Below are 57,671 nucleotides of genomic sequence, written 5' to 3'. Positions count from 1 at the left end.
ATGTAGATATGTATGCCGTAATGAAAGCTCTGCTGGAGGAACAGCACAAAAGGATAGCGGCTGGCCGGATGGATACTTCCATGCCTTTCCGCCCCGACCACGGGCATAAAATGCTGGATGACCTCCATAAAAAAACAAACCCGGGCTACTCGGCCATTGGCCGCCTGAAAGGACTCGCCGAACTGCGCGGGCTGGAACTGGGGGTAAAAAGAGCTTTTAACTATTAATTGCAAATGAAAAATTCGGCCTGCTGTCTGGCTTTAATTGCTATGGCTTTTACCGCAACCGCACAAATTGTAAGCCTGAACAAAAAAGAGGTTGCGCTAATGCGCAAGGCCATCAAAACAGATACAGCTTTCCAAAGAGCTTTTGCACCCTACCAAAAAGCCGCCGATGAGGCATTGGCCGCCACACCCAACCCCATTGCCGAAATACTATCGCAGGGCCTGCTGGCCGGCGACCCAAGGAAAACTGCCAGTTTAAAAGCTGTGGAGGATGCTTATAAAACGTACGCGCTTACGCTGGTATATAAATCCTCCGGCAAAAAAGAATACCTGAATAAAGCAACCGGCTTCCTGATAGCCTGGGCAAAGCTTAACAAAAGCAGCGGCGACCCGATCAACGATACCAAGTTGGAAGATATGGTTACGGCTTACGACCTCGTGAGAAACGACGTTGCATCCGGTGACAAGGCAATAATTGACGGCTGGATGCGACAAATTGCCGATGCAGAGGTAAACAGTGCCTCGGCCAAAGCAGGGCGTGGCACGGCCATCAACAATTGGAATTCGCACCGGATAAAGATGATAACGCTTATTGCCTACACCTTGCACGACGACAGCTATAACAGCATCATTACCACTGAGCTGGAGAAGCAATTGAACGTTAACCTGAACCCCGATGGGACCACCCACGATTTGATTGAGCGCGATGCCTTCCACTACCAAACCTACGATATCGAACCCCTTCTGTCGACCAGTATAGCTATATACAGGGCAGGGGGTAAAAACTACTTTACCTGGCAAACCGCAAATAGTTCTTCGATAAAAAAATGTGTGGACTATATGGTGCCTTTTATGACGGGTGAAAAAACGCACCCCGAATTTGTAAAAAGCACCGTACCATTCGATTTGAAGCGCGCGCAAAACAACGAGAAAGGCTACGCACCCGGTACTTTATTTGAGCCTAAAAACGGCATAGAAACCTTCGCGCTGGCTGCCTTTTTTGATGACGGCTACAAACACATCATCCGCAAAGCAGCCAATGACAAACTTTATCTGAACTGGAGGATGGCACTCAATAACTTCAAAAAAAATTAGTTTACGCTTATCCGACATCCTGTTATTTACCAGCTATGGCTTGCAAACAATGTCAAAAGGATTTACAATTATGCCTAAATCGGCCTTTCGATAGGGTTCTATAAGTTGTCCAATTGGGGTGAAATTAGCATCATTAATCTTCCAAATGTGCCATTTCTTGGATATTTGAATTTGTTCTCCTGGCTTTGAGCCTGAATCTGATGTGCCACGAAATACGATTCCGTCTATCGGTCCAATTTTAGAAATATTTTCAACTTTTCCCTACAAGTTAAGCTTTAATCCAGGTTAAAAGGTCGCAAATCAAAAATTTGCGGCCTTTTTTATAATTAGTCAGGGGTTGGTTTTTACCGCAACAGCACCGAAACTTCGGCCTGTGCAGGTTTCTCGCCGGGTTCGGCGGGCGGTTTGCGGTGCCACCAGGTGGCCAGTATAGAGCCGGTGATGTTCATCAGCGGGCCGAATATGGCCGGTGCAAGCCCTATGGTGGCCATTTTGCCCATCTCTTTGGCCAGGCCCGATGCCAGTCCGCCGTTTTGCATACCTACCTCAATGGCAATGGTGCGGCAATCGCGCTCGCTCATTTTGAACAACCTGCCCGACCAATAGCCCAGCAAATATCCCAGCAAATTATGTATCAGCACCAGCAATAGCAGCAATGGGCCTATGGTTAGCAGACTGTTGCGCCCGGCCGCCGTAATTATGACGATGATAAAAGCTATGCCGAACATGGATACCAGCGGCATAGCCTTATCCAGCCATTTGGCTTTCCCGCTCAGGAATTTATTGAACAGCAGGCCTGCGGCTATGGGCAGTATCACCATCTTGGTGATATCCCACATCATATCCAGCACGTTGATATGCACGAATGCCCCGGCGAAAAGCTTCATCAGCAAAGGCGTTATCAGCGGTGCCAGCAAGGTAGATACCGCCGTTATGGTGATAGATAATGCTAAATTGGCCTTGGCCAGGTAAGATATTACGTTGGATGCCATGCCATTTGGCGAGCAGCCGATAAGGATGATGCCGGCGGCAATCTCGGGCGGGAAACCGCTTAGGCTGGCCAAGGTAAAACCGATGAGCGGCATAATCAAAAAATGGCTAAAAACGCCTATGAATACCCCCTTCGGCATTTTTACCACGCCCACAAAATCCTGCGTGCTCATGGAGGTACCCATGCCAAACATGATCAGTTGTATGAGCGGGGTAATAAGCTTGGCGAACTTAAAGCCCCTGTACTCCACAAAATAATGCGGGTAGTAAAGGGCAGTGGCCACTGCCGCAAAAATGCACAGCGTGTAAGCAAAGCCTTTGAGTAGGGCCGACCGCTGGAAACCGATGGCCAGCAGAATAAAACCAACGATGTACAGGGGCCCGGCATCAATAGTGTGCAAAGCGAACGACAATGCCAGTGCCACCCAAAAACAGAGCGCGGCCAGCACCAGTGCGATATTGTATAATTTATTCTTCATCTGAAAAGATAGTAGCCTTGGAGGCTGTATTAATAATTGCGCTCCTTTAAATAATCGTCCAGCTCTTTTTTGGTCATGGGGAGTTTGCCGGGGTAATGGTTTATCCAATTCAGGAAATCGGCTTTTATCTCGTCGGTCCATTTGCTGTCTATCTGGCCGGTGAGGTATTTTTTCTCGCGCAGGCGCAGGTGGCCAAACTCATCGCGAAGCGCAGTAACTTCTGAGGTAAGCACCAGCTCTTCTACCAGATAGGCGGGGATAAAAATGGTGCCGTACTTTTTGGCCAGCACCACATCGCCGGGTAATACGATGGCCCGCCCAATGCGGATAGGATTGTTGATCGATGTTAAAGTTGATTGCAGCAGGTACGATGGGTCGGTGCCTTTTATCCAGCCGTTAAAGCCTTTTATGGCCGCCAGCCCCTCCACATCCCTTACCGAACCATAGAATATCACCCCTTTGCGCGATTTGGCGTAGATGGAATTGCCCAGGTTATCCCCTATCAGCGTACCATCCACCACCTTACCGAAGCCATCGGCCACGTACACATCGCCATCAACCAAAATGTCTATCGGCCAGGAGTTGTTGCCGCCTTGTTGCCCCATGCCCTCGGCAAGGCCTTGTGCTTTTATCACTTCGGCCAAATCCGGACGGGCCGGCATATATTGCGCGGTAACCACGCGGCCAACCATAGTGCTATCGGGGTTGATGATGGTCCAGTCGCCCTCGAACTGGTTTACGAAGCCCTTGTTCTTCAACACGCCCCAGGCATCCTCCAGCGAGATATTCTTTAAGCGGGCCAACAAGGCATCTGGCACTTTGGGCCGACCATCGGCAAAGCGTTCACCTTTCCATTTAGCGGTGAGGGTTTTGATATATTCGGGCGATGCGCCGATGGTTTGTGCGCTTGCAGCAAGCGAAGCCGCTACAAAAAGGGCGATAAGAAATATGTTTTTCATGTTCATGGTATCAATCAGGAATCTGTGTAGTACTAAGGCCGTTAAAATGATAAGGTTTAGGCAATATCCTTACTGCCTGCTCGCGGCCTCCATCAAGCCGCGCATATAGCCAATGGCGTATAAAACGGCGATGGTACTATAACCGGGATGCTCGTTGGTATCGCCTGCCATGGTGGGCACGTGGTCGGGCCGTATGGCACCGGTAAACCCAATTTTGTAATAGCTCTCCATCGCTTTGTACATATCTATCTGCCCCTCATCGTGAAAGGTTTCTTCGAATTTGAATTTTCCTCCCCGCACGTTGCGAAAATGCACGAAATGTATCTTCTCCTTGCCGAAGTGCCGCACCGTTTCCGGGATATCTACCCCCATCAGCGAGAAATTACCCTGGCACATGGTGATGCCATTGTTGGGGCTGGGGTACAGCTTCAGCATCTTATCGAAATTGGGCACTGTGGTCATGATGCGCGATATGCCGCGTACGCTATCGACCTGCGGGTCATCGGGGTGCATCGCCAGTTTTATGCCGGCCTTCTCCGCCTCGGGCACCGCTGCCTTCAAAAAATATTCGAGGTTTTGCCAAAGGGTTTCTTTGGAGACCTGCCCGTAACGGGTAACAGGCTTATTTTTGATATCCTCATAATCGAAGGCCGTAACCAGCGCGCCGCCGCGGCCGGGCTTATCGTTACTGGTACGCAACCAGCCGATAACGGGCATCCAGTTGTAGCAAATGGTATCGATGCCTGCTTTGGAGAGATTCTTCATGAAGCTGATGAAATTGGCAATCTCCTCATCCCTGCCCAGCAGGCCCAGCTTGGTTTTTTCGCCGAGGCATGGCGGCCCCTCTATTACGCGCAGTTTCAGCCCCACATCTTCCCAGGCCTTTACGTTGGCCATAATGGTATTGTACTCCCAGGGTTTGGCGTCGCCCCCCGCCAGGGCGGGCTGTATGCCGGCCACGGCGCCCAGCACATCCATCTGTTTGGTGAGGGCTATTTTTTGCTTGTTCATACCAAAAAAGTACGATTCGCAAAATTGCATGCCTGCATCCCTCGCCATGGTGGCCTGCGCCTTAGCATCCTCTTGCCCCTGCCTGTAATGTTCGGTTTTGGCCGCTGCGGCCGCCGCCCCTCCAATGGAGAGGGCGGCTGCCAGCGACGCGCCTTTTTTTATAAAATCCCTGCGGTTATCCTTCATCATAAAATCCTTAAATTTTAAGGGGTATTAGTATTTGTGCTTGCTTTGGCCTATTTATCCCACCAGATGCGGGTGGTGAATAAATCTGCTCCTTGCCTGCTGATGGCCGTGTTGATATTAGGGTTTACGCCAAATTCGCCCGGCGAGTATTTAAGCCTGCGCGGTATAACGCCGTTGGTTTCATTACCTACAAAGTTTACAGGGGTTAAAACGGGGTAACCAGAACGCCTCCAGTCAGACCAGGCCTCTGCGCCGTTCAGCGTAACCGCGTTAAGCAGATATAGCTCGGTGTGTATGGCGTTCATTTTTGCGGGTAAGTCGCCGGCAACGGGGTAAGCATTTGCCGCGGCATAGGTAGCCACATCGGCAAGGGATGGCTTAACCGCACCATAAACCTGGTTAAGGGCGGCTTGCTGACCATCGGCAAATACGGCTGCTGCCGAGCCTGTTGCAAAGCCACGCTCAATAGCTTCGGCCTGCAATAGTCGGGCTTCGGCGTAGGTCATGTATATCCATGGGTTGTTGTTGGCGTACATGGCAGCTGCCGGGCGCGAATACAAATCGAGGTTGGATGGCGTTAGCGTTGCCAGCGTATTGGTGTTGACGCCGTTTGGCAGGCCCACCTGGTTGGCAACCGCGTTATTGCCGTTTTTAAGCGCAGCAATCAGCGGCAGGCGCGGATCTTGCCTGTTTTTCATCATATCTATCAGGGTTTTGCCCCAAACCGCGCCGTTGATGGCAGCTATGTTACGCGAGCCTGTTGGCCCCAATATCCAGGAGTTTGGGTTAGAGCTTATCTGCGCAACGCCATCGAATTTAATGGCGATGTTCTCCGCACTGCTCGTAATCAACCCGCCCGATATGGCTTTGGCCGCCCAGGCTTGCGCCATGCCAGCATCAACCTTTACCAAACGCATGGCCAGGCGCAACATAAGCGTGTTGGCTGCGCGTTTCCACTTGGCAATATCGCCGCTATAAATATAATCGGCCTTGGTAGGGATGTAGGCCGCTGGGTCGAGGGCTGCACCGGCTTTCTCCAATTCGCTCAGCATATCGGTATAGATATCCTTCTGCGCATCATATGCCGGGGTAAAGTTGGCATCCAGGTAGCCTTTGCCCGCGCCGGTATAAGGCACATCGCCATACATATCGGTCATCACAGCCATATCCATTACCTTCAAAATACGCGTCATCGAGGTGATGTTTACGTATTTGGCATCCGCCGAAGTAAGGTTTATCAAATTCACCTCGTTTTTGATGGAGTTTGGATAAGCATCCTCAAAATAAGCCGAAAAGCTGTTTTGGGTTGAGGTATAGAAGCTGCCACCGTAAAAGCTGATATCGGTCGACGACATTTGCTGCACCAGGCAAGCACTGTACCCAAAGTTATTCCTCCACGATTTTGAATCGGGGTTGTGCGCGCCCGCCAGCTGCACCTGAGATGTTGCCAGCAGGTAATCGTTAGGCACGGTCGTGGGCACATTGGGGTTGGTATTTATAGATTGGAAGTCTTTGGTGCACGAAGCAAGCAAGACCGCAACAGAAGCTATGATTGATAGTTTACGTACCATTTTAATACTTTTTAAATGTTTAAAATTTAATGTTCAGGTTGATGCCGATGTTCCTGGTGGTTGGCGCGCTGCCATACTCCAAACCCTGGGCGTTGCTGTTGTTGTAGTTCGATTCAGGGTCGAGGTTGCCGGTCTTCTTCATCAAAATAGCCACGTTACGCGCAACCAGGCCAATGGTAGCGCCCTTTACGTTTACTTTACTGAGTAATGAGGATGGTATCTGGTAGTTCAGGATAATCTGCCTTAGCTTAATAAAGTCCGATTTGAATATGGTTGGCGTAGCAATATTAGAGTGGATGCTGCCAAAGTAGTTTTGCGAGGTAGAATTAACCGTATTCACCGTACCTTGCTCGTTCACGCCCACACCAACTAGTCCTCCATCGCGGCCTTCCAAAGTCTCCGGCGCTAAGCCGAAACGATAAGCGAATGCTTTAGAGCCCGAGTAGATGTACCCGCCGAATTTAGCATCAATCAAAGTGCTTAAGCTGATGCGCTTGTAGGTGAACGTGTTGGTGAAGCCCATTGCCCAAGGCGCAACGCCCGAACCGTAAGTAATTAGGTTGCCCTTTTGCGGCGCACCGCCCGAGCTGTAAACGATGGCCCCGCTGGCGTCGCGTTTGTAATCGAAGCCGGTTATCTGGCCGTATGGCTTGCCTACGATCTGGTCTATGAAAGACGTGCCATAGCGGCTTTGGTCTACACGCAGGGTAGTTAGGTTTTGGTATAGGCTAATCACCTCGCTTTTGTTGTAGGCCACGTTGAACGAGGTATTCCAACTGAAAGATTTGGTTTTGAAGGGCGTGCCACCGATAAGCAGCTCGATACCCTTGTTGCTTATTGCGCCTACGTTGTACAAAGCCGTGCTATAACCCGATGCTACCGACACAGTTGCCGCTACGATATCGTTACGCGTTTTGCGGTTGTACAGGGTAAGATCCAGGTTGAACCTATCGTTGAACATGCGTGTCTCCACGCCTATTTCTGATGTAGTAGAGGTTAGCGGCTGTAGATTTACGTTGGGTATATTGGTGTTGTTTATCTGCCCCAGCGGTGCGCCAAGGTTAGTACCGTTAAGCGCGTAGTTTAGCGATAGGTTGTAAGGGTCGGTATCGCCGCCGGCTTGTGCCCAGGCTGCCCTTATTTTTAAATAGTTGAATGCTGCAGGCAATTTCAAAGCCTCCGAAGCCACGAAGCTTAAGCCTACCGATGGGTACAGGATGCTGTTTTTGCCTTTGGCCAGGGTAGAGAACCAATCGTTACGTGCCGATCCATTCAAATACAGGTAGCTTTTGTAAGATATCTCTGCCGTACCGTAAACCGAATTTATCCGCTTTTCGATATGGGCATTGCTGTAAGAACGGTTAGCCGCATCAATATTGGACAGATCGTAAAAGAAAGGGATGTTAAATGAGTTGGATGCAAAAAAATCGTTACCATCCGTTACCTGTTTTAAAAAGTTGGAGCCGATGATGCCGTTCACGTTGATATCGTTGGTGATATTTTTGTTAGCACCTATCATAAACTCGGTGTTCTGCTCATTGTAAGTACGGTTGTGTATGGTTAAGCCGCCGCGCAGCTGGTAAGCGGTACCATAAGGGATAATTTCGTTTTCGCTGTAGTTGAAATAATTCAAGCCGAAGCGAGCCTTGGTGTACAGCCAGTCGGTAATCTGGAATTTGGGTTCGATAGCGCCAATGATGCTGTTCTTTTTATCGTTCTCCTTAAAATCTTCCACGCCGTAGTAAGGGTTCACGGTGAACAGGTTATCGTTCCATGGGTTATCGTAACCGTTGGCATCGTATTTCTTATCCCTCAAAACCGAAAGCGGTATGGTTGATGGCAAAGCCAAAATACCGAAGGTGGAACTGCCCGCCTCGCCCAATACGCGCGGCCTGTTATGGTTCTTTTCGGATATGTACTTGGTGTTGATTAAGATAGATAGCTTTTTACCCAGGTTGCTGTTCAAATTAAGGGCAAAGTTGTTACGATCTGTAGTGTTGGTTGGCAGTATGCCGTTGTAATTTACATTGCTGTAAGAGAAACGGTATTTGATATTTTCGGAAGAACCGGTTAAGGCTACGTTGCTGGTGATGTTTTTGCCTGTTTGGTAAAAATTGCCGTAGTTATTATCCTGCGCAACGTATGGGCGCAGCACGCCATCGTAAAACATCGCGTCGGAGCCGTCTAATTTTCCGCCCCAGCTAAAGCGGCCTGCTTTTGCCTGCGCTACGGTAGTCGGTTTAGTGCCCCCCGTACCATGGCCGTATTGGGTTTGGTAGCCTAAATCGGGTATCAGCAGGGTTTCCATAGCAGCGTTAAGGCCCAGCTCAACGCCTATGCCCTGCCCTGCCTTGGCTGATTTAGAGGTAATCAATATCGCACCATTAGATGCCCTTGAACCGTATAATGCCGCAGCGGTAGCGCCTTTCAGCACGCTCACGGTTTCGATTTCATCCGGGTTCAGTTGCGATATACCATCGCCCTTATCGTAGCCTTGCGCATCGCCTTTAGTCCACGATACGATTGGGCCGAGGGTGCTGGGGTCGTTATTTATCGGCACGCCATCTACCACGATAAGCGGCTGGTTATTGCCCGATATAGATCCGCTGCCCCTGATGGTGATACGGGTAGAACCGTTGGCACCCGTAGCCGGCGGCGAAATATTCAAACCGGCTACTTTGCCTTCCAGGCCGTTGGCAAGGTTTACGCTGCGTGCCTCGGTAAGCTCGTTGCCCTTTACCTCGGTTACGGCATAGCCTAATGATTTCTTCTCTTTTTTGATACCCAGAGCGGTTACCACCACCTCGTTCAAGGACGAATTGCCCGAACCGAGTACGATTTTAATGCCCGAGGTTTCGCCTTTTAGCGGGTACTCCTGTGTTTTGTAGCCGATATAGCTAACTACTAAAACTGCGTTGGCCGGCGCGTTGATGCTGAATGCACCTTTTGTATCGGTAGTGGTGGCAGTGTTGATAGCCGCTTTAAGGTAAACCGTGGCGCCTATCAAAGGCTGCCCGTCATCGCCCGAAACCACGCCCGATACCTTCTGCGATTGCGCGAATGCGGTATTCAGGTAAACAAGGCCTAGTAAGGCCAGAAAAATAATTTTTTTCATAAACAACTGGTTGTTGAGTTAATTAAGGTTCATAAATGTTGTTGGAAGGGAACGGAGCCGGTTTCCTACAGCCAGCAGCTTCTCACACTGCGGCCGCGCCGTCCCATCCTTTTGGTTGATAGCCCTGCTGCTGGCAGCGTTAATTAAGGCTTCTTAAGTTTTGATGTATAGGTTTTCTCATTTTACGATTGGTTTGGTTTGCATCTTTAAAGCTTTAGCGACTAACATTTCTGTTTGCCGGGGCTGCCCTCAGCCGGGTTTTAATTTTCTCATTGCACGTTAATTTTAGGTTGGTTGATAAACAGCCCGCACAGGATATTGGTAAACCATGCACCGGGACATTAAATTTTTTGTTTCAGTTTTTGGATACCGTCGACCGTATAATAGCAGGGCTATTTGCTTGCAGGGGTATCGTAAATTATAATTGGTTAATGATGCTATGCCGGATAGGCTTCGAGGCCTCACCTAAATCCTCTCCAAAGGAGAGGACTTAAAGCCCCTCTCCCCTGGAGAGGGGTTTGGGGTGAGGCCACCAGCGGCATCATGTGGCACAATGTTATGCACTGGCGGCATACGCGCCCTTATCAGGGCGTGCCATTGCTTATCAATTAATGCATGCGGCGATTTGGATGCTTTTTTTAGAGATACAAGTATTAAACTTGTTTAAGCAAAGCAGGGGCGGCAAATTATCAGTGCATGCCATCAACTTATCAGGCCATAGCTAAATGCGGCTTTTTTTAGCCCGATAATGTTAAATTTTACGCCTGCTTGCTAAAAAACCAATTATAAAGCCCTTTAACTGTTAAATTGCCGGTTATTGATAAAGGCCCTCTTTTTTATTGTTTAAATGACCGGTAAAGCGCTGTTGCCTTACCCGTTTTATTTGTACCGGATGTTTTATATGCCTTTTTACCAGATGGCGGCCGCCCGTATTTTTGAATTATATGCCCGATTTACCAAGACAGGCTTGTTGCTTTTCGCCGCCTGCCTGTTATTACCGGCTACCAAGGCCTGCGGGCAGGTGAAAAACGTCGTCCAGTTTACGCATTTAACTACAGCCAACGGCCTATCGCAAAGCAGCGTGGTTTGTATATTGAAGGATAGGTATGGCTTTATGTGGTTCGGTACGCAGGATGGCCTTAATAAATACGACGGCTATAAATTCAAGGTGTACCGTAATAACCCCGCCGATAAAAAAAGCATCCCCAATAATAATATACGATGCATGCTGGAAGACCACGCCGGCAACCTTTGGGTGGGCACCGTAGGTGGTGGGCTGGCCCTTTACGACCGTAACACCGATTCATTCATCGCAGTTGGCAGCACAGATAAAGGCGACGAAAAAATCGGCACTAAAATAATCAAGGCTATTTATGAGGATAAACAGCGCAACCTTTGGGTGGGTACGGTATCGGGCTTCAACGTTTACAACCCGGACAGCAAAAAGCTGGTGCCGCATGCGTTCCAATATGCACAGGTAGAGAATATCAACTGCATTTATGAGGATAGTCGCGAAAACCTGTGGATTGGTACGCTTTTCGGCCTTAACCGCTGGAACAAACGGACAAACACGTTCAAACATTTCAACGCCGATGGGCAGCCAGGCAGCATCAGTGCCACCAACGTCAATACCGTTTACGAAGATCGGGCAGGCAATGTATGGATAGGCACCGTAGATGGTCTTAACCTTTACGACGACAAAACCGAAACCTTTAAGGCTTACCAAAAGGACTTGCAAAACCCCAGCGGGCTCCGCGATAACGTTATCCGTGCCCTTTGTAACGCAGGCGATGGCAAGCTTTGGGTAGCTACTGAACTGGCATTGGAGCTTTTCGACCCGATACGGAACACCTTTACCCATTTCCAACAAAGCACTAAGGACGTGCGCAGCTTAAGCAGCAGCTCCATTTCCTCGCTTTTGGTTGATGACCAGGGCATCCTGTGGGTAGGCACCTACGCAAAAGGCATCAATAAGTACGACAAGAACCAGTTCAAGTTCAACCTCTACAAAAACTTCGGTACCGATGCGCTCAACATCAACGCAAACATCGTAACTTCCTTTAGCGAAGTACCCAACGGCGATATATGGATAGGTACCGATGGTACGGGCCTGTACCGCTGGGCACCCCACACCAGTAAATTCGAGGCTTTTAACCCCGCAGCCAAGGAGAATTACTTCGCCAGCCTGTCGGTTTTGTGCATGAGGTTAAGCCGGCAGAAAGATATTTTGTGGGTGGGCACTTATGACGAGGGCATGGCCCGGATTGATTTAGCCACCAGAGCCAAAACCTATTATAGCGCAGGCAGCGGCGCGGGCAAGCTCAACAATCAATCGGTTTACGCCTTGCTGGAGGATAAAAAGGGCAATATATGGATAGGCACTAATGGCGGCGGGGTAAATGTATTAAACCCGGCTACCAACCAAATTACGCACCTGGTATTAAAAGTAGGCAAACATAAAAACAGCGCCAACCACATCCGCGCCTTTTACGAGGATGCAAAGGGCAACATCTGGATAGGCACCATAGCCCATGGCGTTATTGTTTATAACCCAGCTACGGGGCTTTACAAGGCTTACAACAAAGCCGCAAACAACCTGGGCAGCGATGCGGTGTTCTCTATAGCCGGCGATAGCAAGGGCAATATATGGGTGGGCACCATGGGCGGCGGCCTGTGCCTGTTCAACACCGCGCATGACAACTTTACCCGCTTTACCGAAAGCCAGGGCCTGGCCAACAATATCGTAAACTCCATCATCGAAGATAAATTCGGCTGTTTGTGGCTAAGTACCGATAAGGGCATCAGCTGTTTCGATCCGGCAAAAAAAACCTTCAAAAACTATACCAGCGCCAGCGGATTGCAAAGCAACGAATTCAGCATAGGCGCGGGCTATAAATTAAGCAACGGCGAAGTGATTTTTGGTGGACTGGAGGGTTTCAACGTGTTTATGCCGGGCAGCCTTAAGGATAATCCTAATATCCCGCCTGTAGTGATAACAGATTTCCAGCTGTTCAACAAACCGGTGCCTATTACGCCCAATAAACCACCCCTATCGCAAAACATCAATACCAACCACGAGATTACCCTCGCTTACGACCAATCGGTATTTACCATAGAGTACGCCGCGCTGGGCTACACCGTGCCCGAGCGCAACATGTATGCCTACACGTTGGAAGGCTTCGATACCGGCTGGAACTACGTAGGCACCGAACGGAAGACCACCTACACCAACCTCGATCCAGGCACTTATACCTTTAGGGTAAAGGCATCTAATAACGACGGGCTTTGGAACGAAAAAGGCACAACGCTGAAGATTATCATCCTCCCACCCTTCTGGAAAACCACCTGGGCTTATTTGTTTTATATAGCAGCGGTGGCCACCGGGCTTTACTTGTTGTATAGGGAGATAGAATCGCGAGAGAAACTGAAGAGCGAAGTGCATTACCAGAAACTTCTTACCGAAAAAACAAAAGAGCTGAACCGGCTAAAGCTCAATTTCTTCACCAACCTGTCGCATGAACTGCGTACGCCGTTATCCCTCATCGTAGATCCGCTGCGGAAGATAAAGAACGAGGACATCACCGTGAACCAGGCCAAAAAATATAGCGGACTGGTGTTCAACAATGCATCTATGCTGATGAACCTGGTGAACCAGCTGCTCGATTTCAGGAAGGTGGAAACCGGCGGTTTTAGTCTGGATGCCGCAAAAACAGATGTGGTTGCCCTGGTGAAGAAGGTATTCAATGCCTTTACCGACAGGGCCCGCGAACGGAACATAAACTTTTACCTCGATTTAAAGGTAGACCAGCTGGATGCCTGGATAGACACAGATAAACTGGAAAAGATACTTTACAACCTTATACCCAACGCCTTTAAATACACGCCCGATTTTGGCGTAATTATGATATTGGTGAAACGTGGCACCATTACAGGGCAGGATGGCGAGCACAAACAGGCCGTGGAAATACACATTAAAGACTCTGGCGTGGGCATACCCGATGAGCTGAAGAACAAGATATTCGATATTTTTTACCAAATAAAGGGAAGTTCGCGTTTCGAGAACGAATCGAGCGGGATTGGGCTTGCGCTTACGCGCGAACTGATATTGCTGCACAACGGCGAAATTGTGGTAGCTGATGCCGAAAACCAGGGGACGGATTTTATTGTGCGGATACCCATCGGCGAGGAAAACTTTGGCAAAGAGGATTTGCAGCCGGCAGAACCGCCTGGCGCAGCTAAAGCGGAAAATATTGAGTCGGACGAGCCTAACACCGCTCGCAACAAACAGCCGGAAGAAAAAATAACTAATACGCCAATCGTATTAATAGTTGAAGATAATAACGACCTGCGCGAATACGTTGCTGATGAATTGCAGGGGGCGTACCACATAGAGCAGGCGGCCGATGGAATAGAAGGCTATAGAAAAGCAGTCGAGCTTATCCCCGATATCATCATCAGCGATATTATGATGCCCGGCGGCGACGGGCTGGAACTTTGCCACAAACTAAAAGGCGACGAGAAGACAAGCCATATCCCCATCATACTGCTTACAGCCAAACAAACCGACGAGAATAAGATAGAAGGCTACAACACCGGTGCGGATGATTACATTTCCAAGCCATTTAATGTTGCGTTGCTATCTGCACGTATCCATAACATCCTCGAATCGAGGCGCAAGCTGCGCGAAGTATTCTCGGGCCATACAGGCAACCCTATCGAGGCATCTGCAATTACGGATATTGATAAAGAGTTTTTGCGCAAGGTGGTGAAGATAATAGAAGATAATCTCTCCTACCTCAATTTCGATATAGATAAACTGGCAACGGCATTAAAAATGAGCCGCAGGCAGCTGTACCGCAAGCTAAGTGCACTCACCAACCAAACCGCGCACGATTTTATCACCAATACGCGGTTAGACCATGCCGCCGCCCTGCTGCGCACCGGCGAGTTCACTATATCAGAAATCGGTTATAAAGTAGGCTTTTCCGAGCCATCCAACTTCAGCCGCTCATTCACCAAAAAATTCGGCAAAAGCCCTAAGAAATACCTGTCGGACCAGCGGGTTGTTTGATAGATTTTTTGTCCAGTTTTATTTTATAGAAATATTGGAAAAATCCGGCGAAATTAAGCCGGCACGGGATGGGCTTACGTGCCGATTTACTGCCCTTGCCGCAGGCTGAAATTTGCCAAAATACCGTAAAAAATCTGTGCTTTTCGGAGTTTTTTCGGTGTTTTTCGGAATTTTCAGGACTTTTTTCTTATAATTTAAAAAAGGACCAAATTTGTATGGAATGGCCTTTTTTGGCAAAATAGCGAGTGTATAAGCAGCTAAAAAATCTCCAGCTTTTTCCAACTTTTTGCACCTGTTTAGCTATAGCTTTCCAGAAATTTCCAGCGCTTATTTTCGTTGATAAACCCTCACATAATCCACCTCATACTGCTGCGGGAAACGGCTCTTAGACGGGTCGCCGCCGTTATCGCCGCCTATAGCAAGGTTCAACAGGATGTAATGGGGCTGTTTAAAGGGGTTTATCGCTGCGGCATCTCGGTTTACCAGATCGACAAGGGGTACGCGGTTCAGTAATTTATCGTCTACGTATAAACTGATGGCCTTTTCGTCCCAATCCATCCGCCATACATGGAACTGCTTGCTCCAGTCAGGACCGAAGGTTTTGATATCGGTTGTAACGCTGTACCATTTGGCTTTGTAGGCCGTGGCGGTACCACAGGCAATATTGGCCAGCAGCATATTGCGATAATACTCCATAATATCAATCTCTCCGTTTGATGGCCACTGCCCTTTTACGCCCAATGTCCAAAATGCAGGCCACAGGCCATCATCGGTTGGTATGCGGCCACGCATTACAAAGCGGCCATATTGCCATTTATGTAAGCCACTGGTGTTTATGCTGGCCGAGGTATATTCTGCGTATTCGCGACTCGCACGCCAATCCTTACTACCGGCAATGTACCCTGGGTTGGGCTGATGCGCTTTCTGCGCGCTTATCACCAGCATTCCATTTTGGCAAACGGCGTTTTGCGGCTGGTACCATTGCGCTTCGTTATTGCGCTTAAAGCCCTCCTCAAACTGCCAGCTTTTGGGGTCAACGGGGCCGTTGGTGTTAAACTCATCGGCCCAAACCAATTTATAGCCGCTGGTATCTGCCTGCTGCGCATGGCTAAGCAAGGGGGTTGCTGCTAAAAAAACTAACAGGAGTACTATCCTTTTGATATTCATATCCAAAACCTATTTTTTGATATCGAGGGCATGGTCGGCAGGCATATCCTGTCCACTCCATATTTTTTTGGAGGTCCAGGGCGCATCGGCAGCGGACCAAAACTCATCGGTATCGGGCAGGCCCAAGGGCAAAAATATATCCGTGCAAATGTAGAGGCTGCCCGTGGTGATGTAAAAATCGGCAAGGCCGGGCTGCTTACCGTATAGGCCCATGTTCAGCCAGCCAGCGTTATTGAAAGTTTGCGGCGCGCTCAGTGTTTTTTGTATCAACGCCGTTAGTGCCCCCCTTACCTGCGCAGGCAGCAGCGTGGCGGGCAATTGCTTTTTATAGGCAATGTTGGCCAGATGCGTAAACAAGCCGCCCCTGTACACAATAGAGCGGCCCGTTGCCGGGAAACTACCATCGGTATTGATCATCCGTTCCAATATTTCGGCATAACGCTGACCGATGGTTGTTTCGCGCAGCTGCTCGGGGCCGTATTTTTTGGCTTTTTCATTCAGCACATCCAATATCGCGCTCAGGTTTGGGTGGATAACAATGCTGTTGTAGTAATCGAAATGGAACTCCATTCCATCGGAATACATACCATCGCCTACGTACCAATGCTGTGTAAACTCGCGCACGGCGTATTCTATGCGTACCGGGTCGTAAGGCAAATCGTATTTGCAAAAGAAGGCTTCTATAACCCCCGTAAACAATATCCAGTTGCTGTAAACCGGCACTGTGCTATGCGTAGCCATCATGGCATCTACCACCTGCTTCTTTACGCCTTCATCCAAATGCTGCCAAAGCCATGGCGAGCGGATAAGCCCCAGGGCTACGAAAGAGGCATCAACCAACGGCTGCCCTCCTTTCCACTGCATATAATCTTTAGCCTGCGGATTAACAGCATTGGCTATAGCCTTCAAAGCCCAATCGCGGTATTGGTTACGCAGTTTTACTTCCGCCGCATCTCCCCCTTCCAGCTGCAGCCAGGGCGCAATGCCGCTTAGCGTACGGCCAAAAGCCTCCAGGTAGCCGGCTTCGGTACGGCCTTGTTTGTTATCCGTCCTATCCGAAACTTCCATGGGCATCTTCAGCCTCAGCTGATCAGCAGCCAGGTTCGATAGCACCGGGCGGGCAACCTTATCCAGGTAATTGAGCCACAGTTTACGCGTAGGAATAGTGATAGCCGTTTGCTTTTGGCCGAACGAGGTTATGGTTATAACAAGTAACAACAGCAGGACAAGCGTTTTCTTCATGCTCAAATTTCAGCATTTATTTTTTCCCTGCCTTTATCTTCACAGGTTTTAACTTGCCGAAAACATCCACAGGCAAAATATTGCCATCGGCATCAAAATACATGGGCTCTACGCAGGTTTCGCGATTGTAGCCATTGCCATCGGGTATTTTAAAGCGATGGTAGGCAATGTACCATTCATCTTTTCCAGGCACCTGCACCACCGAATGGTGCCCGGCGCCTTTCACCACGCCCTTGCCTTTCAGCACGGGGTGGCCAACCGCTTTTACGAATGGCCCAAGCGGCGACGTTGAAGTTGCATAGGCGATAGAATAACGCGGGTCGCGGGTATCATATTCCGACCACATCAGGTAGTATATCCCCTTGCGTTTTATCATAAAAGGGCCCTCGTTATATCCCTCCGGCTTAAAGGATGTTATTTTTGTAGTGTCGCAGCTTATCATATCGGCATTAAGCTTTACCACGTTGCATTGCCCTTGGCCCCAGTAGAGATAGGCGCTGCCATCATCGTCCACAAAGGCCATCGGGTCTATCATCTGCCCGCCCAGCATGCCTTTGCGGATGAGCGGCTTGCCCAATGGGTCCTTAAATGGCCCGGTCGGCTTATCGGCAACTGCCACGCCAATGTTTACATCGGCAGAATAATAGTAGTAATACTTATTGTTTTTGGTGGCTATGGTTGGCGCCCAGGCCCGCACTTTGGCCCAGCTCAGGTCGGCAGGTAAATCGAGTATCACACCCTCGTTCTTCCAATCGGTAAGATTGGCCGACGACCAGCAGCTGAATTGAGTAGATTGCCAGCCCACCGTACCGTCGGTAGTGGGATAGATGTAGAATTTGTTATTGAAAACCGCGATGTTGGGGTCGGCATATACGCCCGGTAAAGCCGGGGCCGGCGCATTCAGGGTATCAACGTTTTGCGCATGGGAGGCAGCAGCTGCGAACGCTAAAACCAGCGTTGCTGCAATGTTTTTAAAGATGGATGTACTATGACTCATAATGTATGTTTTCTTATTGGATGCTTAATTTATGGGTTGCCACTCTTGAGCGTTCGGAACTTTGAAATTCGTTTCTTATCGCTCGCATATTTGACTCACCCCGACGACCCGCATGCGCGGGCGTCGACCCTCTCTGCTCCGCAAAGAGGGTGAAGAAAAAAAATCTAACCCCAATTTCTCCCCTTCTTTGCGCAGCAGAGGGCGGGGAAACAATAACCCCAATTTCTCCCCCTCTTTGCGCAGCAGAGAGGGGGCGGGGGTGAGTCGACTCACGACGCGGACTTGCCGGCATGTTTCGAACGCTCAAGGTTGCCACTCTTGAGCGTTCGGAACTTTGAAACTCGTTTCTTATCGCTCGCATATTTGACTCACCCCGACGACCCGCATGCGCGGGCGTCGACCCTCTCTGCTCCGCAAAGAGGGTGAAGAAAAAAATCTAACCCCAATTTCTCCCCTTCTTTGCGCAGCAGAGAGGGGGCGGGGGGTGAGTCGACTTGCGACGCGGACACGGCCCGCGACGTTTGGAACACTCAAGGCCGCCACTCTATCACCTGCACGGGTTGTGGCTCTACCGCGGCCCTGCCCTCGCCGTCTATCTGCGTAGTGTACTGCACAAACAGATTCAGGATGTGTTTGCCTGCCCACAAAGCGGTATCGTAACTGGGTTCCCAGGAGCCGACGGAGCCTTGCGACAAATCTGATAATCCCCATTGGTTGGTACCCAAATCCTGGTTTACCGCTATAGATACCTTGCTGCCGCGCTCCTCGTCCCTAAAAATAAGCGCCGCAGCGGTGTGCCCTTTATGCTGCCAGGCGACAATTTGCGGCCGCGATACCGGGATGGCCTTTGTACCCACGCCGCCAAGCATAAAAGGCGTTTTGCGGAAGCCAAGGTTAGCGGTATGCCACTGCCTATCGGTATGATAAATCAGATGATATTGCGGGATGGTTTGGCCGGCTTCGCGCCAGTAAGTGGCTATGTAGGGGTTGCCCTGCTCATCGGCAAACATAGCCGTTTGGTTAATGAGTTCGCTTTGTTGCGGTATGCGGGCGGCATACTCTGCAGTGATCGCGGTAATTGGCAGGCTGTATTGCCCGCCATTGCTGCGTTGCCAGGTTTTACCGCCATCGGCAGATCGGGCATAACACATATCGTGGTTGCTGGCTACATCTGCCGATTCGCGCCACACCCAGGAGAGGTGGATAACGCCCTTGCCGTCCACCGCAATTTGCCAGTAGGCGTTGCGTTCTTTTTCGCCATCTATGAGGTTATCCTGTACGCGCAGCCATTTTTTCGATTTCAGGCTGTAACGGTTCAGCACCAGGTTGCCATTGCCCGATTGGCCGTCGCGGTAAAAAAACAGCAGGTCGCCGCCGGGGAGCTTATAAAACTCGGGGTAGGTAACCTTATCCTCGTTCAGGCCCGTCATGGGTAAGGGTTGGCTTAGTGTCAAGCTGCCAGGAGCTACGCCACGGGCATAATTCAGCGGCTGGTTATGGTGCCCCCAGGCCACGTGCAGGTAACCCTTGCCATCCACCATTATGCTGATACTTTTATGAGCATCGGCAGCATCGGCTTGATAAGCAGTGCGGAGGGTTTGCCAATGAGCAGATGCTTGCTTGCGTTTAGCCAGCACCATAAACTGCCCGGCATCGTAAAACGCTGCATATTGCGTATCCTTAAAACTAACCAGTGAATTTTTGCGGAAGATAACCGTGTTTACGGAGTTGGCCGCCCAGCCATTGGTGGCTATGGTATTCACTTGGGCAAACAACCCTGTTTGGGCTGTCGTAAACAGTACGAATGCTAAAAATATCTTTGCACGCAGCTTTAAAAGCATAGGAAACCTGTAAAAAGTAAGCGACAGCCTAAGCTGCCGCTCAACAACCAATTGTATATACACTATCCTAATATAGCCGGTTTTGTGGAATAATGCTGCTTTATTCATAACAATAAACAGCATACTGTAAAAGCAAAGTAACCGGTTTTGATGGTAAGCAGAAGGGGGTAAAATTGTAATATTTAGGGGAGTAATGCAGAAATTGCATCATACTTTAGATTTAATGGCAATTTAAACACAGAGGGCACAAAGATAAAACCACAGAGTCCACGGAGGTTTTTTGGGGTTAGCCAAACAAAAAAATCCGCGACCTCTGTGCTAACCTCTGTGGACTCCGTGTTTAAATAATAACAAACTTTTTGGTTAAACCTGGATTTTCAACATACCAAAGCCCTTTTCATCCCATCCAAAAAAATAAATCTAAAAAAAACTGAGACATTATTTTGCATAGCAGATTACCGCCAATAAGCATTTACATTTGTAAAACACTGCAACCAATTACTTGTACGTTAACACCTTAAAAAGCTAAACCATATGGCCTACAACATCGGCACTAAAGAAGCCCCTTTGGCTTTAAAAACACCTCCGTTATCATCGGAATACACCATGCATGCCGACGTTAAAGACGGCAAACCTATTTTAGTATGCACCGTAGGCAAAACCGTCTTGCATTACGATTATCGCTGCCTGGATGATTTGCACGCCATGCTGAGCGCCCATGGCGACTGGATGGAACTGGGGAGTGCCGACGAGCAAAAACCCGCCAAAGAAGGTACCGTTGAAGCCTGGGGACGTGCCGAAAGCAACCCGGTTGGTGGTTGGTATGGCCTAAAAAAGGGCCTGAGAGGTCGCTTCGGCATGTACATACCACCCTTGATGGAGGCCCTTGGCCTTGCCGAAGTAACACACGAGCCTAAAGGCAATAAAATGAGGGCGATCTGATTACCCCTTTATTTTATCAGCATTTTTTGGAAGCTGAGGCTATCCCCCTTAAACACGTTGAAATCTACCGCGTGGTTGATACCGTTTACGCGTGCTTTATCCGAGTGCTGCCAAAAACGCCAGCTGGTATGGCTATCCAAAGCTAAGCGCGATTGGTAGTAATGCGCTATCCAAAGTTGGTAACCATCAAAATACCCATCCAGGTAATCCTTATAAAAACTGATGCTGGTGTAAATAATGGGCTTTACGCCGGTTTTGCTCTCGATATGCTTTAAAAAGGCCTTCAATTCTTTGCGCATGGCTTCGGGACTGGTACCATCAAGCACTTCCACATCGCATACGGCAGGCAGGTCGCCGCGCTCCATGGTTACGTTCTGAAGGAAGAAACGCGCTTGCCATAAACCGCTCTTTTTGGGCCTGAAGAAATGGTAGGCCCCACAGGTGATGCCCGCTTTTGGAGCCTCGCGCCAGTTACGCTTAAAGTACGAATCTACCAGCATCACGCCCTCCGTTGCCTTAATAAAGGCAAAACCTACGCGCACGCTGTCGTCTTCCATGGCCCTAACGCGGTTCCAGTCGATTTTACCCTGCGCGTAGGAAACATCTATACCATGTATTTTGTACCCCGATGGGATTCGAATTTTATAGCTTTTGTAGTTGCGGTAATGCGGGTCGTCGCCAATATCGCGTACCCATCGCCAGGCAGCGGTAAAACCGTTGAGGATGTACCCGTAGTAGAAAGGCGAAAGCAGGATAAGCACGAAAATAGCCAGCGGCCAGCGCCACCAGGTAGTTGCGGGCGTGCCTTTTTTGCGGCGGACGGCGGGCTTCGTTGCCCGTTTAACGGTAGGTTTGGTTGATTTGGGTACTGCCACGCCGCAAAGGTAGCTGTCTGAACCATGATTCGCATGATTTTAGGATTTTGCCTGATAAAAAAAGTTAATTACATCCGTAAGTTTTTTGATGATGATTCAGATGCTTGGTAGAAAGGTTGTCAGCATCATGAAAATTCTTAAATCCTTAAACCCGTTACCGCAGGGTCTCTCGATAGAGGACCCTGCGCCGTAGGTAGCGAATATGCATCTTGAGACCCGCCGGAATGTCCTGCTTCCGCAGGGTCCTCTATCGAGAGACCCTGCGGCGACGGAAAATAATTGCTTGTTTTGTCTATAAAACCGGAGACTCCGCTGGAGTCATTCTGTTTCGACCATGTTGAGCGCTCCGGAGGAGCACCCTGTTTATAGAAATAGGAAAATAGGAATTTTGGCTCCGTAGGTGCCTCCTATCATCAATTTGTTTAAAAGCGACGTCCCTGCAACGAGCAGTCATCAAACTGATAAAATCTATTCGCTTTATCACCATCCGCCCAAAACTATTTTCACATCCTAAAACCAAACTGCTTTTTATAAGTTTGTGTTTATACTATCACAACACACCTATGAAACAGAAATTCCACTACGCTACCGTATCCGAGGCTATCGAAAAATTAAGGGAACAGGGTTTTATCCTCGATTTCAACCTCGAAGCCAATCATTTAAAAGCCGAGGACCAAAGCTACCCTGCCGATGAATTCGAAATTGTGGATGTGTACCGTTACGAAGGCCCATCAGACCCAGCCGATGAAGCTACCGTTTATGCGCTGGCATCGGGCTCGGGCGCAAAAGGTATATTGGTTACGGGCTATGGCTATTCGGCCGATGAAGTGGCCGAAGAAACGCTGAAACAACTACACTACAAATACCAGGCAAGGCAAGATTAAGCCCTGCATCATACCCCTCCGTCTAATGCGTTCAATTTATAATCTTTTTGAATGCATTGGGCGCAGCTTAACCATTGGCCGCCCCGCTTTCGCCCCTTCAAAAAACTTCGAGAACTTGCGCTATTTTGCAAATTGATAATGCATTTGTACGCTAACCCACCTTTTAGCCAAATGAGCATAAAAGTACTTTCCTTTATCATTGCCAAATAAAAAATTTATTTACTTGAAAAAACAAAATATAATTCCGAAAATTCATTAAATAATGTTATTTTGCTCAAGCAAACGGGCGATGTAGAAAACCGCCCAATGTTGAATTGTTAAATAGCAGCCATGAATAACCTCGACTTTAAAATTGCTTTCCGTACCTTTTTGAAAGGGAAATGGTATAATTTTTTAAATATTGCCGGCCTGGCGCTGGGGTTGGCAGCTTTTATTTTTGTGACGCTTTATGTAGATAACGAAACCGGGTATGACCGGTGGAACAAAAACATTAACCGTATTTTTTTGGTGGAGCGGGAGATGCCAAATGGCCCTTCACCCTACACGCCGGGGAAACTGGCAGCAGCCATCAAAAACCAGTGCCCCGAAGTTGAAGAAACCGGGCGTATAAACACCGCCTTATTCCAGCTGCCATTTTATACGCCATCGGGCAGGTTCCTGGTAACCAAATGGGTTGGTGCCGATTATTCAATCAGCAAAATATTAGGGATAAAACCAAGGGGATTTAAACTGGACCCTAAAAGCACCGTGCCCACTGTTCTGCTATCAGGGCAAACGGCGCGGATACTTTTCCCCCGCGATAGCGCTATCCAAAACAAAACGGTGAATATGATTTCGCGCAACGGCATGCCTATGCCCATTGCAGGCGTTGCCGAAGAGGTACCGGGCAACACTAACTTGAATTTCGATTGTATTGGGTTCAGCGAAGATATTACACAGGGAAAAGACCAAAGTTACGCCAACCAAATTTATCAAACCTACCTGCTGGTAAAGCCGGATGCCGACATCGAGCTCCTTTCGCAAAAAATAGACAGGATTTACAAAGAAGCGGCTATGGCAGATACCAGCCAGGTAGCCAGGGAGGCATTAACCCGGTCATCAGGCGCAGCTATTTATTTAGACGCTTTAGACAACCTGCATCTAAAACCGCATTACGGTACGCAGGTGAATAATCAAATCGTAAACGGGCTTGTGGTACTGGCCATCATCATCCTCATAGTAACGGGGGTAAACTTCACCAACATGTATATTTCGCAGGCCAATAAACGGGCTAAGGAGATTGGTATAAAAAAGGTGAACGGCGTTATTAAAAAGCAGATTATCCTGCAGTTTTTAACCGAAATCTTTTTTTTTTGCTTTGTTGCCTTAATCATCTCCTTCGGGATAGTGCTGATAGGCTTGCCTTACTTTAACCAGTTATTAGGCGTAAACCTGCTCATCTCGGGCATCAACCTCAGGATAGTACTGCAACTGCTGCTTACGCTAACCTCACTCACGCTTTTGGCTGGATTTTATCCGTCGCTGGTAATGGCCGGGTTTAAACCTATTGAGGTATTAAGCAGTAATCAATTTAAAAGTGGGGCAACGTTTTCGTGGATCCGCGGCACTATAACCGTCCTGCAATTTACGTTTGCAATCGGTTTTTTGATTACCCTTATGGTCATTAATCAACAGGTTACTTTTATGAGATCCGAAGATCCCGGCTTTAAGGCAAAACAAGTGGTATATATAGATAACCTGGGCATTTACAATACACCTCAAAAATTCGAATCGGCCAAAGAACGGATCCGGGCTATTCCCGGGGTAAAGAACGTTACCGTTGCATCTCATGTGCCCGGCGGCATTATTCCCGCCGCTTTTGAGTACACCACTCAAAGCAAGGCCTATTCCATGCAAACCATTGGGGTAGATTATGGCTATTTCGAGACGCTAAACATCGGGCTAAAAGCGGGCCAATACTTTTCGGCGTCTTTCCCGGTAGATTCTGCAAACGCGGTAATCAACGAAACAGCAGCGAAAGCAATGGGATTGAAAAACCCAATTGGTGCAACAGTAACCGGCTGCAGTGGTAATTACAAAATAATAGGTGTTACCAAAGATGTAAAGGCGCAGGGCTTTGAGGCAAACATACAACCTACCATATATTTAATGAATGCCGGCTGTGGCTTAACCAAAACCCAAATCTTGATCAGCGCGGAAGGCCCGGCCATGGCCCCATTGCTGATCACCTTAAACCGGCAGTGGAGCAGCATTAACAAGCTCGACGGCGATAATTTCAATTACCATTTCCTGGATGAGTTATATGGGCGGCTCTTCATCAAACAGGAACAATTAAGATCCGTACTCGGCTATTTCTCGGCATTGGCCATCTTCATTGCGGCGCTGGGCTTTTTTGCTTCGGCAGCGCAAGCCATCCGTTTGCGGATGAAGGAAATCGCCATCAGGAAGGTATTCGGGGCCAGTGGCGAACAACTGACGGGCACCATAGGCAAGCCGTTTTTCTACATCGTATTCATAGCAAATGCCATAGCCTGGCCGCTCGCTTATTTCGTAGCCGGTAAATGGCTCGAAACCTTTGCCTACCGCATCCATATATCTGTTGCGCCTTTCGCGATTGCGATGCTTATTTCTATAGCCATAGTTGCCCTTACGGTTTGTTTACAAATTATTCGTGCGGTAAGGTTTAACCCGGCGGTGAAGTTGAAGATGTAAGGATTGGATAATATGACGCTAGCGCATTTATTAAGTCCCAAACGTCATCCTTATTGCAATACCCCCATCATAAAAGTAGCCACTATGCTAACCGCTATGCGTGATGGTAACCTGCTGTGTGGGGTGCCGAAAAGATTTCGGCATGAATATGCAATATCAAACAGAAAGCCTTTACCTTTCTATCCTGCACCTCTCCCCCTTCAACAATTCGATAGTTTCGGTCATCTCAAAATCGGATTTTACGCGGTCTTCTTCCTGTCGATAGTATCTTTTGAGTTGCTTGCGGTGCAGGCCCTGAAAAAAGCGGCGTATCTCTACGTCGGTATGCAATATCAGTCCCGGCACCTGCAGGGTTTGGTGTTGCTCGTCCATAGCTACCATCGTAAAATAGCTGGTGTTGGTATGCTTAACCGTATGTGTTTTCACATTTTCGGATATCACCTTAATGCCTACCACCAGCGAGGTACGCCCCACGTAATTTACCGATGCCATCAGCGATACCAGTTCTCCTACCTCTACCGGTGCCAAAAAATCGATATCCTCTACCGATGCGGTTACGCAATAAGCCCCGGCATGCTTGGCCGAACACACGTAAGCAACCTTATCCATCAGGCCCATAATAATACCCCCGTGTATTTTGCCGCCAAAGTTGGCGTATGAGGGTATCATCAATTCGGTAAGGGTGGTTTGCGATTCGGCAACGGTTTTAAAAGTATCCATACGGGTGTTATTTTGCGATGGCTCAATTTGCGCAAATATTTCCGGTATCAAAAGACAATGATTGCTTGAAGGCGACATTAAAGCAACCGATTGCCTAAAAATCCCCGTTGCCTTAGCAACATTGCGTCAAAAGTTCGCCAAAATGTATCAACGTTATTTTCAAAAAAAACAAATCGATACTATTGCATCCATTATTTTCTATAACCACGAACCTAACATTTTTAAAATATCGTTATACATGAATAAAATCGTCTATTCCCTTTTGGGCAGGGTGAACTATGGCCGCTTGCTATTGTGCGGCACCTTGTTAACTACAGCCTTGCCCGCACTGGCCCAGCAAGACCATGCGCCCGCCTACCCGCTCATAACGCACACGCCTTATTTCAGCATCTGGTCGAACACCGACAAGTTGAACGAAAGCACCACCGTACACTGGACGGGCAAAAGCCAGTCGCTGCTGGGCGTAATTAGGGTTGACGGCAAGGACTACCGCTTTATGGGCCAACGGGCACCGCAATACAAAACCATACTGCCCGCTGCCGATGAAGTTGCTTACAACTGCCAATACACCTTTGCCTCGCCGGGCAACGGCTGGGAAAAACCAGGTTTCGCCGCAGGCGGATGGGCTACCGGCAAGGCCCCGTTTAGCGATAACGAACACACAACCGGCACCCACTGGACCAGCCGCGAAGTTTGGGTGCGCCGCACTTTCAGCCTTTCCGAACTGCCTAAAAGCCCGTTGATCCTTCGCTTGTTTCATGATGACGACGTGGAGGTTTATCTCAATGGGAAACAAATATTCGCACGGGGCGGCTCCAACGGCGATCTGCAAATGTTTCCGCTTAGCGATGCTGCGTCCGATGCGTTAAAAACCGGCGAGAACGTTTTGGCCATCCATTGTACCAATACCGGCGGTTTAGCCTCGTTAGATGCTGGCTTATCCGTAAAGGTTGATGTACCTGCCAATGACGATACTAAACTGGCCAAACAAACCAGCGTTAAGATAGATGCAACCCAAACCACCTACGGCTTTACCTGCGGTGGGGTTGATCTAAAGGTAATTTTTTCGTCGCCGCTCATCATTTCAGACATTAAAAAACTGGCAAACCCTGTATCGTACATCAGCTACCTGGTAAAATCCAACGATGGCAAAAAGCATGCTGTGGACATCTTCCAGGGTGTATCTACCGATGCTGCTGTAAACCAACCGACACAGGAGGTTGAAGCCGAAGCTTACACTGCCAACGGTCTTAAAATTATCAAAGCCGGCAGTATCGGGCAGCCCATCCTGCAAAAAAAGGGCGATGATTTGCGTATAGATTGGGGCTACCTTTACGTGGCCACCTCATCGCCAAGGGCCACCCAACACGTCAACGAAGATGAAGACCCCATAGGCGCGTATCTGACATCATCAGACAAGAACACCACCTTTGTCGGCAAACACTTCATGCTGAATACCATGCTGCCATTTGGCCGCGTGGGCACTACTGCAATTGAGCAGCACCTGGCCATAGGTTACGACGAACTGTATTCCGTGCAATACTTCGGCAGCAATTTAAAGCCGTGGTGGCGCAATACGCCGGGCGCAACTATGGAGGGCGTATTGGCGGCTTCGCTTAAAAACTACGCGGCAACCATGCAGGCCTGCCGCACTACCGATGCTAAGGTTTACCGGGATGCTTACCGCGCCGGGGGCGAAAAATATGCTCGCCTTTGCGTATTGGCCTACCGCCAAAGCCTTGCGGCGCATGCCCTCGTAAAAAGTCCGCAGGGCGAACTGCTGTTTTTATCGAAAGAGAATTTTAGCAACGGCTCTATCAACACGGTGGATATTACCTATCCATCGGCACCGCTATACCTGCTGTACAACCCCGAACTGCTTAAAGGTATGATGAACGGCATTTTTTACTATAGCGAGAGCGGCAAATGGGCCAAGCCTTACGCTGCACACGATCTCGGCACCTATCCCCTGGCCAACGGACAAACTTACGGCGAGGATATGCCGGTAGAAGAAAGCGGTAATATGGTGATACTAGCCGGTGCCATTACGTTAGCGCAAAAAAATCCTGCCTTCGCCAAAAAACACTGGAAAACCCTCACCACCTGGACCAACTATCTCGCCGAGGCTGGCTTCGACCCGGGCAACCAGCTTTGTACCGACGATTTTGCCGGCCACCTGGCACATAACGCCAACCTATCTATCAAAGCCATTGTGGCTATTGGTGCTTACGCAAAAATGGCTGCCATGCTGGGCGATACCAAAACCGCCGCTAAATACAGCACGCTCGCTAAGGACTTAGCCGCCAAATGGATGGTTAAAGACGACGCCGGCGACCACTATGCGCTTGTTTTCGATGATAAAAACACCTGGAGCCAAAAGTATAATATGGTTTGGGATAAGGTTTTGGGCCTTAACCTATTCCCACAATACGTATATGACAAAGAGATAAAATACTATAAGGGCAAGCAGCAGGCATTCGGCCTGCCGCTGGATAGCCGCAAAACCTACACCAAAAGCGATTGGATACTGTGGACGGCAGCCATGACCAGCAACCGTATCGACTTTGATGCGCTGGTAAACCCAATCTACAAATACGCGCAGCAAACACCAACGCGCGTACCTTTAAGCGATTGGCACGAAACCACCGACGGTAAAATGGTGGGTTTCCAGGCGCGCAGCGTGGTTGGAGGCTATTTTATGAAAACACTTAAAGACAAGATGACGGCTAAGAAATAAGCCATCGGAAAATTACTTTTCTTCATTGAGCCCTCACATTCGATTGCAATGTGAGGGCTTTTTTATGCTCCCCGCATAAGGGTCAGCCGGATGAAGACTGCCCAGGCAAAAACCGCCCATTTTAGCCCCACTGCAACAAATCCGTTACCCTCCGATAGAAATTGCAATCGATTGAATTATTAATAAGTAATTAGTAAAAAATTAGTTATAAAGTGCAATATTTGGGTTTACCAAGGTGCCATTTATTAAATTTTAATATTATCTTTATTGCGTTATAAGTACGCAATGAGAACAAGCTTATCAAACAACTAATTACCAATTATATAAACATCACAAAATGCGATTAAAAATTACCTTGCTGCTTGCGCTATGCGTTACGCTGTTTAGCTTTAGCAAAATACCGGTAAAGCCGCGAATACTGGTTTTTACCAAAACCAGTGGCTATCACCATGCCAGCATAGCTGTGGGCGTGCCGGCTATCATGAAATTGGGCGCAGAGAACAATTTCCTGGTGGATAGCACTTCTGATGCCAGCAAAATCAGCGAAGAAAACCTGAAGAAATATTCGGCAGTAGTATTCCTGAATACTACAGGCTACATGCTGGACAATTATCAGCAGGCCGACCTGGAACGCTACATGCAGGCAGGCGGTAACTTTGTTGGCGTGCATGCCGCTGCCGATGCCGAATACGACTGGAAATACTACGGCCGCCTGGTGGGCGCTTACTTCGTAAGCCACCCTATGCAGCAGGAAGCTGTGTTGAAGATCGTAGACAAAAACCATCCCTCTACCCGCAACCTGCCCGATACCTGGACACGTAAAGACGAATGGTACAATTTCAAAAGCATCAGCCCCAAGATACACGTGCTCATCAATATTGATGAAACCAGCTACAAAGGCGGCATAAACGGCACCAGCCACCCAATGGCCTGGTACCAGAACTTCGAGAACGGTCGCTCATTCTACACCGAACTGGGCCATACCGACGAATCGTACAGCGACCCTATGTTCCTGGGCCACTTGCTGGGCGGCATTAAATACGCCATAGGCGATAACAAACCGCTCGATTACAGCAAATGCACCACCCTGCGCGTTCCCGAGACCAACCGTTTCCAAAAAACGCAGCTGATAACCGGCACTTTCTTCGAGCCTACCGAAATGGCCGTATTGCCCAATTTCGATATATTGGTATCACAACGCCGCGGCGAGATCATGCTGTATAAAAACAGTACCAAAACCGTTAAACAGGCCGGCTTTTTAGATGCCTACTGGAAAACCAAGCATACCAAAGGCGTTAATGCCGAAGAAGGTGTGTTAGGTTTAAACATCGACCCTGATTTTAAAACCAACCACTACGTTTATATTTATTACAGCCCTGCAGATACATCGGTTAACCGCTTATCGCGTTTCACAATGACCGGCGACACCATCGATAACAAGACCGAGAAAGTAATTTTGCAGCTCTACTCACAGCGCGAGATCTGCTGCCATACCGGTGGTTCGATAGCGTTCGGTCCGGATCATATGCTTTACCTTTCTGCAGGCGATAACTCTACCCCTTTTGATGAGCCGGGCAAAAAACCATTCAACACCCGCGCATTCGCACCGCTGGATGACCGTCCTGAATTCATTAACCACGATGCACGTCGCTCGGCCGGTAACACCAACGATTTGCGCGGCAAGATCCTGCGTATAAAAATAAATCCCGACGCTACTTACAGCATCCCCGAAGGGAACCTATTTAAACCAGGCACCCCAAAAACCCGCCCCGAGATTTATGTAATGGGCGACAGGAACCCTTACCGTATATCGGTAGACCAGAAGAACGGCTTCCTATACTGGGGCGAGGTTGGTCCGGATGCACAGAAAGACAGCCTTGACACACGCGGCCCGCGCGGTTACGATGAGTTTAACCAGGCACGTAAAGCAGGCTTCTTCGGCTGGCCTTTCTTTGTGGGTAATAACTACGCTTACCGCCCATATGATTACGCAACAGGCGTATCCGGCCCGGCTTTCGATCCGCTGCACCCTGTAAACGATTCGAAGAACAACACCGGCCTGCGCGAATTGCCACCGGCACAACCAGCGTTTATCTGGTACCCATATGCCGAATCTCCGGATTTCCCGCAGGTAGGCACAGGTGGTCGTAACGCAATGGCAGGCCCGGCTTACTATACCGACATGTTCCCGAAAGCAACCCGTTACCCGGATTATTTGAACAAAAAAGTAGTTTTTTACGACTGGATACGCGGCTGGATAAAATTGCTCACCCTGCAGCCAAACGGCGATTTGGATAAGATGGAGCCGTTTATGGCAGGCACCAAATTCAATAACGTAATTGATATGGAAACAGGCCCCGATGGCAGGATATATCTATTAGAGTACGGCAGCGGCTGGTTCGCCAAAAACAAAGACGCAGGCCTGGCGCGTATAGATTACAACAATGGCAACCGCGCGCCCGAAGTAGCCTCTGTTGCTACCAGCAAGGCTTATGGCGCCTTGCCTTTAACCGTAGTGCTTACGGTAAAAGCAACCGACCCGGAGAAAAACAAGATGACTTACGTATGGAATTTGGGCAACGGTATCAAAAAAACAACAACGCTGCCAAAGCTAACCTATACATATACCAAAAAAGGCAACTTTACCGTTTCGGTAGTAGCTAAAGACGAATACGACGCTATCAGCACGCCAAAAACGGTTGCTGTATTGGCCGGCCAGGATTCGCCTGATATGAAAGCCAAGCTGGCCAACATGAAAGCAAATGCAGCAGGCAAAGCCCTGATGCTGTCGCTGGATTGCAGCGCCTGCCATAAGATAAGCGAAAAATCGGTAGGCCCTTCCTTTACCGATGTAGCTAAGAAATATCCGGCCAACGCAGCATCTACTGCCCACCTGAGCAAGAAGATCGTAAACGGCGGCCACGGTGTTTGGGGCGACGTGGATATGCCTGGCCACCCGGCATTGAAAGCTGCCGATACGCAAAAGATCATCAACTGGATATACACACTTAAATAATAAAATTCTTTTCTTTGCAGCGGATATGATACCCCCATCATATCCGCTTTTTAATTTAATAATGAAACAACTATACACATTCCTCCTATTTATGCTGGCCATGTTCGGCGCAGCATCCGCTCAAACGGGTACTAATTTTACGGGTACCGTTACTACTACAACCTCTGCTCCTCTGTCCGGTGCTACCGTAAGCTTGTTGAATACCAACTATGCTACTACCACCAACCAGCAGGGCAGCTTTACCTTTAAAAACGTACCCGCAGGTAGCTATACGCTACACGTAAGCAGCATAGCTTACGCCGCTATCAGCAAAAACATTACAATCAGCGCAGGCGCGCAGCCCATCAGCATACAGCTAAACGAAGCAAGCAGCCGACTGGATGAAGTAGTGGTTACCGCGCAAAAGCGCGAAGAAGGTGCCCAGCAGGTACCATTCAGCATCTCTACCCTATCGGCCAAACAGGTGCAGGAATACAAGATCTGGAACCTGAAAGATATTACCGCCATAGTGCCCAACTTATATTCGGCAGGCCCAGGCGACGACCGCAACGTTACGGGTATAAGGGGCGTTGCCACTACCTCTTACGATCCTGCAGTAGCTACGTATATAGACGGTGTAAACCAGTTCAGCCTGGATACCTACATCCCCCAGCTTTTTGATGTAGAGCGCGTAGAAGTATTGCGCGGCCCGCAGGGCAGCCTTTATGGCCGCAATGCCATGGGTGGCGTTATCAACATCATCACCAAACAGCCTACCAACCAAACCACCGGCTTCGCCGAACTAAACTTTGGCAGCTATGGGCAAAAACGCATCAGCGCAGGCATACGCACGCCGCTAATAGCCGATAAACTGTTCCTGGGTGTTGCAGGCCTTTACAACGGCTTCGATGGTTTTTACAACAACGGGTTCAACAATACCAAACTGGATAAGCAGCACTCATTTTTGGGCAACTATTACTTGAAGTACCTGGCATCGCAAACCTTTGCCTTGACTTTGAACGTGAAGACCTACATCAACCGCAACAACGGCCCGTTTGCTTTATCAGGTTCGCCGGATGATGCCATAGGCTCGCCTTTCCAGGTGAACCAGAATGCTACTACCAAAATGATCGATAACACGCTGAACGCATCGTTATCGGCCAATTATACCGGCAAAGGTTTCAACTTTACCTCTAATACCGCTTACCAAAAAAACAATCGTTACTACCAGGTGCCTATCGATGGCGATTTCTCTCCCATCGACGGCGTTACGCTGATCAACAACTACGGGCCTGAATTCAACAAGGTGAAAGTAACCACGCAGGAGTTCAGGTTCTCGTCGCCTGCATCGGCAACCAACATCCGCTGGACGGCTGGTCTTTACGGTTTCTACCGTTACGCACCAACAAAAACGGCAACGCATTTCGGTGCCGATGGCGAAATGGTAGGCGCACCCTTCCCTAACTTCAGCACTATCAACACCAATATCGAGCATAACTACGGCACGGCGCTATTCGGCCAGGTAACTTTCGTACTCGACCCGAAATGGGATTTGACCGCAGGCCTGCGCTACGATTACGAGCACAAGAAAGAAGAAGTAAAAGGCGAGTTCCAGATGGATAACGACCCTTCCCCTACCACTACGCAAAACGACACCTCATCAACGGCCAGCTTCAAGGCATTTACGCCGAAACTGAGCCTGGCTTACCATGTATCTGATGCCAACAACCTGTACGCTACCTACAGCCGTGGTTTCCGCGCAGGTGGTATCAGTCAGCTGGGTGCAGACCCATCGCAACCGCCGTTGTTCGCCTACAAACCAGAGTACAGCAACAACTTCGAAGTAGGCTCAAAAAACTTCCTGTTGGATAATAAATTAAGGGTGAACGTATCCTTGTTCTATATCTCCATTAACAATGCACAGGTGCCTACCCTGGTATTGCCGCAAGCTATTACCGTAACCAAAAACGCAGGCAAGCTGCACAGCAAGGGTGCCGAGCTGGAGCTTGCTACTACGGCTATCAAAGGCTTCGATATATCGTACAACCTGGGCTATACCCACGCCCGCTATACCGATCTTAACGTGCCCAACAATGGCAGCGTAGTGAGCCTGAAAGGCAACCGCCAGGTTTATACGCCAGATGTTACCTCTATGCTGGCCATACAATACAATTACCGTATAACAGCAGACGTAAAACTCATCGCCCGCAGCGAATGGAAGTACCTCGGCAAGCAATACTTTGATTTGGGCAACAACGTAGAGCAAAAATCCTACAGCCTGTTCAACGTCCGTTTAGGCGTAAGCACTAAGCAATTCGATGTATTTGCATGGGGCAGCAACCTGGGAAACAAACATTATATAGATTACGCTTACGATTTCGGCGCATCGCACCTGGGCAACCCAAGGATGTACGGCGTAACTTTGAGGACGAACTTTTAAAGTTTTTTTGTTCCCCTCTTGAGAGGGGGCGCGGAGGCACAGGCGAAGGGGGGTGTGTTAGCCACTATGCAATCGACGAAACACACCCCTCCGCCCCTCTCTAGAGGGGAATCGCACAAGGCCCGTTCTTTAGACCACAACCGCCCCGGCAAACCGCCGGGGCGGTTTTTTTATAACCTGCTGTAAGGCATCGCCCTCACCTGCGACTAAGCCACCAAAAACCAAAATTTACAAACAGCATGAACCACACAAAAACCGGCTACACTTTAGGGGTAGCAGCCACAGCACTCCTATTAATATGGATAGGCATTTTCAAATTCACACCCACCGAAGCGGCAGCCATTAAACCACTGGTAGAGAACAGCTTCCTGATGAGCTGGATGTATAAGATAGGCACCGTACAGCAGGTATCCAACTTCATCGGCTTTTTCGAAATCGTTACAGGCACACTGCTGATTGCCTCGTTCTGGCAAAGCAAAGCCGGGTTGATTGGCGGTTACCTTACCATTATCATCTTCCTCACTACGCTAAGCTTTTTGGCAACTACGCCCGGGGTTTGGAAAACGGTTGATGGCGTACCCACTACCGAATTCTTCGTACTAAAGGACCTTGCCTATTTGGCCATTGGCTTGATGATTATCGGCAAGCATTCGCCAAAAAAATAAAACCGGCGCGGCGCGGTTAACGTAAATGCCATTACCGTCGCCGCAGGGTCTCTCGATAGAGGACCCTGCGGAAGCAGGACATTCCGGCTTGTACCGAGATGTATTTTTATCAATCGAGATGCATACAGGCTACCTGTCCTACGGCGCAGGGTCCTCTATCGAGAGCCCCGGCGGTAACGGGAAATAACCCTACATAACTATCGGCGAATCCTTTCCCCAAAACGCAAAAAAGCCTCCCGTGAATCAGGAGGCTTTTGGTATATATAGGGTTGGTAATAGTTGCTTATTTCCAGCCGCCGCCCAGTGAGCGGTACAACTCGGCTACGGCGCTTAATTGGGTACGTTTTACAGTAGCCAGTTCCAGCTCACCTTGTAAAACATTGCCTTGAGCGGTAATCACCTCCAGGTAGTTGGCCAAACCGTTCTTGAATAACAGGTTGGCATTGGCGGTTGCCTGCTGCAGGGTTTTTACGCGGTTGGCAGCAATGGCCTGCTGTTGTTTCAGCTTCTCTATCTTCACCAAAGCATCGCTCACCTCGCCTACTGCGTTCAGTACAGACTGGCGGAACTGCAGCACGGTTTTCTCGCGCTCTACCTTGGCAACTTCAAACTGCGTACGCAACTGTTTCTTCTGGAAGATGGGCTGCACAATGCCGCCTGCCACCGTACCGAACAATGATGCAGGCAGGTTGAACCAGTTGCTGGCCTTGAAAGAATTTACGCCGCCGCTGGCGGTTATGGTTAATGAGGGATACATAGCTGCCTTGGTAATACCCACGTTGGCATTGGCGATGGTAAGCGCCAGTTCGGTGCTTTTTACATCGGGCCTGCGGCTTACGATGGCCGATGGCAAACCCGCCGATAGATTATCGGGGATGGTTAAATCATCCAGTTTGGCGCTGCGGGCAATCTTATCGGGCAGTTGGCCAGCCAGGATGCTCAGGGCGTTTTCCTGTATGGTAATGTTCTGCTCGAATTGCGGCACCAATTGTTCTGCCGCCTGGCGCTGTGCTTCGGCTTGCTGCACGGCCAGGGAAGTTACCTGCCCGGCATCGTACTGTAAACGGATAATGCGCAGGGTGCTATCGTTCAGCCTCACGTTCCTTTGTGCAATGTTCAATTGCTCATCCAGCATCAACAGGTTATAATACCCTTGCGATACGCTGGCCACGATATTGGTTTGGATAGCCTTTTTGGCTTCGGCAGTTTGCAGGTATTGCGCAAGCGCAGCACGCTGGCGGTTCTTTATCTTACCCCATATATCTGCCTCCCATGACAAGGCCAGGTTGGCAGAGTAGTCTTCTACATGGTTGGTGCCGATCCCGAATTGGGCGATGCTTAGGCCGGTAACGCTGTTATCGCTTGGGCGGTTGCTGCTGGCTGTTACGTTTAGAGCCAGGGTGGGCACATAATCCCATTTAACCCTGCTGAACAGCAACTGCGATGATTCGATGTTCTTCACTGCTATCTGCATATCGTAGTTTTTGGCTATGGCGCTGTCTATCAGCTTCTGCAGGGTAGCATCGGCAAAAAAGTCCTTCCATTGTATGTCGGCAATGCTGGTGGTATCGCCTACGGCTGCCACGTTCCTGAACTCGGCAGGCAAAGCCGGCTTGGGTGTTTCGACATCTTTCGAAACTGAACAGGCACTCAATACTAAAAGCATCAATGCTGTAAACCCGTTTATATATTTTTTCATTTTGTGTGTTGTTAAAATTGTTAGCCTCGTAGCCTCACCCTGCCCTCTCCAAAGGAGAGGGTTCTAAAAAGCCACTATAAGTTCCTCTCCATTGGAGAGGGGTTTGGGGTGAGGCTTCCTGCTTTTTATATCATTTCCGGTTTTAATTCATCAACATGTTTACCGTCGGTATTTTTATTCCGGTGCCTGTCAAATGGCACGCCGCTTATACGTTCCTGCAAATGCTGGAATATCACGAACAATACCGGGATGATAAATAAGCCCAGCAATACGCCGGATACCATCCCGCCTGCTGCACCGATACTGATAGAGTGGTTACCCTGGGCCGATGGGCCGGTGGCAATACTCATCGGGAACAAGCCGAATACGAAGGCCAGCGAGGTCATCACAATCGGGCGTATCCTTAAGCGGGCGGCTTCGATAGCTGAATTTACCAGGCTCATGCCGCTGCGTCGTTTCTGCACCGCAAACTCTACTATCAGGATGGCATTCTTAGCCAGCAACCCGATGAGCATGATGAGCGCTACCTGTACGTAGATGTTGTTTTCGATACCGGTTAAGCCCAATACCGCAAACACACCAAACAGACCGGTAGGGATAGAAAGGATAACCGCCAATGGCAGGATATAACTTTCGTACTGTGCCGATAGCAGGAAGTACACGAACACCAAACACAGCAGGAACACCACGGTTGATTGCCCGCCCGATGATATCTCCTCGCGGGTTTGGCCCGAGAACTCGTAAGTAAAGCCGTCAGGCAGTTCTTCTTTGGCCGTTTCCTCGATCGCTTTGATGGCATCGCCCGAGCTATAGCCCGGTTTAGGGATGGCATTTACTTCGATAGAGTTGAACAGGTTATAACGCGAAGCCGTTTCTGAACCGTAAACGCGGGTAAGTTTCACCAGCGTGTTTATCGGTACATTTTCGCCTTTGTTGTTTTTAACAAATACTCGGTCGATAGTACTTGGGTCGGTGCGGTCTTTTACATCAGCCTGTACTACCACGCGATAATATTTACCGAAACGGTTAAAGTCGGATGCTTGTGCTGTACCGAAGTAAGCCTGCATGGTAGAGAGGATGTCTTTAACATTTACGCCCAGTTGACTGGCTTTTTCGTCGTCGATATCCAATTGCAGTTGCGGATAATCGGCCTTGTACGATGTAAATGCGTAGGCAACAGCCGGTTTCTGCATCAGCTTGGCAATAAAATTATTGGTGATGCCGCTAAATTTATCCAGCTTGCCGTTGGTTTTATCCTGCAGTACCACATCCAATGCCTCAACGTTGCTAAAGCCCGGTACAGTTGGGAAACTGAACACGAAGAACGTGCCGCCGGGTACAGCGCCTAATTTTCCGCGTACGATATTCTGTATCTCGTCGATATTCTTCACCTCGCCCCTATCATCGGTTGGTTTCAGCAACAGGAAGATAACACCGGCAGACGGGCTGCTGGATTGCGTTAAGAAGTTGAAACCTGATAAAGCGGTAACGAACCTGGCAGACGGCAGCGTTTTCAGCTGGTCTTCGGCTTGTTTGAATATCTTATTGGTACCGGCTAATGAAGTACCGGATGGCGTATTAACTGCGATGGCCACGAAACCCTGATCCTCGGTTGGGATGAAGCCTGTTTTGGTACGGTTCACCATAAACACGGTAACAGCAATCAGTACGGCAAGGCCTGCCATGCTTACCCATTTATTTTTGATAAGCACTTTTACGCCGCCTATGTACCTATCGGTAATGTAGTTGAAGCTACCGTTAAAGCCTGCGTAAAACTTATCTGCAAAACCTTTTTTAGGCGCAACCTGGCCATCGGCAGTATGTTTATTCTTCAGGAACAAAGCAGCCAGCGCCGGGCTCAACGTTAATGCGTTAACGGCCGATATAATGATGGCAATAGCCATAGTAAGCGCGAACTGTTTGTAGAATATACCGGTAGAACCGCTCATGAAACTCACGGGCAGGAACACCGCAGCCATTACCAGGGTAATAGATATGATAGCGCCGGTAATTTCGTGCATGGCCTCGGTAGTTGCCTTTTTAGGGCTAAGCGTAGGGTCGTGCTCCATCTTGGCGTGCACGGCCTCTACCACCACAATGGCATCATCCACCACGATACCGATGGCGAGCACCAGCGCGAACAGCGTTAATAGGTTGACCGAGAAGCCGAACAGGTTCATGAAAAAGAAGGTACCAATAATAGCTACCGGCACCGCAATGGCCGGGATAAGGGTTGAGCGGAAATCCTGCAGGAAGATGAACACCACGATGAACACCAGTATGAAGGCTTCTATCAAAGTATGTTCAACCTGCTTGATAGATTCGTCCAAATCGGTTTTGGTGCGATAGAACTGGTTGTATTTGATGCCCGGAGGGAAGCTTTTAGAGGCTTTCTCCATCAGCTTATCAATCTGTATCTGTATCTCGTTGGCATTAGAGCCGGATAACTGGATAATACCTAATATAACGCCATCGTGCCCGTCGAGGTTGGTGTAGCTATTGTACGAATAGGCGCCCAGTTCTACACGCGCCACATCTTTAAGGTGCAGCACGCTACCATCGGCATTGGCGCGGATGGCAATGTTCTGGTATTCTTCGGGCTTGGTAAGCTTGCCTTTATATTTAATAACATACTCGAACGATTGGCCGCTGCTCTCACCGAAACGGCCCGGGGATGCTTCCAAGTTTTTATCCTGTATAGCGGCCATTACTTCGGCCGGGGTAACTTTGTAAGTGGCCATTTGCGTAGGGTTAAGCCATACGCGCATGCTGTAATCTTTAACGCCACCAAATACCTGTGCAGAACCTACGCCGGGAATACGTTTTATCTCGGGTATAATGTTTATCTGCGCGTAGTTAGCCACAAAGGTTTGGCTAAACTTGGTGGTGTCTTCGGTATAAATGGCTATTGCACCAATAAAGCTATTTTGCTGCTTGGTGGTAGTGATACCGTATTGCACAACTTCGGCAGGCAGCTGGCTGGTAGCCTGCGAAACGCGGTTTTGCACGTTTACGGCTGCTTGATCGGGGTTGGTACCTTGTTTAAAATAAACGGTAATACCCAATGAGCCGTCGTTACTGGCGGTAGAGGTCATGTAGGTCATGCCTTCCACACCGTTAATGGCTTCTTCCAGGGAAGGTGTTACCGAACGCAATATGGTTTCGGCATTGGCGCCCGGGTAAACAGCAGTTACCAATACGGCCGGAGGGGCAATATTAGGGAAACGCTCTAAGGGCAGTTTGGTTAGGCCGAGGATACCTACTATCACCAATAATATGGAGATAACTGTGGAAAGCACCGGCCGTTCTATAAATTTTTGAAACATGGCTTTGATTTTTGAAGAAGCAAGACATAAAGAACCAGGAAGCAAGATACCTCACGGTGTCCACTCCAAATCCCTATACCTTACTCCTGGTTCTTGTGTCTTTTGTCTTAACCTCTTTTGTCTTGACTCTTGATTTCTTGACTCTCTTTTGAGGTGTTTAGTTTTTCGCTACCGCAACAACTTTATCGGCCGCAACTGGTTGAGGTTGTATCACGGCGCCTTCCTGCAATTTATCGATACCGGAAAGTACGATGCGGTCGCCTACTTTAATGCCGTCTTTAACCAGGTAGTTGTTGCCACTTCTACCCTCGATGGTAATAGGCAGCTTTTTTACCTTGTTGCTATCGGCTACGGCCCAAACGAATATCTTATCCTGCATTTCTACAGTAGCAGACTCGGGCACGATGAGCGCATCCTTATGCGGCAGACTCAGGCGAATTTTGCCGGTGTTACCACTGCGTAATAGGCCTTGCGGGTTGCTAAAGCTGGCCCTTAAAGTGATAGCGCCGGTGGTTTTATCAAACTGGCCGTCTATCATATCTATATGGCCCTGTTTGGCGTATTCGCTGTTATCAGATAACAACAGGGCTACAGCAGGCAGGTTAGCCAGCTTATCTTTAAGGCTTGCGCCGGGGTACTGCTCTTTAAAGGCCACGAAATCCTTTTCGCCTAAAGAGAAGTACACGTGCACATCGTGCACATCTGATAATTGGGTAAGCGCGTCAACATCCTGCGGAGATACCAGGCTACCTTGTTTTTTAATAAGGCGACCGATGTAACCGCTAACGGGCGCTTTTATCAGCGTGTAACCCAGGTTGATTTGAGCTGTAGATACATTCGCCTTTGCCGATTCGATATTGGCTACTGCAACCTGGTAAGCTGCTTTGGCAGTTTTAAGTTGGTAATCTGATACTACTTTATTGGCAACCAGCGGGGTGAGTTTATCAACTTCTAATTGTGCGTTGCCTGCTGCTGCCTGGGCTGCGTGTAAGGCGGCTAATGCATTGTTAAGGGCTGCGCGGTAAGGCTGTTCGTTTATTTTGAATATCGGCTGACCGGCAGACACGAATGCGCCTTCGTCAACAAATACTTTGTCTAAAGCGCCGCTTACCTGCGGGCGTATTTCTACGTTAACCGTTCCTTCTATAGAAGCAGGATATTCCTGGTAAGTGGTTTGGTTGCCCGATACTACGGTTGATACCGGTAAAGCAGGCGGCGCTGGGGCCGGCGGCGCTTGTTGACCTGGCGAGCAACTGAATAGTGCTATCGCTATGATGGCTATTAAGATACTTTTCATGATGATAATTAATTTTGAGCGTGAGTTTGTAGGGTTAATTGTTGCCCGGAGGCTATTGATGTAGATGGATTCGTTTGTATTGATGGTATTCATGGTGGTACGATGCAGGGCCTTTAATTTTTGATTTTGTCAACGTATCGATGCAATGGTTATCAACATTGCATCAAATTAAATGTTATAACATCATTAAATGATTTAACAGTGTTAAGTGATTGATATGATTGGGTGTGTTTTGTTTCCATAGCTGTAGTTTTTAAATGTTAATAATGTAGATGCTTTATTTTTAACGATACCGGGCAGCCCGGTATTGCGTTGCTTTATAACGTTAAGGCGTTATGCTCCTGATGATGCCGGTAATGGCATCGCGCAGCACTTGCCTGTTTATCTCGTCGCTGTTGCCCCTATCAAGCAAATTGATAGAAACCAAGCCGTGAACTATTGACCAAAAAGTGTAGTACTTGGTGCAAATAATCTCCGAGTCCATATCGTCAATCTTCATCAGTTCGCCTATAGAAGCAGTGAAGATATCCCAGGGCAATTCTGCCTCGGGCAGTTTATTCACCATTTCGCATGCGCAGCTGGTAGTAATGCCAAACATGCCCTGGTACAGTTCCTTATTAGCAAACGCGAAGTTCCAGTAAGCAAGCCACATAGCCTCCAGCTGGTCGGCCGGGCCGGTGTGTGCGTCCTTTGCTTCCTGCAATTCTTTTGCCAGCTTAAGATACCCCTGGCGGTTCAGTTCTAATAAAATCGCTTCCTTATTGGAAAAGTACTCGTATATGATGGGCGCGGTATATTCTATCTTATCGGCAATCTTGCGCATGCTTAAAGCTTGCCATCCTTCTTCTTTCACTATACGTAAGGCAGCATCCAGGATGTTTGCCCTGGTTTCTTCCTTTAAACGTAGAATTCTGTCTTTACTTGCCATTGTCTTAATAACAACTATTAAATCATTTAACAGTGTTAAGCAAATGTACAGCGATAAATCGAACACCGTATAATTTAAATGTCATGAAGTAAAATAAGTCAACTTAGTTTACTAAATAGACACGAATTGAGGGGATTTTTAACAGGATTTAGGGATTTTTAGGATTTAGCAGGATTAAAACTCTTGAAAATCCAACTATTTTTGACGCATCCAATGCATAAGATAAATCCTGTAAAATCTTTTTATCGCTAAATCTGTTAAATCCTGTAAAATCGTTTAATCCTCCAATCCTGTAAACTGATGGAAACAAAACCACTGATCGTAGAACGCCTGCTGAATGCCCCGGCAAGCAAGGTTTGGGAAGCCCTTACCGATAACGACAAAATGAAGCAATGGTACTTTAACCTCGAGAGTTTTGAGCCAAGGGTTGGCTTTGAGTTTAGCTTTGCCGGGCAGGGTGCCAAGGGCGAAAAATATGTACACCATTGCCGTATCACCGCCGCTGAGCCTGAAAAGAAATTAAGCTACACCTGGCGTTATGAGGATTACCCCGGAAATTCGGAGGTGAGCTTCGAACTTTTCCCCGAGGGAGACAAAACCCTGGTGCGCATTACCCACACCGGACTGGAAACCATGCCGCAGGACAGCCCCGATTTTGCCCGAGACAGCTTCTCAAAAGGCTGGAACTATATACTGGGCGAAAGCTTGAAGAAGTTTGTAGAGTAATAGCACTTATATATTAAAAAGGGCCACCGCGGTAAATCGCGGTGGCCCTTTCTGTTATTCGGTTTTTAAGCTTTTTACCGGATTGGTTAAGGCGGCTTTTACGCTTAGCCACGATACCGTTGCAAAGGCAATTACAAGCACCGTTAAAAATGGGACGATAAATAAAACAGGGTTGATGCTGATACGGAAGGCATAACTTTCCAGCCATTTGCTGATGGCATACCAGCCCAGTGGTGCCGACACTAAAAAGGAGATGATGATCAGCAGCGCAAAATCTTTATAAAGCAGCTGCAATATGCCGTTTACCGATGCGCCAAGCACCTTGCGGATACCTATCTCCTTGGTGCGCTGCACTATGGTGAACGATACCAGGCCGAACAGACCTAAACAAGCCACAAAGATGGCTATTACCGTAAATATGCCGAATACCTGCCCAAAGCGCTGGTCGGCTTTGTATTGGTCGTTGAAGTGCTCATCCAGGAAAAAGTAGTCGAACTGATCGCCGGGGAAGAAAGAATCCCAGTTGGTTTTTAAGGCTGCGATGGTTTGCGCCACGTTGGTAGCGCTTACTTTTACCGATACATCCCCCCTAACATCGGGTATGCAGCGGAAAATGATGGCATCATAAGTATCCCGTAGCGATTGCTGGTGAAAATCATCTACCACGCCTATTATCGTATAAACATCGCCCCAAAAGTCGATGCGTTTGCCAAGTGCCTTCGCAGGGTCAGTAAAGCCAAGTCGGCGCACTGCGGTTTTGCTGAACACCACGGTCTTAGGGTCGGTGGTGAATTCTTTAGAGAACTTGCGACCGGCTATCAACTTCAGGTCGTAAGCGGTAAGGTAATCGTAGTCGCCCCCAATAATGCGATACTGATCCGCTGTATTGTCGGGGGCACCGGTAAGTTTTATACCACCTGCGTTCCAGCCTACCGCTTCGCCCGGTACCGATGTAGATACCGTGATGCTTTTGATGGATGGCTGTTTCAGGCATTCCTGTTTAAATGCGCTCATGCTGCGGTAAAAAGAATCTACCTTAACCAGCGGAGCTTTTATCACCAGGGTTTGATCGATAGTTACGCCCAGTTTCTGGGTTTGCATATAGGTTATCTGCCGGTACACGGTTAGTGCGCCTATCAGCAGGAATATAGATGCCGCAAATTGGAAGATCACCATCCCCTTACGTAAAATGATGCCTTTTGGCGATGCGGTTAATTTACCTTTCATCACCTCGATGGGCTTGAATGCCGATAATACGATGGCCGGGTAAAAACCCGAGAAGAAAGTACCCACCACGAATATCCCTATCACTGTAGCCCAAAAGCCGGGTTTTGCAAACAGGGCAAAGCCTATATCTACGCCGGCAATATTGGCCATTATAGGCAGGCAAACAGCAATGAAGGCTATGGCAAGCAGCACCGCCAGTCCGTTCAGGAACATAGCCTCGAGCATAAACTGCGTTACCAGCTGCGCTTTGGCCGAACCAAGCGTTTTGCGCACGCCCACCTCTTTTGCGCGACCAATGCCGCGGGCCGTGGCCAGGTTGATGTAGTTTATCCAGGCAATAATGATAACGAAAATGGCGATGCCCAGTAACAAGTAAACAGATTTACCATCGCCGTTCGCTTGTATCTCGAACATACGGTTAGAGTACAGGTGGATGCTCGGCATGGGTTGCAAGGTATATATTGCGCTCGCGCCCGAGCTGGCAATTTGTTGGTAGGCTTTTTTTACGATGGGCAAAAATTTGGCCTCTACGGTTTTAGGATCAACGCCTGGCTTTAATAATAGGTAGGTAGTGCAGCCATCGTTGTACCAGGCATTATCCAGGTTATAGCCGTCCCTCGGCGGGTTTTCTTTCAGCAGGGTGCTATATGATTGTAAAACATCGAAATTCAGGTGGGTGTTGGCCGGCATGTTTTTCATTACGCCGGTAATTTTTAGCAGCTTGGTAGTATTAAGCGTTAAGGTTTGCCCGACTACATCAGTGCTATGAAAAAGCTTCATGGCCACATCTTCGGAAATCACCACCGAGTTCGGCTCTATTAAGGCGGTGGCCGGATTGCCGCTTAGCAAGGGGTAGGAAAATAGTTTAAAGAAAGCAGCACCGCAGTAGAAATCCTTCTTAACAACGATTTTTTCGTCTTTATAATTAGCCAGTGCGTTGCCGGCGGGTACCAGCTTTACAAAATCCTCTACTTCCGGCACTTCGGCTTTAAAAGCGCTGCCGGCAGCAAAAGCTCCGCCTGCCCATTGGGTGCTCAATTTGCCTTTATCGTACCTATCCTGGTTAATGCGATAAACACGGTCTTTATTCGCATGGAAATTGTCGTAACTCAACTCAAAGCTTACGTATTGTAGTATGAGCAAACAAGCCGCCATACCAATGGCCAGCCCGAAAATATTGATAAAGGAGAACGCCTTGTTTTTGGAGAGGTTGCGAAATGCGATGAGGAAATAGTTTTTAAGCATGGCTTATCAGTTTGGTAAAACTGATAAAGCTAAAAAGATACCAAATATTTAATTAATTGATTACCAACAACATGCTACACAATTACAACTCCTAATGCGTTCGGATTTAATACAATCAACTGTACGATATCGTACAGTAAGGGCTTTTTGAGTGAACACGAATGTCACGAATTAAGAAGAATTTTCACAAATCTGCCTGAGTAGCTATTGCTAATATTTCGATTAAATTGTTCTGTTCAATTCGTTTTTAAAAATTCGTGAAATTCGGTTAAATTAGAATAATTCGTGTTCATTCAAATTGAGTAAACACGAATTTCACGAATTAAGAAAAAATCTCACAAATCTGCCAGAGTAGCTATGTTAAATTGTTCCGTTCGTTTTTTTAAAAATTCGTGAAATTCGTTTCAATTAGGATAATTCGTGTTCATTCAAAGCGTGTCTATAATTTTACAATCATTGCCTTCCCTGTATAAACTACGCTTTTATCAATCTTATCTGCAGTACCTGTGTTTGAGCCATGCGCGCCTTTTACCAGCACGATATTGAAGGTGTGCTTTTTCAGCATACCTTTAAAACTGCCCTTGGTGGCCGAAATGCTTAACTGTTGCAGTTTATCATTCCAGTTTAAAGTGAAAGTAGCCTTTGCTCCTTTTTCGTAGTTATAGTTGTCATTCTCGTCTTCGTAGTATTTAAAGGTGCCGTTTGCGCCGGGGTAAATGCGCAGCTCTATCTTATCGGCCGGTTTTTCGGTCGCGTATTGCATTACCGGGCCCATGGGGACAATAGAACCTGCGCGTACGTACAGCGGCATCATGTCCATAGGCACATCAACCGTTAGTTTCTGCCCGCCATTGTTAATCTCGCCCGTCCAGAAGTTGTACCAGGTGGTGCCTGCCGGCAAGTACACCTCACGTGTTTTGGCTTTGCCGGCAGCGCCTGCGCCGGTATATAGCTGCGCGGTAACCGGGTTTACCAAAAAGGCCGGACCGAACATATACTGATCGGGGATGCTGTAAACGTTGGCATCCTTTTGGAAATCGAACGTGAGCGCACGCATCATGGTGTAATTTTCGGTGTTTACGCGGCCAGCCAGCGAGTAGATATATGGCAGCAAACGATAACGCAGCTTATCGAATTTAAGCAACGTAGCACGGGTATCTTCATCCCAATTTTTGGAGAAGATGGCCCGCTCCCCTTTTCCGTGGATGCGGAATATCGGGCTGAACGCCCCAAACTGGAACCAACGGGTAAACAGTTCCCTAAACTCGGGTTTAGACCAATCGGGCGCTTTCCAGCCGTAATGGTAGCCGCCAATGTCTGATGTCCAGTACGGGATGCCCGATGCGCAAGCGTTGATGCCCTGCGGTACCTGGTTCTTGAAGTTGGCGAAAGTACATTCGATATCTGAGGACCATAAGGTGGCCGCATTGCGCTGCTCGCCCGCGAAGGACTGCCTCACCAAAAAGAAAGCCCGTTTGCCGGGGATATCCCTGCGCCAGCCTTCGTACACGCCTTTGGTGTGTTGTAACGAGTAAGTATTGAAATAATCGATACCCTTGCCGGTGTAAAAGTTTGCTTTGCGGCGTTCATCAAGCAGTGCACCGTTATCGGGTTCGCACTGGTCTATCCACCAGGCATCCCAGCCGTAGCGTTTTACCAGGCTGTCGCGCGCCTGTGCCCAGTATAAATCGCGGGCCTTGGGGTTATGGGCATCGTAATAAGTATCGAAGGTATGCGTAACCACATTATCCCAGGTAATGCTGGTGAGGCCGCCCATTTTATCCAGTGCATCATAATTGGGCGTGCCCTTGCCGAATACCGGCCATATCGAAATCATGGCGTGCAGGTTGGCTGCGTGCAAGGAATCGATCATTTGCTTGGGGTGCGGATAACGTTCCGGCTTCATGATGTGCGAACCAATAGGCAACGGATCCCAGTAGTACCAGTCCTGCACCAGCACATCTACCGGAATATGGTTGTTGCGGTAATTATCTTTAACGGTGAGTATCTCGGCTTCGCTCAGGTACCTGTCCTGCGACTGGAAAAGCCCGTAGGCCCATTTGCCGAACATGGGCGCGCGGCCGGTTGCGGTGCGGTACAGGTTGATGATATGATCAAAACCGGGGCCGTAGAAAAAGTAATAATCTACCTGTTTGCCGCTTTCTGATACGTATTTGAATTTGGTGTTACCATCCTCGGCACCGTAAAAATTGGAGGCGGAGTAGTTATCCCACATCAACCCGTAGCCTTGGGTAGAGAGCATCACCGGGATAGCACCGGTAAGGTATTTGATGGCCATATCCTGGTTGCGACCCTTGTAGTTGATGCTTAATGAATCAAGCGGATGACAGCCCATGCCATACAGGGCCTCATTGGCCGGAGAAACGAACTGCGTAGTACAGTTATAAGTGCTGATGCCCGCGATAGTAGCCGGGGCCATGGCCTTATTGCTGCTTGCCTCGGCAGTAATTACCTTGCCGCTTAAATCGCAGTAGGTAACGGCATTGGTAGCCTTGTTTATTTTAAGCTTGAGTTTAGCGGTTGTTATCGTCACTTCGCTTTTACTATCGGTAACGGTAAAAGCCGTAGCCAGCGGCCATTTGTTGTTTACCACAAGCGACTCTTGGGAAGAGAATCTATCGAAGATGGTGTACTTTACCTCTATTATATCCGCCTGGCGGATGTTGAGCTGCATTAAGCCTTTATCCAGCTTAAAAGTTACGCCTTTAGCATTTTTGGTATAAGAGATAACGGCCGCCTCTGCGCTAATGAAACCAATAACAATGCAGAACAGCAGCAGTGCCGATTTCCTAAAAAAAGAATTTATCTGAAACATAAAAAATGAATGATAATTGATTTTTTAAAAATAGGCACAGCTTACAAAAGCTGATGGTGCTAATTGTACATATTAATACCACAAATGTTAAGCACTAACAATGAAAAGTTAATAATGTATCAATTTTGGTATCTAAAGGGATAAAAAACGAAGGGATTAGCGAAAATAGCGGATTTTTTGAGGCTTTCCGTAGTCAGGAAATGCGTTATGCCGTCCATAGGACTCCTTCGGAGAAATCTTTTCGTACCCCACACGGCAGGTGGACGACATGTAAAGCGGGTTGGCAAAGTGGTGACTTTTATGATGGGGTTCTGAAACAATCAGAATGACGGCTGGTGGTACTCACCCTATCGCAAAAAAAAACGCCCCGGTGAATCCGGGGCGCTTTTTGTAAGCTTAATAGTTATTAATATAATTAAACAACTTTTACTTTCACTGCGTTTAAGCCTTTTCTGCCGTTCTCTACTTCGAACTCAACTTTATCGTTTTCACGGATTTCGTCGATTAGGCCTGTTGAATGAACAAATACGTCAGCACCGCCACCGTTAGGTGTGATAAAGCCAAAACCTTTTGTCTCATTGAAAAATTTTACTGTTCCTTCTTTTTGCATTATTTTATTTATTAAAGTGCAAATGTAGGGATAATAATCGGCATTCGGGCAATATTGCCGAATCATACATTTGCAAGACTTTGATTTTAGGCTACTAATTTTAGGCTACTATAGAAAGGTGGCGGCCGTGCAGGGTATCTTCGGAATCTTTTACGATGCCGCGTATCTTTTCGTCCAGCTCGTTCACGGTAAGCTCCATCATCTCGAAATAATTGAAGTAGATATTCTCCATCTTCAGCAAATCCATAATACCCATCAGTGAAGCTACCGGTCGGCGCAATTCGTGCGATTGCATCATGGCTATGCGCTGCAGGGCTTCGTTTTGTACGTTGATATACGCTTCCTGCCGCTTGCGGTGGGTGATATCTGTAGAATTGAGGGATACGCCTATCACGGTACCCTCGTCATCGCGCACGGGCACAAAGGTGGTTACTTTCCAGCATTCCAGCGGCGTACCGGGCATCAGCAGCCATTCGCGCTTGATGGAGCGGCCCGTAAGTGCGATACTGAAATACTTCTTGAACTGGTTAAGGATGGCCGGCTCGGTGTATGTGAGTATCGATTCGCCTATGCAGAGCTTATGCTTATAATTGCTGCGGAAGAATATAGCAGCCGATCTGTTGAAGGCCAGCACATCATAATTGCGCCCAACCAAAATATGGGTATCGTTAGAACTATCAAAAATTGCCTTTAGCTTTATCTCGTACGCTTTAACGGCCTGCATTTGCTCATGCTCTTTTTGATACTGATGCTCCAGGTTGTTCAGGCTCCATTGCAGCTCCATCAAATTAACAACCTGCGTGGCCAGTACTCTTAAAGATTGTTTTTGGTGGTCGGTTAGTTCCCGGGGCTGCATGTCAATGGCGCAAAGGCTACCCACAGCAAAACCGTCTTTGGTGATAAGCGGTGCGCCCGCATAAAAACGCACATGAGGCTCGCCGGTCACCATCGGGTTGCTGTTGTGGTCAATATCCTTTAAAAGATCCGGGATGATAACCAGTTGGGTTTGTTTAATAGTGTTGTTGCAAAAAGAAACGCTGCGAGGGGTGCATTCTACATCGGTACCTACCGATGCCTTAAACCACTGCACATCCTTATCAAGCAAAGTCACCAGGGCCACGGGTGTTTCGCATATGGCTGCGGTAAGGCTCACCAGCTCATTCAAATCTTTTACGATGCCGGCATCAAGGGTTTTAAACTTGTTTACCGCATTAAGGCGTAGCTGCTCGTTATCTTTCATGGCAGAGATTACAAATAAATAATCGATTTTGTTTATCCGGGCATAGTAAAAGCGCCGCCAGAGTTAAATCGCCGCAAAAGCAATCATCATCCAACCATAAAAAAAGCCCCCAGCTTGTGCTAAGGGCCCTGCTGAAACAATTACTCGCACCACCCATCCATTCAACGTTATCCTTAACCTTTCAGCAACATTCCTTATTTATAACCGCATAACCGGCGCAACGGCAAATACTTGTATTATATGTACGATATACGGTTAAACTTTTGAGGCGGTTTGCCTGCATTCGATTATTTTTGCGGCCGATGAAAGCATTTATATTCGACCTTAACGGCACTATGGTAAACGATATGCCCTACCACGCCACCGCCTGGAAACGCGTAGCCAACGAAGTATTAGACGGCAATTTTACAGATGAGCAGATAAAGCAGAACATGTACGGCAAAAATGCCGAAGTATTGATAAGACTGTTTGGCGAGGGTAAATTCAGTCCTGAGGAAATGGATAAGCTATCCGAAGATAAGGAAGAGCAATACCGCCGCGAATTTATTAGCGAACTGGCGCTGCTGCCCGGCCTTGGCGAGTTTTTGGAGCGCGCGCACCAAGCCGGTATCCCGATGGCTATAGGTTCGGCAGCCATCCCATCTAATATCGATTTTGTGCTGGACAACCTCAAGATCCGCCATTATTTTAAAGCTATTGTAAGCGCGCACGATGTTACCCACAGCAAACCCGACCCCGAATCATTCACCAAACCGGCTGCCTTATTAGGCGTTGAGCCGGAAGACTGCATAGTATTCGAAGACGTGCCCAAAGGTGCCGAAGCGGCCCGCAATGCCGGCATGAAAGCCGTTATACTCACTACCACCCACCCCGTGGAAGATTTTGTTGCGCTGGATAACATTTTGCACTTCGCCAACGATTTTAATGACGATTATATAAAAGCATTGGTGTAACTTGTAGGCAAATTACCACCAATTGAAAAGCCTTACCATCCTTATCATAGCGGCCGCAGCAGGCCTGCTATCATCGTGCAGTACCCGTTATTATGCACCGGGCCTTTACCAAAACGATGTGCAGTTTATGATAAAGCCGCATTCTAAAGATTCGGTGAAGACGCGGATCTATGCCTCGGGGGCGTATCTGGCGCAAAGCGGTGCAGGCGGGCAGGGCAGCTCTAACAGCGGCGTGCTCAACATCTATCAATCGCGCACTATCCCGCATTTCAACTTCAGCTATGGGGTACTGGGCTATACCGGCGTGTACACGCAAACCCAAAGCACCACAACGGGCAATACCACCAGCAATTTGTTTATCAACAAAAGTTTTTCGGGATATGGATTCAATGGCTCCACCTCGTTTTATCTGAGCACGAAGAAAACGGATTTCAGGATCATCGGCGTGGACCTTTCTTACACCCACGAGGGCGGCGATTTCCTGGCCTTCCGCAAAGCACAGGTTGGCCAGCCCGATGTACAAAGCGCTGCGCAACCGCAGCTGTTTAGCTATGGCATCTTCAGCGAATTTGTGGTAAAGCCTAACGAAACCACCAATTTTGGCTTAAAGCTGTTTGTGAACCATACCACCGGCCAAATAAACCGGGATTTGCGGCCGGTGGGTAACGGCTACAACCCAAACACTTCTTCTACCTTTGGCTTTACCAGTTTTGTAGGCTACAGGCATTTCAACTTCCATACAACCTTTGCCCTTGGTTCGATATACGGCTTTAGGACCGGAGCCTCGCAGTTAGGCCTGGCCTATAAATTCTAAGACGAATACACCGATTGCACGGCATCGCGCAGGTTATAGTGCGATGCCATTACCTCCCCGTAAGCACCGGCCGTACGCACGGCAATCAAATCGCCACGGAAAGACTCCGGCAGGTCAACATCCTTACGGAAACAATCTGTGCTTTCGCAAATGGGGCCTACTACATCGTATTTATAGATTTGAGATGTGAGATCTGAGATTTGAGATGAAGCTCCGTCTTCCGGACTTTCGGACTTCCCGACCTCTAATTCCCGACTCAAATTCTCAATAACATGGTACGCCTGGTAAAGCATCGGGCGCATTAGCTCGGTCATGCCGGCATCCAGTATCAGGAAATTCTTCTTCTGCCCTATTTTTACATACAGCACGCGCGAAATCAGCGAAGCAGATTGCGCTACCAAAGCACGGCCGAGCTCAAAATGCACCTCCTGCCCCGGTTTTACATTCAGGAATTTTTTGAACACCTTAAAATAGCTTTCAAAATCGGGGATGGTATTACCATCTGGATTGTGGTAATCAACGCCTAATCCGCCGCCGGTGTTTAATATTTTTATGGCAAAGCCATGGTTTTCGAACCAGTCCTGCATTTCGTTGATGCGGATGCAAAGGCTTTTGTACACCTCCATATCCGTAATCTGCGAACCGATGTGGAAGTGGATACCTAAAAACTTAAGGTTGGCGCATTTGCGCAGCATTACCACCACATCGTGCAGTTGCCAGGTGTTGATGCCGAATTTATTCTCGTCCAACCCGGTGGTGATGAAATGGTGCGTATGCGCATCCACATTTGGGTTTATGCGGATGGCAACCCCGGCCACTTTACCTTTTGCTTTCGCCAGGCCGTCGATAATATCCAGTTCTTGTATCGATTCTACATTGAAACAGAAGATATCAGCATCCAGCGCCAGGTTTATCTCTTTATCAGATTTACCAACGCCCGCAAAAACCACCTTGCTTTTATCGAAACCATGCTCAATAGCGGCTTTCACCTCGTTGCCGCTTACGCAGTCGGCACCGAAACCATAGGCTTGCACCGCATCTACAACCTTGGTATTAAAGTTAGCCTTCATGGCATAATGCACATGAAAACCGTATTGCGACGACGCATCGCGACAGGCATCCAGCGTTTGCCGTAGCACATCCATGTTATAGTAATAAAACGGGGTCTCAATCCCCGCAAAGCGTTCTATGGTATTTTGTTTGAACATTTTAATATCTCAATCTTTTTTCTCCGCCACGTCATTGCGAGGCACGAAGCAATCTCTAAGCTAAGCAAGTCCGCTCTGCTAATCGGGAGATTGCTTCGTTCCTCGCAATGACGCGGTGGTTTATTTTGTTAATACATGATTCTACTATGAACCATCGTCCATCAACCATGAACTACTTAAAACAGCCTGTTATGCAAGCTCCTCAGCGCTTCCACCTTATCCTCTGTTTTTACCAGCAGACTCATATTATGGTCGCTGCCGCCGTAGGATATCATCCTCACGGGGATATGTTTTACAGCTTCCAGTACGCGGGCGGCATAGCCATGCTTCTCGGCACCAAAATCGCCTACCACGCAAATAATGGTGTGGTTCACGTCGATATCTACCGAACCATAGGCCGCCAGTTCTTTCGTTATCTCACCCAGGTAAGTAGTGTCATCAATCGTTACTGATACCGCTACTTCCGAGGTGGTAATCATATCGATACTGGTTTTATACCGCTCAAACACCTCAAAAACGCGGCGCAAAAAGCCGTGTGCCAGCAGCATACGGCTGCTTTGTATCTTAATGGCGGTAATATCATCCTTAGCGGCAATGGATTTTATTTTGTCCTTCTCACTGTCGTTAGTAATTAAAGTGCCCTGGGCCTGCGGGTCCATAGTATTCAGCAAACGCACGGGTATCTTATACTTCTGCGCCGGGAACACGCTCTGGGGGTGCAATATCTTCGCGCCGAAGTAGGCCAGCTCGGCCGCTTCGTCGAAAGATAACTGGGCGATAGGTTTGGTGCCTTTCACAATACGCGGGTCGTTATTGTGCATTCCGTCTATATCGGTCCATATCTGCACTTCCTCGCTGCGGATGCCCGCACCAATTAGTGATGCCGTATAATCGCTACCGCCACGACGCAAGTTATCCACCTCGCCAAACACGTTGCGGCAAATGTATCCCTGGGTAATGAACAGGTTAGTACTCTTATTCTGCTCCAACAGTGGCGTAAGGTGCGAAGTGATGTGGTCAACAATTGGCTCGCTGTCCTCATCGGTTTTCATAAACTCCAAAGCAGGCAGCAGTACGCTGGGTACGCCAATTTCTTTGAGGTAAATATGGTAAAGCGTGGTAGAGAGCAACTCGCCCTGCGCTAAAATAATTTTATCTTCTATGGGGGTGAACAGGTCGTTCGCCAGCCCGCTTAGCAGGCGGAAATGGTAATCTATTACCTCTTTACCCTGTTCGTAAAACTCAGGTTTTGCTAAAAGCTCCTTAATAAATACTTCGTACTTATCCTTTAAAATGGTGATTAGGTGAGCGGCCTTCTGCTTATCGCCTGCAAGGTACGCCTGTCCAATTTCTACCAAACTATTTGTAGTGCCCGATACGGCCGACAGCACTACAATTTGCTGCTCGGCGGGGTTGATGATATCCAGCAGCTTCTTCATACGGTCGGGGCTACCTACCGATGTACCGCCAAATTTTAAAACTTTCATTCTATATATTTCCTTAAAAAAATCACCGGCATGCATGCACCGGCGTTTGCGGCGCTAAAAATAGGATTTTAAAGCAATATTCTACTGGTTTGGTAGAAATTATCTGAATCGGGATGGTTGTCTGAACTCGAATTTTAAGGAATTGGTTGAATGGGCAGAATTTGAGCTACGATAGGCATCCTGTAAATTCTTAAAATTCCATAAAATTCGAGTTCAGATATTTTTTCCTCACCTTAGGGTGATAATCCTCCAAAATTCTGCACATACTATTAAACGCAGATATGATGCCAGTAAACAATACAAATGCCGAAACCGAAGCCCTCATCATGCGGCTTTACAAAAGCGCTTTCCCGGCGGTAGCCCGGTATGTGGCTAAACTGGGTGGCTCCTTTGATGATGCCCGGGATGTTTTCCAGGACGCGCTGGTTATCTATTACGAAAAGGCAGCAGCCGATAAGCTCGAACTACAAAAAGGCGAAAGCGCCTACTTGCTCGGCATTGCCAAACACCTTTGGTTCAAAAAATTCAGGGATGGGCGCTACGATATCTCGCTGAACGAATTTGAAGGCATCGACCTGCCCGATGAAGCCGAGCCGCAACCCCTTGCCGAAAAATTGCAGCACTACCTGGAAACCGCAGGCAAAAAGTGCATGGACATCCTCAGCGCCTTTTATTACGATAAGCTGCCGATGAAGCAAATAGCGGGCCTGTTTGGGTACTCGGGCGAACGCTCGGTATCAGTGCAAAAATATAAATGCCTGGAAAAAGTACGCGAAACCATCAAACAAAACGCTTTGCAATATGAGGACTTTATTGACTGAGATACAGCAAATAGACCAGCAGGTGCAAGGCACCGCCGCGCCAGATGAAGCCCTGCTTTTCGAGGCTAAGCTTTTGCTTGATGACGAATTGCCCCTAAAAGTACAATGGCATAAACAAACCCTCGGGCTGGTGCAGCAATACGGGCGCAAAAACCTCGTAAGCATCATAGGCGACGTGCATAACCAACTGTTCACCCTGCCGAAGCACCAAAGCTTCAGGCAAAAAATAATGGGTTTATTCCGCTAAGCATCAACTAAATTTTACAGAAATGAATACAAATGAGTTCCGCAAATATGCGGTGAGGCATCGCCATGTCAATAGTTTGCATGTAGATAGATTTATCAGTCGGGTAAATACCGCTAACCTGCCCACGGGCATGACGCCCAATATTTTGGAAGAGCGGCAGCTCAACATCTCGCAGATGGATGTTTTTAGCCGCCTGATGATGGACCGTATCATCTTCCTTGGCACAGCAGTGGACGACCACGTGGCCAACATCATCCAGGCGCAGCTGCTGTTCCTGCAATCGGCGGATGCCAAAAGGGATATACAAATTTATATCAACTCGCCGGGCGGTTCGGTGTATGCCGGCTTGGGCATTTACGATACCATGCAGTTCATCTCGCCCGATGTGGCCACCATCTGCACCGGCATGGCCGCCTCTATGGCGCAGGTGCTGCTTTGCGCAGGTGCCAAGGGCAAACGCGCAGCCCTGCCCCACTCAAGAGTGATGATGCACCAGCCAAGCGGCTGGGCGCAGGGTACTGCTGCAGATATCGAGATAGCGGCCATACAAGTCACCAAAATGAAGAAGGAGTTGTACGAGATCACCGCCCTGCACACCGGCCAACCCTACGAACGCGTGTATAAAGTTTCCGACCGCGACCACTGGATGATAGCCGCCGAAGCACTGGAATTTGGGATGATAGATGAGATACTAAGCCCACATAGGAACCGGGATTAAGCAGATTTCTACGATTAAGGGGATTTTGATTTGCAAGATTGCCGACCAACCTTCTTCAAATCAGCAGATAAGCTTCGGGCGAAAGCGGACAGAACGTGGTGGGCCGTGCGGCCGGAAGGGCATAGGGAATTTTTGCTGAAGGGGTGGGCATGAGCGGCGCAGCATGGGGCAAATTTTCCCAGCCCTTGAGTTCTGACGGCTTTGCAGGGGAAAGGCCCGTGCGGCAAAGAAGCATTTCTGCTGAAAGCACTTTTTGTTACTTTTTGGTGCTTCAAAAAGTAATAGCCCTGCGGCAATGAGCAGCCGATGATTTCATTTAAATACTATTATTTAAAAGCAGCAAAATCTTTAAAAATCCAATAAATCGCAAAAATCCGCTTAATCCCGGTTCCTTTTTTATTACTTTTAGCTGCCAACTATAAACTACAATGAAATACTTTTTCCTGCTGCTTCTGCTGCCTTTTATGGCGCAGGCGCAAAAAAAACCGACGAACCAAAGCCTCTTCGATACTATCCCCTTTATCCCCGAGCATACGCCGCAACGCCTCGCCATATTCAGCAAGCAGCCAATTGTTAAGGGCGTTACTATCTTTTTGGGCAACAGCATTACCGAGATGGGTAACTGGAGCAAACTGCTGAACGATACCACAGTGCTAAACCGCGGCATCGGCGGCGATGTAACCTTCGGACTGCTGAAACGCCTGGACGATGTTACCGACCGCGAACCCAAAAAACTTTTCATCCTCATCGGCATCAACGATATCGGCAAGGACATCCCCGATTCGGTCATCGCCTACAATTATTTCAAGATAATTAAGCAGATACACGCCAAAAGCCCGAATACCAAAATATATGTGCAAAGCATACTGCCGCTGAATACGCTGCATGCCAAATTCCCGCAGCATTACGATAAGGCAGAGCATATCCCACGGGTAAACGCCATGCTGAAGGCAAATGCTGCCGCCCTGGATTACACCTATATTACGCTCACCCAATTGTTTGCCGATAAGAACGGTCGCCTGAAAGACGAGTACACCTACGAGGGCCTCCATCTGAAACCCGAAGCCTATGTAATTTGGGTAGACTACCTTAAAAAGATGAAATACTTATAATTGCTTATAATGGACAGGACTAAAGTTGCCATATTAGGTGCCGGTTTTATATCGGATATCCACCTCGAATCGTACCATCGTTTCATTCCGGAAGCCGAAGTAGTGGCCGTTTATGCCCGCAACCCGGACAAAGCCAAAGCCTTTGCAGAGAAATTCCATATTACACAATGGTTCAGCGATGTGGATGAACTGCTCGCAAAAACTGATTGCGAGGTAATGGATATCTGCGTACCCAACTACCTACATGCTGAGTGCTGCA

The 57,671-nt window shown here is 48.3% G+C and carries 41 protein-coding genes (2 of these 41 running past the window's edge); 19 read left to right on the top strand and 22 right to left on the bottom strand.

What is annotated here, in order from left to right; all coding sequences use genetic code 11:
* Both uxuA and AC1DYT_RS05290 read left to right on the top strand, forming a co-directional pair.
* Nucleotides 1-227, top strand: the 3' end of a protein-coding gene (gene uxuA, locus AC1DYT_RS05295; protein WP_477468602.1) for a mannonate dehydratase. Its footprint begins 961 nt before the window's first position; only the last 227 of its 1,188 coding nucleotides appear in the window; its start codon lies off the left edge, out of view; it ends in the stop codon at nucleotides 225-227.
* Nucleotides 228-233: 6 nt separating this feature from the next.
* A complete protein-coding gene (locus AC1DYT_RS05290) occupies nucleotides 234-1,319 on the top strand; it encodes an alginate lyase family protein (protein ID WP_477468601.1) in 1,086 nt (361 codons plus the stop codon).
* Between the two features lie 344 nt (nucleotides 1,320-1,663).
* Here the strand turns inward: AC1DYT_RS05290 and AC1DYT_RS05285 are convergent, their stop codons facing one another.
* The 5 genes from AC1DYT_RS05285 to AC1DYT_RS05265 form a co-directional block, all read right to left on the bottom strand.
* The gene (locus AC1DYT_RS05285; RefSeq protein WP_477468600.1) at nucleotides 1,664-2,788 is read right to left on the bottom strand and encodes a bile acid:sodium symporter family protein; all 1,125 of its coding nucleotides are present in this window, start codon (nucleotides 2,786-2,788) and stop codon (nucleotides 1,664-1,666) included.
* 29 nt (nucleotides 2,789-2,817) lie between these two features.
* On the bottom strand, nucleotides 2,818-3,747 hold the full coding sequence (locus AC1DYT_RS05280) for an RraA family protein (protein ID WP_477468599.1): 930 nt from the start codon (nucleotides 3,745-3,747) through the stop codon (nucleotides 2,818-2,820).
* A 69-nt stretch (nucleotides 3,748-3,816) separates the two neighbouring features.
* The gene (locus AC1DYT_RS05275) at nucleotides 3,817-4,947 is read right to left on the bottom strand and encodes a mannonate dehydratase (protein WP_477468598.1); all 1,131 of its coding nucleotides are present in this window, start codon (nucleotides 4,945-4,947) and stop codon (nucleotides 3,817-3,819) included.
* A gap of 47 nt (nucleotides 4,948-4,994) precedes the next feature.
* On the bottom strand, nucleotides 4,995-6,515 hold the full coding sequence (locus AC1DYT_RS05270; RefSeq protein ID WP_477468597.1) for a SusD/RagB family nutrient-binding outer membrane lipoprotein: 1,521 nt from the start codon (nucleotides 6,513-6,515) through the stop codon (nucleotides 4,995-4,997).
* A 19-nt stretch (nucleotides 6,516-6,534) separates the two neighbouring features.
* Nucleotides 6,535-9,630, bottom strand: coding sequence for a SusC/RagA family TonB-linked outer membrane protein (locus tag AC1DYT_RS05265; protein ID WP_477468596.1), 3,096 nt, complete (start codon nucleotides 9,628-9,630; stop codon nucleotides 6,535-6,537).
* An 847-nt stretch (nucleotides 9,631-10,477) separates the two neighbouring features.
* Here AC1DYT_RS05265 and AC1DYT_RS05260 point away from each other — a divergent pair.
* Nucleotides 10,478-14,701, top strand: a complete 4,224-nt coding sequence (locus tag AC1DYT_RS05260; RefSeq protein ID WP_477468595.1) for a hybrid sensor histidine kinase/response regulator transcription factor — start codon at nucleotides 10,478-10,480, stop codon at nucleotides 14,699-14,701.
* Nucleotides 14,702-14,719: 18 nt separating this feature from the next.
* Here the strand turns inward: AC1DYT_RS05260 and AC1DYT_RS05255 are convergent, their stop codons facing one another.
* From AC1DYT_RS05255 to AC1DYT_RS05235, 5 genes are all read right to left on the bottom strand, one after another.
* Nucleotides 14,720-14,983: a hypothetical protein gene (locus AC1DYT_RS05255; RefSeq protein WP_477468594.1), complete on the bottom strand. Its 264-nt coding sequence runs from the start codon at nucleotides 14,981-14,983 to the stop codon at nucleotides 14,720-14,722.
* A gap of 45 nt (nucleotides 14,984-15,028) precedes the next feature.
* Nucleotides 15,029-15,868 carry a glycoside hydrolase family 16 protein gene (locus tag AC1DYT_RS05250; protein ID WP_477468593.1) on the bottom strand — a complete coding sequence of 280 codons (840 nt, stop codon included), beginning with the start codon at nucleotides 15,866-15,868 and terminating at the stop codon, nucleotides 15,029-15,031.
* 9 nt (nucleotides 15,869-15,877) lie between these two features.
* Nucleotides 15,878-17,110 carry a DUF2264 domain-containing protein gene (locus tag AC1DYT_RS05245; RefSeq protein ID WP_477468592.1) on the bottom strand — a complete coding sequence of 411 codons (1,233 nt, stop codon included), beginning with the start codon at nucleotides 17,108-17,110 and terminating at the stop codon, nucleotides 15,878-15,880.
* Nucleotides 17,111-17,126: 16 nt separating this feature from the next.
* The gene (locus tag AC1DYT_RS05240; protein ID WP_477468591.1) at nucleotides 17,127-18,107 is read right to left on the bottom strand and encodes a family 43 glycosylhydrolase; all 981 of its coding nucleotides are present in this window, start codon (nucleotides 18,105-18,107) and stop codon (nucleotides 17,127-17,129) included.
* Nucleotides 18,108-18,637: 530 nt separating this feature from the next.
* On the bottom strand, nucleotides 18,638-20,056 hold the full coding sequence (locus tag AC1DYT_RS05235) for a BNR repeat-containing protein (protein ID WP_477468590.1): 1,419 nt from the start codon (nucleotides 20,054-20,056) through the stop codon (nucleotides 18,638-18,640).
* Between the two features lie 426 nt (nucleotides 20,057-20,482).
* On the opposite strand from AC1DYT_RS05235, the gene AC1DYT_RS05230 reads away from it, so the two are divergent.
* Complete coding sequence (locus tag AC1DYT_RS05230) at nucleotides 20,483-20,890, top strand: DUF6855 family protein (RefSeq protein ID WP_477468589.1); 408 nt, start codon at nucleotides 20,483-20,485, stop codon at nucleotides 20,888-20,890.
* Nucleotides 20,891-20,898: 8 nt separating this feature from the next.
* On the opposite strand, the gene AC1DYT_RS05225 is transcribed toward AC1DYT_RS05230, so the two are convergent.
* On the bottom strand, nucleotides 20,899-21,765 hold the full coding sequence (locus AC1DYT_RS05225) for a glycoside hydrolase family 25 protein (RefSeq protein WP_477468588.1): 867 nt from the start codon (nucleotides 21,763-21,765) through the stop codon (nucleotides 20,899-20,901).
* A gap of 563 nt (nucleotides 21,766-22,328) precedes the next feature.
* Here AC1DYT_RS05225 and AC1DYT_RS05220 point away from each other — a divergent pair.
* Together AC1DYT_RS05220 and AC1DYT_RS05215 are read left to right on the top strand one after the other, a co-directional pair.
* Complete coding sequence (locus tag AC1DYT_RS05220) at nucleotides 22,329-22,649, top strand: phosphoribosylpyrophosphate synthetase (protein WP_477468587.1); 321 nt, start codon at nucleotides 22,329-22,331, stop codon at nucleotides 22,647-22,649.
* 330 nt (nucleotides 22,650-22,979) lie between these two features.
* Nucleotides 22,980-25,361: an ABC transporter permease gene (locus AC1DYT_RS05215; RefSeq protein WP_477468586.1), complete on the top strand. Its 2,382-nt coding sequence runs from the start codon at nucleotides 22,980-22,982 to the stop codon at nucleotides 25,359-25,361.
* 171 nt (nucleotides 25,362-25,532) lie between these two features.
* Here the strand turns inward: AC1DYT_RS05215 and AC1DYT_RS05210 are convergent, their stop codons facing one another.
* Nucleotides 25,533-26,081 carry an acyl-CoA thioesterase gene (locus AC1DYT_RS05210; RefSeq protein ID WP_477468585.1) on the bottom strand — a complete coding sequence of 183 codons (549 nt, stop codon included), beginning with the start codon at nucleotides 26,079-26,081 and terminating at the stop codon, nucleotides 25,533-25,535.
* A 238-nt stretch (nucleotides 26,082-26,319) separates the two neighbouring features.
* Here AC1DYT_RS05210 and AC1DYT_RS05205 point away from each other — a divergent pair, with 238 nt between their 5' ends.
* From AC1DYT_RS05205 to AC1DYT_RS05185, 5 genes are all read left to right on the top strand, one after another.
* Entirely contained in the window at nucleotides 26,320-28,818 is a 2,499-nt protein-coding gene (locus AC1DYT_RS05205; RefSeq protein WP_477468584.1) for a glutaminase family protein, read from the top strand.
* Between the two features lie 337 nt (nucleotides 28,819-29,155).
* A complete protein-coding gene (locus tag AC1DYT_RS05200; RefSeq protein ID WP_477468583.1) occupies nucleotides 29,156-31,834 on the top strand; it encodes a ThuA domain-containing protein in 2,679 nt (892 codons plus the stop codon).
* 61 nt (nucleotides 31,835-31,895) lie between these two features.
* Nucleotides 31,896-34,253 carry a TonB-dependent receptor gene (locus tag AC1DYT_RS05195; protein ID WP_477468582.1) on the top strand — a complete coding sequence of 786 codons (2,358 nt, stop codon included), beginning with the start codon at nucleotides 31,896-31,898 and terminating at the stop codon, nucleotides 34,251-34,253.
* A 239-nt stretch (nucleotides 34,254-34,492) separates the two neighbouring features.
* Entirely contained in the window at nucleotides 34,493-34,918 is a 426-nt protein-coding gene (locus AC1DYT_RS05190) for a DUF417 family protein (RefSeq protein ID WP_477468581.1), read from the top strand.
* Nucleotides 34,919-34,943: 25 nt separating this feature from the next.
* On the top strand, nucleotides 34,944-35,105 hold the full coding sequence (locus AC1DYT_RS05185) for a hypothetical protein (RefSeq protein ID WP_477468580.1): 162 nt from the start codon (nucleotides 34,944-34,946) through the stop codon (nucleotides 35,103-35,105).
* A 96-nt stretch (nucleotides 35,106-35,201) separates the two neighbouring features.
* Here AC1DYT_RS05185 and AC1DYT_RS05180 read toward each other — a convergent pair whose 3' ends face one another.
* The 4 genes from AC1DYT_RS05180 to AC1DYT_RS05165 all read right to left on the bottom strand — a co-directional run bounded on the left by AC1DYT_RS05180 (nucleotide 35,202) and on the right by AC1DYT_RS05165 (nucleotide 42,168).
* On the bottom strand, nucleotides 35,202-36,617 hold the full coding sequence (locus tag AC1DYT_RS05180) for an efflux transporter outer membrane subunit (protein WP_477468579.1): 1,416 nt from the start codon (nucleotides 36,615-36,617) through the stop codon (nucleotides 35,202-35,204).
* Between the two features lie 125 nt (nucleotides 36,618-36,742).
* The gene (locus tag AC1DYT_RS05175) at nucleotides 36,743-39,943 is read right to left on the bottom strand and encodes an efflux RND transporter permease subunit (protein ID WP_477468578.1); all 3,201 of its coding nucleotides are present in this window, start codon (nucleotides 39,941-39,943) and stop codon (nucleotides 36,743-36,745) included.
* Nucleotides 39,944-40,100: 157 nt separating this feature from the next.
* The gene (locus tag AC1DYT_RS05170) at nucleotides 40,101-41,240 is read right to left on the bottom strand and encodes an efflux RND transporter periplasmic adaptor subunit (protein WP_477468577.1); all 1,140 of its coding nucleotides are present in this window, start codon (nucleotides 41,238-41,240) and stop codon (nucleotides 40,101-40,103) included.
* 325 nt (nucleotides 41,241-41,565) lie between these two features.
* Nucleotides 41,566-42,168, bottom strand: a complete 603-nt coding sequence (locus AC1DYT_RS05165; RefSeq protein ID WP_477459111.1) for a TetR/AcrR family transcriptional regulator — start codon at nucleotides 42,166-42,168, stop codon at nucleotides 41,566-41,568.
* Nucleotides 42,169-42,468: 300 nt separating this feature from the next.
* Here AC1DYT_RS05165 and AC1DYT_RS05160 point away from each other — a divergent pair, with 300 nt between their 5' ends.
* Complete coding sequence (locus tag AC1DYT_RS05160; protein ID WP_477468576.1) at nucleotides 42,469-42,894, top strand: SRPBCC family protein; 426 nt, start codon at nucleotides 42,469-42,471, stop codon at nucleotides 42,892-42,894.
* Between the two features lie 54 nt (nucleotides 42,895-42,948).
* On the opposite strand, the gene AC1DYT_RS05155 is transcribed toward AC1DYT_RS05160, so the two are convergent.
* The 4 genes from AC1DYT_RS05155 to AC1DYT_RS05140 form a co-directional block, all read right to left on the bottom strand.
* Entirely contained in the window at nucleotides 42,949-45,366 is a 2,418-nt protein-coding gene (locus AC1DYT_RS05155; RefSeq protein WP_477468575.1) for an ABC transporter permease, read from the bottom strand.
* 439 nt (nucleotides 45,367-45,805) lie between these two features.
* A complete protein-coding gene (locus AC1DYT_RS05150) occupies nucleotides 45,806-48,202 on the bottom strand; it encodes a glycoside hydrolase family 31 protein (protein WP_477468574.1) in 2,397 nt (798 codons plus the stop codon).
* Nucleotides 48,203-48,617: 415 nt separating this feature from the next.
* Nucleotides 48,618-48,812, bottom strand: coding sequence for a cold-shock protein (locus tag AC1DYT_RS05145; protein WP_133234509.1), 195 nt, complete (start codon nucleotides 48,810-48,812; stop codon nucleotides 48,618-48,620).
* A gap of 100 nt (nucleotides 48,813-48,912) precedes the next feature.
* Entirely contained in the window at nucleotides 48,913-50,052 is a 1,140-nt protein-coding gene (locus AC1DYT_RS05140) for a GAF domain-containing protein (protein WP_477468573.1), read from the bottom strand.
* A 302-nt stretch (nucleotides 50,053-50,354) separates the two neighbouring features.
* On the opposite strand from AC1DYT_RS05140, the gene AC1DYT_RS05135 reads away from it, so the two are divergent.
* Together AC1DYT_RS05135 and AC1DYT_RS05130 are read left to right on the top strand one after the other, a co-directional pair.
* Nucleotides 50,355-51,005, top strand: a complete 651-nt coding sequence (locus AC1DYT_RS05135) for an HAD family hydrolase (RefSeq protein WP_477468572.1) — start codon at nucleotides 50,355-50,357, stop codon at nucleotides 51,003-51,005.
* Between the two features lie 22 nt (nucleotides 51,006-51,027).
* Nucleotides 51,028-51,819, top strand: a complete 792-nt coding sequence (locus tag AC1DYT_RS05130) for a hypothetical protein (RefSeq protein WP_477468571.1) — start codon at nucleotides 51,028-51,030, stop codon at nucleotides 51,817-51,819.
* Here AC1DYT_RS05130 and lysA read toward each other — a convergent pair.
* Nucleotides 51,816-53,027 (bottom strand): diaminopimelate decarboxylase, encoded by a 1,212-nt coding sequence (lysA, locus tag AC1DYT_RS05125; RefSeq protein ID WP_477468570.1) that lies wholly within the window; start codon nucleotides 53,025-53,027, stop codon nucleotides 51,816-51,818. The two genes, AC1DYT_RS05130 and lysA, sit on opposite strands and share 4 nt — an antisense overlap.
* Before the next feature lie 176 nt (nucleotides 53,028-53,203).
* The gene (locus AC1DYT_RS05120; RefSeq protein WP_477468569.1) at nucleotides 53,204-54,514 is read right to left on the bottom strand and encodes an aspartate kinase; all 1,311 of its coding nucleotides are present in this window, start codon (nucleotides 54,512-54,514) and stop codon (nucleotides 53,204-53,206) included.
* A gap of 281 nt (nucleotides 54,515-54,795) precedes the next feature.
* Between AC1DYT_RS05120 and AC1DYT_RS05115 the strand changes: the two genes are divergently transcribed.
* From AC1DYT_RS05115 to AC1DYT_RS05095, 5 genes are all read left to right on the top strand, one after another.
* Complete coding sequence (locus AC1DYT_RS05115; RefSeq protein ID WP_477468568.1) at nucleotides 54,796-55,335, top strand: RNA polymerase sigma factor; 540 nt, start codon at nucleotides 54,796-54,798, stop codon at nucleotides 55,333-55,335.
* Nucleotides 55,316-55,582 carry a hypothetical protein gene (locus AC1DYT_RS05110; protein WP_477468567.1) on the top strand — a complete coding sequence of 89 codons (267 nt, stop codon included), beginning with the start codon at nucleotides 55,316-55,318 and terminating at the stop codon, nucleotides 55,580-55,582. Before AC1DYT_RS05115 ends, AC1DYT_RS05110 begins: the two co-directional genes overlap by 20 nt.
* 22 nt (nucleotides 55,583-55,604) lie before the next feature.
* Nucleotides 55,605-56,300 (top strand): ATP-dependent Clp protease proteolytic subunit, encoded by a 696-nt coding sequence (locus tag AC1DYT_RS05105; protein WP_477468566.1) that lies wholly within the window; start codon nucleotides 55,605-55,607, stop codon nucleotides 56,298-56,300.
* Between the two features lie 428 nt (nucleotides 56,301-56,728).
* Nucleotides 56,729-57,412, top strand: coding sequence for a GDSL-type esterase/lipase family protein (locus AC1DYT_RS05100; protein WP_477468565.1), 684 nt, complete (start codon nucleotides 56,729-56,731; stop codon nucleotides 57,410-57,412).
* Nucleotides 57,413-57,421: 9 nt separating this feature from the next.
* Nucleotides 57,422-57,671, top strand: the start of a protein-coding gene (locus AC1DYT_RS05095) for a Gfo/Idh/MocA family protein (protein ID WP_477468564.1). The gene runs 842 nt beyond the window's last position; 250 of the gene's 1,092 nt are visible here — the first part of the coding sequence; the start codon lies at nucleotides 57,422-57,424; its stop codon lies beyond the right edge, outside the window.

It is taken from the genome of Mucilaginibacter sp. P1_D10 (genome assembly GCF_056406215.1).
The sequence above is the reverse complement of the archived record's forward strand: the minus strand, read 5'-3'. Positions and strand labels throughout refer to the sequence as shown.

Coding starts and splice junctions, on each gene's coding strand:
- AC1DYT_RS05290 (WP_477468601.1), top strand. CDS start 234: ATGAAAAATTCGGCCTGCTGTCTGGCTTTAATTGCTATGGCTTTTACC.
- AC1DYT_RS05285 (WP_477468600.1), bottom strand. CDS start 2,788: ATGAAGAATAAATTATACAATATCGCACTGGTGCTGGCCGCGCTCTGT.
- AC1DYT_RS05280 (WP_477468599.1), bottom strand. CDS start 3,747: ATGAAAAACATATTTCTTATCGCCCTTTTTGTAGCGGCTTCGCTTGCT.
- AC1DYT_RS05275 (WP_477468598.1), bottom strand. CDS start 4,947: ATGATGAAGGATAACCGCAGGGATTTTATAAAAAAAGGCGCGTCGCTG.
- AC1DYT_RS05270 (WP_477468597.1), bottom strand. CDS start 6,515: ATGGTACGTAAACTATCAATCATAGCTTCTGTTGCGGTCTTGCTTGCT.
- AC1DYT_RS05265 (WP_477468596.1), bottom strand. CDS start 9,630: ATGAAAAAAATTATTTTTCTGGCCTTACTAGGCCTTGTTTACCTGAAT.
- AC1DYT_RS05260 (WP_477468595.1), top strand. CDS start 10,478: ATGACCGGTAAAGCGCTGTTGCCTTACCCGTTTTATTTGTACCGGATG.
- AC1DYT_RS05250 (WP_477468593.1), bottom strand. CDS start 15,868: ATGAATATCAAAAGGATAGTACTCCTGTTAGTTTTTTTAGCAGCAACC.
- AC1DYT_RS05245 (WP_477468592.1), bottom strand. CDS start 17,110: ATGAAGAAAACGCTTGTCCTGCTGTTGTTACTTGTTATAACCATAACC.
- AC1DYT_RS05240 (WP_477468591.1), bottom strand. CDS start 18,107: ATGAGTCATAGTACATCCATCTTTAAAAACATTGCAGCAACGCTGGTT.
- AC1DYT_RS05235 (WP_477468590.1), bottom strand. CDS start 20,056: ATGAATAAAGCAGCATTATTCCACAAAACCGGCTATATTAGGATAGTG.
- AC1DYT_RS05230 (WP_477468589.1), top strand. CDS start 20,483: ATGGCCTACAACATCGGCACTAAAGAAGCCCCTTTGGCTTTAAAAACA.
- AC1DYT_RS05220 (WP_477468587.1), top strand. CDS start 22,329: ATGAAACAGAAATTCCACTACGCTACCGTATCCGAGGCTATCGAAAAA.
- AC1DYT_RS05215 (WP_477468586.1), top strand. CDS start 22,980: ATGAATAACCTCGACTTTAAAATTGCTTTCCGTACCTTTTTGAAAGGG.
- AC1DYT_RS05210 (WP_477468585.1), bottom strand. CDS start 26,081: ATGGATACTTTTAAAACCGTTGCCGAATCGCAAACCACCCTTACCGAA.
- AC1DYT_RS05205 (WP_477468584.1), top strand. CDS start 26,320: ATGAATAAAATCGTCTATTCCCTTTTGGGCAGGGTGAACTATGGCCGC.
- AC1DYT_RS05200 (WP_477468583.1), top strand. CDS start 29,156: ATGCGATTAAAAATTACCTTGCTGCTTGCGCTATGCGTTACGCTGTTT.
- AC1DYT_RS05195 (WP_477468582.1), top strand. CDS start 31,896: ATGAAACAACTATACACATTCCTCCTATTTATGCTGGCCATGTTCGGC.
- AC1DYT_RS05190 (WP_477468581.1), top strand. CDS start 34,493: ATGAACCACACAAAAACCGGCTACACTTTAGGGGTAGCAGCCACAGCA.
- AC1DYT_RS05185 (WP_477468580.1), top strand. CDS start 34,944: ATGCCATTACCGTCGCCGCAGGGTCTCTCGATAGAGGACCCTGCGGAA.
- AC1DYT_RS05180 (WP_477468579.1), bottom strand. CDS start 36,617: ATGAAAAAATATATAAACGGGTTTACAGCATTGATGCTTTTAGTATTG.
- AC1DYT_RS05175 (WP_477468578.1), bottom strand. CDS start 39,943: ATGTTTCAAAAATTTATAGAACGGCCGGTGCTTTCCACAGTTATCTCC.
- AC1DYT_RS05170 (WP_477468577.1), bottom strand. CDS start 41,240: ATGAAAAGTATCTTAATAGCCATCATAGCGATAGCACTATTCAGTTGC.
- AC1DYT_RS05165 (WP_477459111.1), bottom strand. CDS start 42,168: ATGGCAAGTAAAGACAGAATTCTACGTTTAAAGGAAGAAACCAGGGCA.
- AC1DYT_RS05160 (WP_477468576.1), top strand. CDS start 42,469: ATGGAAACAAAACCACTGATCGTAGAACGCCTGCTGAATGCCCCGGCA.
- AC1DYT_RS05155 (WP_477468575.1), bottom strand. CDS start 45,366: ATGCTTAAAAACTATTTCCTCATCGCATTTCGCAACCTCTCCAAAAAC.
- AC1DYT_RS05150 (WP_477468574.1), bottom strand. CDS start 48,202: ATGTTTCAGATAAATTCTTTTTTTAGGAAATCGGCACTGCTGCTGTTC.
- AC1DYT_RS05145 (WP_133234509.1), bottom strand. CDS start 48,812: ATGCAAAAAGAAGGAACAGTAAAATTTTTCAATGAGACAAAAGGTTTT.
- AC1DYT_RS05140 (WP_477468573.1), bottom strand. CDS start 50,052: ATGAAAGATAACGAGCAGCTACGCCTTAATGCGGTAAACAAGTTTAAA.
- AC1DYT_RS05135 (WP_477468572.1), top strand. CDS start 50,355: ATGAAAGCATTTATATTCGACCTTAACGGCACTATGGTAAACGATATG.
- lysA (WP_477468570.1), bottom strand. CDS start 53,027: ATGTTCAAACAAAATACCATAGAACGCTTTGCGGGGATTGAGACCCCG.
- AC1DYT_RS05120 (WP_477468569.1), bottom strand. CDS start 54,514: ATGAAAGTTTTAAAATTTGGCGGTACATCGGTAGGTAGCCCCGACCGT.
- AC1DYT_RS05115 (WP_477468568.1), top strand. CDS start 54,796: ATGATGCCAGTAAACAATACAAATGCCGAAACCGAAGCCCTCATCATG.
- AC1DYT_RS05110 (WP_477468567.1), top strand. CDS start 55,316: ATGAGGACTTTATTGACTGAGATACAGCAAATAGACCAGCAGGTGCAA.
- AC1DYT_RS05105 (WP_477468566.1), top strand. CDS start 55,605: ATGAATACAAATGAGTTCCGCAAATATGCGGTGAGGCATCGCCATGTC.
- AC1DYT_RS05100 (WP_477468565.1), top strand. CDS start 56,729: ATGAAATACTTTTTCCTGCTGCTTCTGCTGCCTTTTATGGCGCAGGCG.